The sequence below is a fragment of the Sutterella sp. KLE1602 genome, assembly GCF_001578585.1.
GTDB classification, from domain to species: Bacteria; Pseudomonadota; Gammaproteobacteria; order Burkholderiales; family Burkholderiaceae_F; genus Sutterella; species Sutterella wadsworthensis_A.
Map to the genome: position 1 here is coordinate 1 of NZ_KQ968491.1, position 41,531 is coordinate 41,531.

At 63.8% G+C, this 41,531-nt stretch carries 34 protein-coding genes; 27 read left to right on the forward strand and 7 right to left on the reverse strand.

Translation table 11 applies throughout. The features are described 5' to 3' along the window. The first annotated feature begins 182 nt into the window (after window positions 1-182). A complete protein-coding gene (locus HMPREF3036_RS01490; protein WP_062330982.1) occupies window positions 183-1,007 on the forward strand; it encodes a ferredoxin reductase domain-containing protein in 825 nt (274 codons plus the stop codon). A 99-nt stretch (window positions 1,008-1,106) separates the two neighbouring features. On the opposite strand, the gene HMPREF3036_RS01495 is transcribed toward HMPREF3036_RS01490, so the two are convergent. Continuing rightward, the gene (locus HMPREF3036_RS01495) at window positions 1,107-2,219 is read right to left on the reverse strand and encodes an aminotransferase class V-fold PLP-dependent enzyme (RefSeq protein ID WP_156469710.1); all 1,113 of its coding nucleotides are present in this window, start codon (window positions 2,217-2,219) and stop codon (window positions 1,107-1,109) included. A gap of 391 nt (window positions 2,220-2,610) precedes the next feature. Between HMPREF3036_RS01495 and HMPREF3036_RS12040 the strand changes: the two genes are divergently transcribed. Next, window positions 2,611-2,760 (forward strand): hypothetical protein, encoded by a 150-nt coding sequence (locus HMPREF3036_RS12040; protein ID WP_005434763.1) that lies wholly within the window; start codon window positions 2,611-2,613, stop codon window positions 2,758-2,760. Window positions 2,761-2,939: 179 nt separating this feature from the next. Here the strand turns inward: HMPREF3036_RS12040 and bioB are convergent, their stop codons facing one another. The 3 genes from bioB to HMPREF3036_RS01510 all read right to left on the reverse strand — a co-directional run bounded on the left by bioB (window position 2,940) and on the right by HMPREF3036_RS01510 (window position 5,788). Then, window positions 2,940-3,893, reverse strand: a complete 954-nt coding sequence (gene bioB, locus HMPREF3036_RS01500; RefSeq protein ID WP_005434762.1) for a biotin synthase BioB — start codon at window positions 3,891-3,893, stop codon at window positions 2,940-2,942. Window positions 3,894-4,045: 152 nt separating this feature from the next. Further along, window positions 4,046-5,152, reverse strand: a complete 1,107-nt coding sequence (locus HMPREF3036_RS01505) for an iron-containing alcohol dehydrogenase family protein (RefSeq protein WP_062331031.1) — start codon at window positions 5,150-5,152, stop codon at window positions 4,046-4,048. A 303-nt stretch (window positions 5,153-5,455) separates the two neighbouring features. Continuing rightward, window positions 5,456-5,788 carry an FMN-binding protein gene (locus tag HMPREF3036_RS01510; protein WP_005434759.1) on the reverse strand — a complete coding sequence of 111 codons (333 nt, stop codon included), beginning with the start codon at window positions 5,786-5,788 and terminating at the stop codon, window positions 5,456-5,458. Between the two features lie 284 nt (window positions 5,789-6,072). On the opposite strand from HMPREF3036_RS01510, the gene HMPREF3036_RS01515 reads away from it, so the two are divergent. The 24 genes from HMPREF3036_RS01515 (at window position 6,073) to HMPREF3036_RS01630 (ending at window position 38,727) form a co-directional block, all read left to right on the forward strand. Then, complete coding sequence (locus tag HMPREF3036_RS01515; RefSeq protein WP_062330987.1) at window positions 6,073-6,636, forward strand: DNA-deoxyinosine glycosylase; 564 nt, start codon at window positions 6,073-6,075, stop codon at window positions 6,634-6,636. A 140-nt stretch (window positions 6,637-6,776) separates the two neighbouring features. Beyond that, window positions 6,777-8,027, forward strand: coding sequence for a M20/M25/M40 family metallo-hydrolase (locus HMPREF3036_RS01520; RefSeq protein ID WP_005434755.1), 1,251 nt, complete (start codon window positions 6,777-6,779; stop codon window positions 8,025-8,027). 1,095 nt (window positions 8,028-9,122) lie between these two features. Next, window positions 9,123-11,153: a cytochrome c3 family protein gene (locus HMPREF3036_RS01525; RefSeq protein ID WP_062330990.1), complete on the forward strand. Its 2,031-nt coding sequence runs from the start codon at window positions 9,123-9,125 to the stop codon at window positions 11,151-11,153. Window positions 11,154-11,258: 105 nt separating this feature from the next. Beyond that, window positions 11,259-11,657 (forward strand): rhodanese-like domain-containing protein, encoded by a 399-nt coding sequence (locus HMPREF3036_RS01530; RefSeq protein WP_005434751.1) that lies wholly within the window; start codon window positions 11,259-11,261, stop codon window positions 11,655-11,657. Between the two features lie 60 nt (window positions 11,658-11,717). Continuing rightward, window positions 11,718-12,512, forward strand: coding sequence for an FKBP-type peptidyl-prolyl cis-trans isomerase (locus HMPREF3036_RS01535; protein ID WP_005434750.1), 795 nt, complete (start codon window positions 11,718-11,720; stop codon window positions 12,510-12,512). Window positions 12,513-12,546: 34 nt separating this feature from the next. Beyond that, complete coding sequence (locus HMPREF3036_RS01540; protein ID WP_062330993.1) at window positions 12,547-13,197, forward strand: tetratricopeptide repeat protein; 651 nt, start codon at window positions 12,547-12,549, stop codon at window positions 13,195-13,197. A 55-nt stretch (window positions 13,198-13,252) separates the two neighbouring features. After that, the gene (locus HMPREF3036_RS01545; RefSeq protein ID WP_038006761.1) at window positions 13,253-13,936 is read left to right on the forward strand and encodes a 4Fe-4S dicluster domain-containing protein; all 684 of its coding nucleotides are present in this window, start codon (window positions 13,253-13,255) and stop codon (window positions 13,934-13,936) included. Between the two features lie 2 nt (window positions 13,937-13,938). Then, a complete protein-coding gene (gene nrfD, locus HMPREF3036_RS01550) occupies window positions 13,939-14,871 on the forward strand; it encodes an NrfD/PsrC family molybdoenzyme membrane anchor subunit (protein WP_005434747.1) in 933 nt (310 codons plus the stop codon). Between the two features lie 235 nt (window positions 14,872-15,106). Next, window positions 15,107-15,619, forward strand: a complete 513-nt coding sequence (locus HMPREF3036_RS01555; RefSeq protein ID WP_062330996.1) for a nitrous oxide reductase accessory protein NosL — start codon at window positions 15,107-15,109, stop codon at window positions 15,617-15,619. 11 nt (window positions 15,620-15,630) lie between these two features. Continuing rightward, the gene (gene nosD / locus HMPREF3036_RS01560) at window positions 15,631-16,962 is read left to right on the forward strand and encodes a nitrous oxide reductase family maturation protein NosD (RefSeq protein WP_062330998.1); all 1,332 of its coding nucleotides are present in this window, start codon (window positions 15,631-15,633) and stop codon (window positions 16,960-16,962) included. Then, window positions 16,959-17,837 (forward strand): ABC transporter ATP-binding protein, encoded by an 879-nt coding sequence (locus HMPREF3036_RS01565; RefSeq protein WP_005434744.1) that lies wholly within the window; start codon window positions 16,959-16,961, stop codon window positions 17,835-17,837. Before nosD ends, HMPREF3036_RS01565 begins: the two co-directional genes overlap by 4 nt. Further along, window positions 17,837-18,688 carry an ABC transporter permease subunit gene (locus HMPREF3036_RS01570; RefSeq protein WP_005434743.1) on the forward strand — a complete coding sequence of 284 codons (852 nt, stop codon included), beginning with the start codon at window positions 17,837-17,839 and terminating at the stop codon, window positions 18,686-18,688. Before HMPREF3036_RS01565 ends, HMPREF3036_RS01570 begins: the two co-directional genes overlap by 1 nt. A 186-nt stretch (window positions 18,689-18,874) precedes the next feature. Continuing rightward, on the forward strand, window positions 18,875-20,785 hold the full coding sequence (locus tag HMPREF3036_RS01575; protein WP_062331001.1) for a heme lyase CcmF/NrfE family subunit: 1,911 nt from the start codon (window positions 18,875-18,877) through the stop codon (window positions 20,783-20,785). Then, window positions 20,782-21,207, forward strand: a complete 426-nt coding sequence (locus HMPREF3036_RS01580) for a cytochrome c-type biogenesis protein (RefSeq protein ID WP_005434741.1) — start codon at window positions 20,782-20,784, stop codon at window positions 21,205-21,207. Before HMPREF3036_RS01575 ends, HMPREF3036_RS01580 begins: the two co-directional genes overlap by 4 nt. 71 nt (window positions 21,208-21,278) lie before the next feature. Further along, complete coding sequence (locus HMPREF3036_RS01585) at window positions 21,279-21,878, forward strand: TlpA family protein disulfide reductase (protein WP_005434740.1); 600 nt, start codon at window positions 21,279-21,281, stop codon at window positions 21,876-21,878. A 213-nt stretch (window positions 21,879-22,091) separates the two neighbouring features. Continuing rightward, window positions 22,092-25,694 (forward strand): exodeoxyribonuclease V subunit gamma, encoded by a 3,603-nt coding sequence (locus HMPREF3036_RS01590; protein WP_005434739.1) that lies wholly within the window; start codon window positions 22,092-22,094, stop codon window positions 25,692-25,694. Beyond that, complete coding sequence (locus HMPREF3036_RS01595; RefSeq protein ID WP_062331004.1) at window positions 25,687-29,274, forward strand: UvrD-helicase domain-containing protein; 3,588 nt, start codon at window positions 25,687-25,689, stop codon at window positions 29,272-29,274. The genes HMPREF3036_RS01590 and HMPREF3036_RS01595 overlap by 8 nt, the downstream gene beginning before the upstream one ends. Further along, complete coding sequence (recD, locus tag HMPREF3036_RS01600; protein WP_197457917.1) at window positions 29,271-31,238, forward strand: exodeoxyribonuclease V subunit alpha; 1,968 nt, start codon at window positions 29,271-29,273, stop codon at window positions 31,236-31,238. The genes HMPREF3036_RS01595 and recD overlap by 4 nt, the downstream gene beginning before the upstream one ends. 212 nt (window positions 31,239-31,450) lie before the next feature. Then, entirely contained in the window at window positions 31,451-32,437 is a 987-nt protein-coding gene (locus HMPREF3036_RS01605) for an HlyD family secretion protein (RefSeq protein WP_062331010.1), read from the forward strand. A gap of 25 nt (window positions 32,438-32,462) precedes the next feature. Beyond that, complete coding sequence (locus HMPREF3036_RS01610) at window positions 32,463-34,319, forward strand: ATP-binding cassette domain-containing protein (protein WP_062331012.1); 1,857 nt, start codon at window positions 32,463-32,465, stop codon at window positions 34,317-34,319. Continuing rightward, window positions 34,316-35,530, forward strand: a complete 1,215-nt coding sequence (locus HMPREF3036_RS01615; RefSeq protein ID WP_062331015.1) for an ABC transporter permease — start codon at window positions 34,316-34,318, stop codon at window positions 35,528-35,530. Before HMPREF3036_RS01610 ends, HMPREF3036_RS01615 begins: the two co-directional genes overlap by 4 nt. Further along, complete coding sequence (locus HMPREF3036_RS01620; RefSeq protein ID WP_062331019.1) at window positions 35,524-36,633, forward strand: ABC transporter permease; 1,110 nt, start codon at window positions 35,524-35,526, stop codon at window positions 36,631-36,633. The genes HMPREF3036_RS01615 and HMPREF3036_RS01620 overlap by 7 nt, the downstream gene beginning before the upstream one ends. A 45-nt stretch (window positions 36,634-36,678) precedes the next feature. Next, window positions 36,679-37,320 carry a TetR/AcrR family transcriptional regulator gene (locus tag HMPREF3036_RS01625; protein WP_062331022.1) on the forward strand — a complete coding sequence of 214 codons (642 nt, stop codon included), beginning with the start codon at window positions 36,679-36,681 and terminating at the stop codon, window positions 37,318-37,320. A gap of 216 nt (window positions 37,321-37,536) precedes the next feature. Next, window positions 37,537-38,727, forward strand: coding sequence for a sugar transporter (locus HMPREF3036_RS01630; RefSeq protein WP_082897312.1), 1,191 nt, complete (start codon window positions 37,537-37,539; stop codon window positions 38,725-38,727). Here the strand turns inward: HMPREF3036_RS01630 and HMPREF3036_RS01635 are convergent. Next, entirely contained in the window at window positions 38,699-39,163 is a 465-nt protein-coding gene (locus HMPREF3036_RS01635) for a TOTE conflict system archaeo-eukaryotic primase domain-containing protein (protein ID WP_156469712.1), read from the reverse strand. The two genes, HMPREF3036_RS01630 and HMPREF3036_RS01635, sit on opposite strands and share 29 nt — an antisense overlap. Before the next feature lie 54 nt (window positions 39,164-39,217). Beyond that, the gene (locus HMPREF3036_RS01640) at window positions 39,218-39,676 is read right to left on the reverse strand and encodes a TOTE conflict system archaeo-eukaryotic primase domain-containing protein (protein WP_062331028.1); all 459 of its coding nucleotides are present in this window, start codon (window positions 39,674-39,676) and stop codon (window positions 39,218-39,220) included. Between the two features lie 263 nt (window positions 39,677-39,939). On the opposite strand from HMPREF3036_RS01640, the gene HMPREF3036_RS01645 reads away from it, so the two are divergent. After that, window positions 39,940-40,401: an Hsp20/alpha crystallin family protein gene (locus HMPREF3036_RS01645; protein WP_231289348.1), complete on the forward strand. Its 462-nt coding sequence runs from the start codon at window positions 39,940-39,942 to the stop codon at window positions 40,399-40,401. A 98-nt stretch (window positions 40,402-40,499) separates the two neighbouring features. On the opposite strand, the gene HMPREF3036_RS01650 is transcribed toward HMPREF3036_RS01645, so the two are convergent. After that, on the reverse strand, window positions 40,500-41,393 hold the full coding sequence (locus HMPREF3036_RS01650) for a universal stress protein (protein WP_005434728.1): 894 nt from the start codon (window positions 41,391-41,393) through the stop codon (window positions 40,500-40,502). Between the last annotated feature and the right edge of the window lie 138 nt (window positions 41,394-41,531).

The following is a 41,531-nucleotide window of genomic DNA, read 5'->3' on the forward strand; positions in this document are numbered from 1 at the left end:
GAAACCCTCCCACTTCAGTGGTGAGGTTGTTTAGGAAGACGATCTTTTCGCCCGTGCTGGCGCTCTTCAACCTGCCCAAGCCCGGCAAGGTCGTGCATGCGGCTGATCCCGGCTTCTGGGAAGGACTCTGGAATTCGCTCAGGCCCATCGCCAACACCTCGGTCGAGTGGCTTACCTAGGCGATGCTCGTCCTCTGCCTTCTGGCTGTCGTGCGGACGCTTCGCTACACGCACTGGCTCAAGTTCCACCAGGTGCTCTCGATCGTCTTTCTCGGTCTCACGCTGCACTGCGTGCGCCTGATGGACACGACCGACTTCATGATGTCTTTCGACTGGCTCAACCTCATCATCACGGTTGCGGGCAGCGTCGCCGCCCTGATCCTGCTCTTCAGAGGTCCCGGCGCGAAGCTTCGCGAAGAAGGCACGATCGTCGAGACGGCGTGCGAGGGCGCCACCACCAAGTGGGTGGTCGAGACGCCGCTTTCCAGACGTGTTCTTCCCGGTCAGTTCGTCTTTGCCGCGACCGAGGGAGAGCCGCTTCATCCGTTCTCGGTGGCGGGTATCGACAAGGGAAGGATCATGCTTCTGACCCTCAGGCTTGGCGACTATACGGGCGAGGTCGTTCCGAACGTTCCGAAGGGGATGACCGTCAGGCTCGAGGGCCCGTGGGGCGCCTTCCGTCTCGTCCTTGACGACAGGCCGCAGACCTGGGTGGCGGGCGGCATCGCGCCCTTCATGGCCTGGCTCGAGGCTGCGGCGAAGACGCCGCACGGTCCCGTCACGCTCTGCTGGTGCATCAGGGATCTGGCGAAGGAAGGCTTTGCAGACGAGGTGAAGGCGGCGTGCGAACGTGCGGGCGTCACGCTTAGGATTTTCGAGAGCCGCATTCGTCGCGCAACGCCCGCCGAGCTTCTGGCTGATTCGCCCGCCTGTGGATTGAGAAAGGCCTGGCGCGGAGCGCTCGAAGCCTTCATGATGGAGGAATTCCGCTGGCGCCATTCCAAGTAGGCGGCGCTGGATGAATCGATTGAGATGCGAAAGGGGCGGTTCCCGGCGGCCCCGCCCCTTGTCACGTCTTTTTCAAGAGATGAAGGCCTGACGCACCTATTATTTCGTGCTGCAGTCGCAGAGCGACTCAAGGTATTCGTGGAAAACGGCGAGCAGGCGGTCGGCTTCCGTGTCGTCGATGCCCGAGAGCGTCGAGAGGCTGACGACGGACCGGTTTTCAATGGCGGCGGACGCAATGAGCCAGCCTGCGGCCCTGAGCACGCACTGCAGATGCTCGAACGAGAACGTGTCGGAAGGATGAAGGAAGGAGAGTACGTGCGGGCTGCGCGCATCCTCCTCGAGACAGGGCTCGAAGCCGAGTCTGATCATGCCGGCGGCGAGCTTTTCGGCAGCCGCGCGACAGGACGTCTCGCGCACGGCGGAGCCGCCCTCCTTGTCGAGAGCGTCCAGCGCGGCATGCAGGGCGGAGACGGCCTGAGGCGGCAGGGAGTTTTCGATGCCGGCTTCCTGCCTGCGCAGGCCTTCGAAGAGGTCGAGCGAGACGCTGCGCGCCCGTCCTTCGGACGACTCGAGAATGTTGCGGCGGGCCAGCACGAAGGAGAGGCCGGATACGCCTTTGAGGCCACAGTCCGCGACCGAGAGGAGCACGTCGATGCCGAGCGCTTCCGCGTCGATGCTTGTGGCGCCGAAGGAGACGCCTGCGTCGACGATGAACGTCCTGCCCTCCGCCCGGACGGCACGGCCGATTTCCCCGAGGTCGTTCCTGAGTCCCGAGACGGCGTCGACGTGGACGACGGCGACGTGCGTGATGTCGGGACGTTCGTCGAGAAGCATGGCGATCTCGGCCGCGCCCGCAGCCTGTTCGAATCCCGTCTCGAGCTTCTCGAACGCAATGTCCGCACGCGCGAGCATGCGGCAGGCGGCTTCAGCGTGGGCGCCGTTGCAGACGACGAGCACACGGCTCTCCTCAGGGATGAGCGTCGTGAGCGCAGCTTCGAGCGCGAAGGCGCAGGGACCCGCCATCAGGACAGCGGCGTATTCGGCGGGACGCATGCCCGCGACACGCAGGAGACGACTGCGCACGTCCTCCATCATCGAGATGAATGCGGCATCAGCGGGAGACGGACAGCAGGTCATGGCCTCGAGGACGGATGCTTCAATGGAGACGGGGCCGGGCGTGAGCAGCCGGCAGGCATTGACTTGTCTTTTCATGATCTTCAACGGTCGTTTGTTCAGTCAAGGATGAGAGGCATTATCGAGAGGCTTCATGACGAAACGACGGCGGACGAATGACGAATGCATGACGGTCGGCGCGCCTATGACTGTTCTCCGGATTTCGTGCTGCGGGGCGTCTGATACGGATTCGCAGGGAGATTTTGTGAACGCTTGTTCAGTGGAACGGGCGGAAGGTCCGCAGTGTGGGGACGAGGCGGAAATGCTGAACGCTTGTTGATTTGTTTTCTATTGCGCAATGATAATAATTATCGGGTTTTCTTGCGGACGCCTGTGCCGCAATGGGTAGGATTCCCAATATTCGAATGCTTGACAGAGCGATAACATGAAAACGAACCCAAGGGAAAGACTGTGAAAACGGAGGTTCTCAATGCGTGCGAACAATGACAGGAAGAAGAACGGCTGGGCCCAGATATTCCTCTTCATCATCTTCCTCATTCTGCTTGCCCTCGTGCTCAACGGAATGGGCTGGTGCATCGGCGGCGTGTGCGAAGTCGGCACCGACATGCTTCTTAAATAAAGAAGAGCAGATGGGGCGGAAGCCCCGTGGCCCGCATGAATGTGGCGGGCGGCAACCGAAAGGCGTCAGGAGAGAGAGGCGCCTTTTGTGTTTTTTGTGGGATGGATTCGGGAAAGGGCGCGGCGAAGGCCGCGCCCTTTCCTTATGGAGAGCTTCTTTTGGGAACCGGGTTTCGGAAGCTAGAGGCTGTAGCCTGCCTCGAGGACGAGGCGGCGCTCCTCCTCGACGGAGCTGCCCGGTGTTGTGAGCAGGTCGCCAGTGATGGCGCCGTTGATGCCTGCGCGCAGTGCGGCGCGGGCGGTTTCGGGCGCGAGGTTCTGCCTGCCGCCCGCGAACCTGAGGCATGCGGACGGATTGACGAGACGGAAGACGGCGACGGTTCGGACGACTTCATCGTGCGTCATGGGAGGACGGTCCGCAAGCGGCGTGCCGGGAATCGGGATGAGGAAGTTGAGCGGAATCGAGGGGATCTCGAGGCGGCGCAGCCCGCAGGCGAGGTCGATGCGGTCCGCCATGGTCTCGCCCATGCCGAAGAGTCCGCCCGAGCAGAGTTCGAGTCCGGCGCGGCGGGCGGCCTCAAGCGTGCGGATCTTGTCGGTCTGGGTGTGCGTGGTGCAGACCTTGGGGAAAAAGTCGGGGCCCGTCTCGAGGTTGCAGTGGTAGCGCACGAGTCCCGCCTCCCGCAGGCCTGTGAGTTCGGGTTCGGTGAGAAGGCCCATTGAGGCGCAGACTTCAAGTCCCGTGGAGGCGGCGGCTTCGACGACGGGGCGGATTTCACGCAGCTCCCGTGCGGAGAGTTTTCTGCCGGAGGTCACGAAGGAGAGCCTGCGGATGCCGTGTTCGAGGGCCCGCGCGGCGGCGGATTCGCCTCGTGTTGCGGGCACGATGGGAAAGACGGGGGCATTCGTGGTCCATTTTGAGGATTGCGAACACCAGCGGCAGTCTTCGGCGCATCTGCCCGACTTGGCGTTGACGATCGTGCAGAAGTTGAAGACGCGGGAGGCGCACTTCGTCGTCACGAGGTGCGCGGCCTCGACGAGTTCGTCGAGGGCGGGGCTGTCTTCAAGAAAGTCGAGGTCGGCGCGCGGAGAGGCTTCTCCTCGAAGGGCGCGCTCGACGATGAGGCTGAGCATGGCGGCATTCCGGTCGGGTTGGACGAGCGACAACTGTAGCGCAGGACGTCCTTCGGGAGAGCGGCGGCTTTGCAAGCGTTTGTTGACGGCGCGAAAAAAGGGACGGCGTCCGGGCAGGACGCCGTCCCTTTCAGGTCTGAATTTCAGGGCAATTAGGCCGCGGCGGCAAGGCGTGCGGCGCCGAGGGTGTCGACCTTGCGGATGGCGGCGACGAACTGTTCGCGCACGGCGGGTTCGGGACCCGTGGACCATTCCTTGATGTGTTCGGCGGCGCTGACAAGCTTCATGAGCTGCTCGTCGGTGGTGATGCCGACCTGGGCGAGCGTGACGGGCAGGCCGATGCTGGTGTTGAAGTCGAGGAAGCGTTCGAGGAGTTCGTCCTGGCCGTCATAGGCGAGGAGCACCAGGTTGCCGAAGGAGACGACTTCGCCGTGCAGATGCGCGTGGGCGGACGGAAGGACCATCGAGGCGTTGTAGAAGCAGTGGGCGAGGGACGAGTTGTAGTAGTACTCGGTGTGCGTCACGAGGTTGGAGACGACGCCCGTCGAGACGATGATGTCGAGCACGCATTCGGTGAAGGCGTCGGACATGGTCTTGGCGCGGAAGTCGTCGAGGGCCTGACGGCCGAACTGCAGGAGCGGCTCTTGGCAGGCGCATGCGAGCTGGGCGCCGAGGAGCGGTGTGTGGAAGAGGTGCTTGCCGCGCGTGCAGTAGAGCACTTCGATCTGCTTGGAGAGCGCGTCGCCGAGGCCCGCCCAGAAGAGGGGCTCGGGGCTGTCCATGATGACGGACGTGTTGATGAAGCAGTGGGCGGGGCAGGCCTTGCCGAAGTGGTAGCCGTGCAGAGAGCCGTCCTCCTTGTAGAGCACGGCGATGGCGGAGACCGGCGCGCAGTTGGAGGCGACGGTCGGGCAGGTCATGACGGGCTTGCCCATCATGTCGGCCGCAGTCTTGACGGCGTCGCAGCAGCGGCCGCCGCCCACGGCGAGGATCACGTCGGCATTCCTGACGCCGGAGCGGGCCTTGATCGCCTCGACGTTGGCGACCGTGGAGTCATGACCGTAGACGTGGACGTCCGTGACGGTGAGGCCGGCCGCCTCGAGCGCGGGCAGAAGGGAGGGATTGGCCTTCGTCATGGCCGTTTCGCCGCCGACGACCGCAACGCGGGTGCCGTAGGGTCGAATGATGTCGCCAACAAGGCTGTAGGCTTCGGGACCGACGGAATAGTGCGGGAGGCTGACGGAGTAGTTCGGCTGCATGATGAAATCCTTTTCTTTTTTCTGCAGGGGTTGTGCGGGTTCGATGCCGTCTTTTTCAAGCGGCGTAAGGTCCATTGTCACGCGGAATCGGGCCGGAGAGATCCGACAAACGCCTTAGTGGTCCTGCGGATAGTCAGGGAGGCGTCAAAAAAGATGCGCGAAGGGCACGGACGTGCGATTCGCGTGTGGAGAAGGCGTTTGCAAAATAAAAAAAGAGGGAGGTCCGCAGTGCGAACCTCCCTCTCGTAAGGCTTCATTGAAGGAAGAGCCTTCCTTCAGAACCCTTGCTTCGGGCGAAGAAGATTACTTGGCCTTGGCGAGGGCGTCCTGAACGGCGGCCTTGATGCCGTCGGAGGACATCGTGGCGCCGCCGACGCTTTCAACGCCTTCAACACCGTTCTTGGCGACGATTTCCGGAATCATCGTTTCGATCGGAGCAGCGATGATCATGTCGGTCTCGCCGTGCTTGAGAACCTTGACAGCGGCGATCTTGCCGCCGGCGACGTCGACCTGGACCTGGATCTGGGATTCGCGGCCCTTGCCTTCGCCCGTGTAGGAACCGTCCTTGTAGGAGGCGGCCTGGGCGCCGGCGGCGACGAGAGCGGCAGCGGCGACGACGATAAGCTTCTTCATCATGATGTAAAAACCTCGGTTTGTAGTGGTTTTGAAATGCGTGTGTGCGTCTTCCCGAGGCCGGCCGATCGGTTTGTGGAGCGGGCGTCGGAGAAGCAGGCGCGGCGATAATAGCACATCGAAAGGCAAGAAAAGCGAGCATGCCGCAGAAAAAATTGCAAGCACTCCTTTCGGACTAGAGAGGTTGTCCTAGGGAAGCTGTCCAAAGTCAAATCCGGCACGGGGCGACATTTATATATAAGGATCGATGCCTGTGTCGGAGAACATTTTTGTCGGGGGGAAGGTCCATGAGAGAAAGGAAAAACGAAAAGACGACGGGAGCGGACGAGGAGGGCGCCGTCGTGCTCACGGGACTCGCGCCCGTCGTGGGCGAGGCGCCCCTCATCCTGATTCTCGGTAGCATGCCGGGAGCGGCGTCGCTCGCCGCAGCACAGTACTACGCGCATCCCGCCAACCGCTTCTGGCCGCTGATGGCGCTGCTGTTTCCGGAGGAGACGGCTCGTCTCTCGTCTCCCGACTATGAGGAGAGGCTCGAAGGACTCAGGCGGTCGGGCGTTGCGCTCTGGGACACGATCGGCTCGTGCGAGCGGGCGGGAAGCCTCGACAGCAGCATCCGGAACATGACGCCCAACGACGTGGCGGGTCTTCTGAAGTCGCATCCGACGATCGGGACGGTGGTTCTCAACGGCTCAAAGAGTGCGGTGGTCTGGAGGCGGCATGCGCAGCGGGAGGCGCTCTTGGAGCGGCCCGACCTTCGCGTTCTCGCGCTTCCCTCGACGAGTCCCGCGAACGCGCGCCTGCGGCTCGCTGATCTTGAGATGACCTGGCGGGAGGCGCTGGCTGTCGGGTAAAACCCGCTTGGCCATAGGGTTTGGGAGGATGGCGAAATTTCGGTACGGATGGGTAAAATTTCCGGATTGCCGCCCTGCGGATATCCACCAACGATTGTCCCGCAGGGCGCAACCCGACTTGAAACCATAAGGAGACAGACATGAAACCGACGCTTTCCGAAGCAATGAAGGCCCGCCTTGCCGACCTGTGCGGCGACGACCGCGTGAAGACCGCCCTGCAGGTCTGTGTGGATGAAGCGGACCGCGCGATGGAGGAGCAGATTCACATTTCCGAGATTGAATCCCCCACGTTTGCCGAAGGCGTCCGCGGCGAGGAAATCGCCCGTCTTCTGAAGGAATACGGTCTGACCGACGTCGTGATCGATCCTAGCGGCAACGTCGTCGGCCGTCGTCCGGGCACGGGCTCGGGCCCCGTGCTCGCCATCGCCGCCCACCTTGACACGGTCTTCCCGGCCGGTACGAACCTCAAGGTCCGCAAGGAAGGTCATCTCTACTACGGTCCCGGCATCGGCGACAACGCCTCCGGCCTCCGTTCCATGCTTCAGGTGCTCCGCGCCCTTGAAAAGGCCGGCATCGAGACGGACGGTGACATCCTCTTCGTCGGCACGGTCGGCGAGGAAGGCAACGGCGACATCCGCGGCGCCAAGGCCCTCTTCGACGGCTCCCGTAAGATCGACGGCTTCATGGCCCTCGACATGGCCGACGTCTTCACGGTTCAGAACGGCGCCACGGGCGCTCATCGCTGGCGTCTTGCCATCGAGGGCGAAGGCGGCCACTCCTACCTCGACTACGGCCACGTGCCCTCCGCCATCCACGCGATGTGCCGCGCCGGCGCGATGATTGCCGACCTTGACCTGCCTGAGGATCCTAAGACCACCTACACGATCGGCACGATCAAGGGCGGCACGACCGTCAATACGATCGCCGCGCGCTGCGAAGTCGACGTCGACATGCGCAGCGTCGACCTGCCGACCCTCGAAGCGCTCGAAGCCAAGGTGCTCGCCGCCTTCGAAGAGGCTGTCCGCATTGAAAACGCCCACTGGCCCAAGGCCGACGAAGCCCACCAGCTCAAGCTCGTGAAGACCCAGATCGGCAATCGTCCCGCCGGCATGCGTCCCGCCGACTGCCCGGCGGTCCAGGCCGCCCTCGGCGCCCTTGACGCCCTCGGCATCGAAGCCCGCCACGTCAAGTGCAGCTCCACCGACGCCAACCAGCCGATGTCCCTCAACATCCCGGCCATCTGCGTTGGCACGGGCGGCGAGACCTTCCTCGAACACAGCCTCAAGGAATACTTCGACTCGACCGACATGCACCTCGGCCCGCAGCTCGCTCTGCTCGCTGCGCTCGCCATGGTCGGCCGCAAGGGCGAAAAGGGCTCCCTCGCCGCCTGAGGCAGGCCCCTGCAGCATGAAGAGGGTCTGAGCCTCAGGCCTGTCTTCTGAATGAAAAGGACGGACACCTCCGCGGTCTCCGTCCTTTTTTTGTGCCCGTGAAAAACCATTTCCGCATGTGTCCGGCGGTTCTGCAAAACTGAACGAAACCGGGATGCCCGCCTTCGTCGGACCGGATCGAGGGCCATGCTGATGAATGCAGGCCGCCTTCATGCATCACCATGAACAACTGTTCAGGAGGGCTTCAGGGAGCGTTTTACAACCTTAAGATTCGCGCCCCGGCAAAGCGGCTCGAGCCTTCGCCCGAGTGCGGGAAAATTCGTGCCGAATCGAAAAAAACGGCACTCTTTCAGGCGAAGAGAAGGTGCGCGGGCGCTGTTTCAATGAATCCGAACACGACGTTCGGACCTTAAGATAAGCCGTTTTGTGCGATTGGAAAAATAAATCGAGAGATCTTAGTCATAGAGGATCGCAATCGAAACGGCGGTTTTTGCAGGTCGACATATCCCCCTTTCGCTATGTTCGGAAAGATCGAACGATGGGTTTAAGCAAATGTAAATGGCTAAGTGAAAACTAGGGGCTAGCGAGTAGAGACGCCGTTTTGCGAAACCATGCGTTCCGATAAGTGAAACGGAACCTCGCCAAACCTTAGGGATTTGGCGTCGAATACTCCTAAAGAGGTAGTTCCTCAGAGAGGGGTGAAAAGGGACGGGAAAAGGATTTCCCAGTACCATTGATTTTTCAAAATGCCTGTGGGACAGTTGTTTTTGTGGTGTTATGGTGGCCGTGTCAGGGTTTGCTTGCCCCTGATTGATCTAGGTCAACTGAGATGCGAAACAGGGCATTTTCAGAATTACCTAAGCAAATCGACTGATGCATCATACCGTTGCGGTTCTTCGGGACCGCATTGACCCCATTGCCTCTCCTCGTTTCCCGGGGAAGGGATAACAATCCCCGCCCGATTCTCAGATCGGAAAGGGAAGACAACCAAAAATCGATGTTGCTCGTCGCGCTGAAGACGACGGCCTCTTCTTCACGCGATGATGCCTTTTCCGATCTGGGGAACGGAGAAGACAGACATTAGGAGATAAAACTATGCAATCCACTACCAGAAAAGCAGCGGCTTCCGTCCTGTTTTGCTCGGTCGCCATGGCTCTGGCCGCTCAGGCTGTTGCTGCGGACGCCCCGGGTGTCGGTAACAAGAATGTGAACGCGCTCACGCAGCCGATTTACGCGAACCCGGACGGCGACGAAGCCACGAAGGGCGTCAAGACGCTGCAGGACTACATCGTCCAGGAAAAGGAACTCTTCGACTTCCTCTTCGAAAACCACCCCGTTTTCAAGTACGCAGCCGAAGGCCGCATCAAGGGCGTCTACAAGGTGTCCACGCGCGGTTCCGAATTCCTCGGTGAAGGCAATGCCCAGAAGTACACGAAGGCCGCCGGCGCCAAGCCGTCCGCTTCCCAGTACCGTCTCGCTGCCAAGTCCATTCTCGACTACCCGAACAAGTTCGTGGGTCCGGAACGTTGCGGCGAATGCCACGCGGTCCAGTACCAGAAGTGGAAGCGCTCCCGTCATGCTCAGACGGTCCGCTTCCCGGGCGAACATCCGGAAGTCGACAACGACCTGAAGAAGAAGCTGTACGGCTCCGACGCTTCGATCCTTCCCGACGGCATCACGCCGGATGTCATCTACGCCACGATCGGTACGCCGCGCACGAAGTACGGCTACGTCGACGGCTGGCTCGTCCGCGGTTCCTACCACATCCGTGACGGTCTCCTCCGCGACGGTACGGGTACGCTCGTCGCCGGCGGCAACCAGTTCTCCCGCGGCTGGGCTTCCTGGCTCTCCCCGGAACGCTGCGCTGAAATCGCCAAGGTGATCCCCGACTTCCCGACCAAGATGGAAGACTTCGGTGCGTCCGGCTCCCACCAGTGGGGCATGACCTCCTACGGTTCCAAGTACGAAAAGGAATTCCTCTTCCAGCCGGCTTCCTCCTACTGCGAAGTCTGCCACGCCTTCAAGTTCGACTTTAAGGACAAGAAGGAATTCTTCGCCGCTCTCGGCAACCCGAAGGAACTCCAGAAGCACACCATCTCCAAGGGTATTGCTTGTGAAGAATGCCACGGCGCCGGCGGCCACCTTGTTGGTGCCGAGTCCAACGGCTTCCAGACGAACTGCGAACGCTGCCACCAGCGCTCCAACTTCATCCCGGAAGACGTGAACACGGAAGCCGGTCAGGGCAAGATCGAAAACGGCTTCAACGTCAAGACGAAGTCCTCCTGCCCGTCCTGCGGTACGGAAGGCTCCCAGCTCATGATGTCCAAGCATTATGAAAAGGGCATGCGCTGCGTTACCTGCCACGACCCGCATGAAGTCACCAGCAACGACTGGAAGGACTACTACACCAAGCCGGCCATCAAGCAGACCTGCCAGGACTGCCATAAGGAACAGGCTGATGTCGTCGCCCAGACCGACACCCACAAGAAGATGGACTGCATCGACTGCCATATGCCGTTCACGATGTCCTGTGAAAACTTCACGGCCATCCAGCGTCCGGACATGGCCGGCTTCGACGCCGTCCGCCGTTCGCACGTGTTCAACATCAAGGTCGACCCGACCGCCAAGATGATGAACCCGGCCGAAGGTCAGTCCCGCGCCTCCAACTCCAAGGGCTGGCGCATTGCCAAGGACGAGGAAGGCCACGGCTACCTCGACCTTATGTGGTCCTGCGCCCGTACGGCCAACGCTGAAGTTGCCGTTACGGAAAACAAGGGCTGCCACTCCGTCTTCATGTCTGAACTTGAAAAGGGTCTCCAGTACTCCGATCAGAAGCAGGCCTATGACGACGTCATGGAATGGCAGACCCCGGTCAAGGACGGCTACAAGGCTGCCGTCGGCGCTCAGGAACGCATCGTGAAGCTTCTTGAAGTCACGAAGCTCGACGCCACCGCCAAGACCGAAGTCCTGATGCTCCTCGACAAGTCGAAGGACATCACGAAGGAAATCGAGAAGGACGGCTCCTGGGGTGTCCACGCTCCGAAGTACCTGAAGCAGCGTGCTGAAACCGCTCAGGCTTACCTTGACAAGGCCCAGTCGATCATCGACCAGGCTGCCGCCAAGTAAGTTTGGAAGTCACGTTTGCTTCCAGCCTTAAATCCCCGGGCCTCTCATGAGGTCCGGGGGAAAGACCAAGAAGGAATTATGAAAGCGCATCTGAAACGGTCGGTCATGGGTTTGATCATGGCCATCAGCGCATCGGCCGCCATGGCCGGTGCCGACGGTCCGATCGAGCCGGCCCCCGTCTATGACGAAGTTCTCAATCAGATTTCGCTTCGGGAAGCTGAAATGCTTTTCGAGGAAGGCGTGCAGTTCTACGATGCCAACGAGTTGGAGATCTGGGCCCAGGGTTACATCCCCGGCGCGATCTTCTTCAACGTGAAGGATTGGAAGAAGCTGCTCCCCGAGGACAAGAGCACCACGCTCGTGTTCTATTGCGTCAACCCGCTCTGCACGAGCAGCGAGATGGCAGCGCGCGAAGTCATGAAGCTTGGTTATACGGATGTTCGTCAGATGCCCGAGGGCATCGTCGGCTGGCGTCGTTCAAACCGGCCGATCGAGCTTCCGTAAGATGCGTGCCTCGCCTCAGGGCGGGACGGTAATTCACACAGACATTCAATTGAGAAAATTATGTTTACCCTGAAAAAAGTCATTCTCTCTGCCTCGCTTGCGCTGACCGTGAGCTCCGTGGCATTTGCACAGGCTCCGCAGACGCAGATCCAGAAGGAGTCTTACAGTATGGGTGCTACGCTCGGCAACGTCATTGCCGGGCAGGTCTATCGCCAGACCGAACTGGGCGCCGAAGTCGACATGGCTGCGGTCGTCCAGGGCTTCAACGATGCTCTCAAGGGCAAGACCGAGCTTTCCGACGACGACATGCTGAAGATCCTCAACGTGCGCGCCGAACAGCTCAACAAGCTCGAAGAGGCTCACCTGGAAAAGGTCGCCAAGGCCAATTCCGAGAAGTCCAAGGCTTACCTCGCTGAAAACGCCAAGAAGAAGGGCGTTGTCACGACCAAGTCCGGCCTGCAGTACGAAGTCCTGACCGAAGGCAAGGGCGACAAGCCCCGCGTGGAGGATGTGGTTACCGTCAATTACGTCGGATCCTTCATCGACGGCAAGGAGTTTGAAAACACCTGGCAGACGAAGGAACCGGCCCGCTTTGTGATGATGTCCGTGATTCCGGGCCTCGCCGAAGGCGTCGCCCTCATGACCCCGGGCTCCCGCTACCGCTTCACGGTTCCGGCCGAGCTTGCCTACGGTCATGACGGCGCAGGTCAGATTCCTCCCGAATCCGCCCTCGTCTTCGACCTCCAGCTCGTCAAGGTCGAAAAGGTTGGTGCTCATCAGCAGAGCTTCGGCATGCCCGGCATGTCCGGCGGCATGTCCAAGGAAATGATGGAGAAGATGAATCCCCACAAGTGAGGATGATTCTTCGCAATCGCATGGAGAACGCGTGATGAACATGCTCGCAGCCCTCTTCGCAGGCGCCGCCCTCCTCGCAGGTGCGGTTCTTGCAGGCTACCGGATGCGGACCCGTGGTCCGGCCGCCGCAGGCAAGAGCGTGTTCCTCGCCGGTTTCGCAGGCGTGCTGCTCGTCTCAAGCCTCGGCGTCTATGCAACGCTTGGACGCTGGAGCGACTGGGACAAGGCAGAGGTCGACCACGACGTCGACTATCTGCTCGCCGCGAAGCTGACGGATGCGCGCCGTCTGGTCCAAATGACCCCCGACAGCGCATACGCTCAGCAGCAGCTCGCACTGGTCTCGCTCGAAGTGGGCCGGTACGAGGATGCAGTCTCGGCGATTGACCGCAGCATCAGCATCGCGGGAGAAACTCCCGAGCTGCTGGGCATCAAGGTCTTCGCCCAGTACTATCGCGACGGCAGGCAGTTCGCCCCCGAGACGCAGGCCGCCGTCGGGCGGGTGTTCGACATGAACCCCCTTGAGGTCCGCACCAGGATGCTCCTCGGTCAGGACGCCTTCCTCAACGGCAGATACGCCGAAGCGGTTGGCCATTGGCGGATGCTTCTGGATGCGGGAGCGGCTCCCGACAAGGAGCGCGCCCTCAAGACTGCGATTGCCAAAGCCGAAGCCAGGATGACTCGGTAAGCAATTTAACCGACAGATTCTCCTAACCCCGGGAGGTCTGTCATTGGAGAACATCGTGAGCGAAAAGATCGACAGGAGAAAATTTCTCGCTGGCGCCGGTGCTGGCTCCCTGGTCCTCGTGTCCCTCGGCGGATGCGGCTCCAGCCAGGTCCGTCAGCCCGGTACGCCTCACTATGGTATGGTCTTCGACCAGAACAAGTGCGTTGGCTGCCGCGACTGCAGAATCGCCTGCAACGAAACGAACAAGCTTCCCAAGGGAGTGACTCGTCTGTTGCTCGAGTTGCAGGACGACAAAATCGAAGGCAAGCGCGGCTATGCCGCCGACCGCCGCTACGTGCGCGTGTCCTGCCAGCAGTGCTCTGACGCCCCGTGCGTCACGGTCTGCCCGACGGGCGCCGCCCATCGCGACCCGAAGACCGGCATCGTGACGATGTACGCCGACAAGTGCGTCGGCTGCAAGTACTGCATCGTCGCCTGCCCGTACAACGCGCGTTTCATCAATGAGGAGACGAAGGTCGCCGACAACTGCGACTTCTGCCTGCACACGCGACTCGAAAAGGGTCAGCAGCCTGCATGCGTGGAAGCCTGCAAGTACGACGCCCTCGTGTTCGGTGACCTCAACGATCCGAACTCGTACATCAACAAGCTGCTCGCCGTCAAGGATTCCGTGCGCATCCGCCCGGAACTCGGCACGGAGCCCAGCCTGCGTTACATCCCCATTGTTAAGCAAGGAGTGTAAAGATGGACATCGCCATGAACTTTACACTTGGTCTGAGCCAAGGGATCGCCTGGCCGTGGCCGATCGCCGTGTACCTGTTCCTCGCAGGCATCTCGGGCGGCGCCGTGGCTGTGGCGCTCATGCTTAACCGCTACCGCAACCAGGTTGCGGAGAACACGCCGGTTCTCAAGGCCGCGACGCTCGTCGGCTTTGTCACCATCGTGCTCGGCATGATCTGCCTCGTGGCCGACTTGACGAATCCGCTGGTATTCTGGCGCATTCTCATCTACTACAACCTGACCTCCGTGATGAGCCTCGGTGTTATAGCGCTTCTGTTCTATATCCCGCTCGTCTTCGTGCTCATGCTCGTCGCCTTCCGCAAGGAAGTGAAGGGCTGCGGCGCGCTGGCCTGGCTCGACGGCATCATCGGCGCCTTTGACGGCATCCGCGGTGCGCTTCAGTGGATCGTCCTGATTCTCGCAATCACGATCTGCGCGTACACCGGCTTCCTGATCTCCGCCCTGATCCGCTTCCCGCTCATCAACACGGCTGTGCTCCCGGCGCTATTCATCGCCTCGGGTCTGTCCGCCGGTGCCGCTGCTGCCAAGCTCGTCGCCGTCGGCTGCTTCGGCGAAGAAGAACACAGTGCCGACATGAAGCTCCTGCACGGCGCCGAATGGCCGATCATGGCCGCCGAAGCGCTCTGCATCTTCATGATCGCGGTCTCCCTGATCTCCGGCAACGCCGCTGCTCAGGCTGCCGTCGAGGCCTTTGTCTCGGGTACCTGGTCCACCGTGTTCTGGGTCGGTGTCGTCGGCGTCGGCTTCGTGCTGCCCGTGCTGCTGAACTTCGTCAAGAGCACCGCGAGCTTCTACCTCGCCGGTCTCTGCAGCGTCGTCGGCATGCTCTGCCTGCGTCACTTCATCCTGTACGCCGGTCAGATCTTCGGTCTCTAATGTCCCTCGCGGTCATCTGAACCGAAGCGTGTGAAAGCACGCGACCAATCAACCATCCGCCCCGCCGGCAACGGCGGGGCAGATGGCTGAGAAAAAAACGAGAATTCCCCCGAGCCCGTCAACGGGCCGTTTTTTTATCAGGAGACCCGTCCGCATTTTCGAACGCATCGTTCGAGAACGTCGTACGATTGGATTTTTCCCCGAAGCTTTCCGCCAACCATATGAGGAGCGTGCAATGACGATGCAGAAGAAGATGTTGAAGACCGCCGCGGCCGCCTGCGCTGCGGCTCTCGCGGCCGTCCTGCTTGCAGGATGCGGCGATGAGGCCTCGAAGAAGACCTACTCGCCCGTCCCCTTCACCAAGCACGACCGCTGCCATCTCTGCGGCATGGTCCTTGCACACTACGAGGGCCCCAAGGCCCAGATCATCATCAAGGGCGCAGAAGACACACCGCTCATGTTCTGCAGCGGTCGCGACGCCTTCACCTACGCGCTCCAGCCCGAGAACCAGCGCAGGCTTCTCGCCTTCTTCATCCACGACCTCGGCAAGACCTCCTGGGAGACGCCCGCCGACGACGCGCTCGTGCCCGCGGCTTCCGCCATGTACGTCTACGGCCACGGCCGCGAGGGCGTGATGGGGGACGAACCCGTCGCCTTCACCGAAAAGTCCAGGGCCGACGCCTTCATCGCAAAGTGGGGCGGCCAGGTCTACAAGTACGAGGAAATCACCCTCAAGCGCCTTGACTGAGGAAGCCCGGCATGAACGCATTTGCGCGGCTTCTCCTTTGCACGGCCCTCTCGGGCCTCGCCCTCGGGGCGCAGGCGCGCACCTTCGAGGTCTCCGACTTCGCCGAGCTTGACGACGCCGTCATCGAGGCCGAGGACGGCGACGAGATCGTGATCAAGAAGGGCGTCTACGAACTCGAGGCTCCGCTCGAAATCTTCTCGCGCGTCACCGTGCGGGGCGAGCAGGGCGCCGTCATCGACGCGGGCGGTCGGGGCTCGGGCTTCATCGTCCGCGTCCCGAAGGTCAGGATCGAGAACCTCACCGTGCGCAACTACGGGGGCGACCTCTATGCGCGCGACGCGGGCGTGATGGTGGGCGACGGCGCCGACGGCACCGAGCTCGTCAACCTCACGCTTCAGGGCCCGGGCTTCGGCGTCAGGGCCGACCGCATGAACGCCCTCGTGGTCGAGGGCTGCACGATTGAGGGCGACGCGGCCCGCCACGTACTCGACCGCGGCGACGGCATCTTCCTCTCCTACGTGAAGAACGCGCGCCTCAACCACAATTCGCTTCGCAACGTGCGCGACGGCTACTACCTCGAAAACGTCGACGCCGCGAAGTCCGACTTCAACTACTTCACGGGCGCCCAGTACGGCATCCACTACATGTACACGCGCGACTGCACCGCCACGGGCAACCGCGCCGTGGGCGTGCGAGGCGGCTACGCCCTCATGAGCAGCGACCGCGTGACGCTCACGAAGAGCTACAGCTCGCGCAACATCGAGTTCGGCATCCTCCTCAACGTGGCCGACGGCTGCCTCGTCGAGGAGAACACCGTCGAGGGCGTGCACAATTCCAAGGGACGCGCGGCGCTCGACAATGAAGGGAAGGGCATCTTCATCTACGGTCCCGGCAAGAGCCGCGTAACCCGCAACTGGATCGCCGAAAGCGACATCGGCATCGGCGTCGCCCTGGGCGGCGAGGGCAACGTCCTCTGGGACAACGCCTTCGTCGACAATCAGATCCAGGTCCGCTACGTGGGCGAGACGCCGCTCGAGTGGAGCTTCGAGGGTCGCGGCAACTACTGGAGCACGAACCTCGGTTGGGACGTCGACCATGACGGCATCTCCGACCGCGCCTATCAGCCCAACGACAGCCTCGACCGCATCTTCTGGATCTATCCCGAGGCCCGCTTCCTGATGGACAGCCCCGTGACGGCGCTCCTCAGGTGGCTCGCCAGCCAGTTTGAAATCGACCGCGGCAAGGGCGTTACCGACTCCCACCCGCTCGTGCGCCCGCCCGTCGGCCCCGACGTGCACGAAATCAAGACAGACAACGCGAAGAACAAGGAGCCTGCCAAATGAACGCCATCACATGCGACGACCTCGTCTTCCGCCGCGGCGACAGGACCGTCCTCAACAGGATCGGCTTCGAGCTCGCTCCGGGAAGGCTTCTCGGCCTCATCGGTCACAACGGCGCAGGCAAGTCGACCCTCATCAAGCTGATCCTCGGCCTTCTCAAGCCCGCTTCGGGCAGGCTCGAGGTGCTCGGCGGTGCGCCGGGCGCCTCGCCCCTTGACGTGGGCTACCTGCCCGAGAACGTGAGCTTCTACGACGCCATGACCGTCGAGGAGCATCTCCGCTACTTCGCGGGCCTCAAGGGCGTCGCGCGCCCGCGCATCGACGAGCTCGTCGAGGAGCTCGGGCTCGGTGTCGTGCTGCGCCAGCGCCTCGGCCAGTGCTCGAAGGGCCAGCGCCAGCGCCTCGGCCTTGCACAGGCGCTTCTCACCCGCCCGCGCCTTCTGATGCTCGACGAGCCGACCGTGGGCCTCGACCCCGCCGCCTCGTCCCTCATGTACCGCGAGCTCTCCGCGCTTCGCGACGCGGGCTGCGCCGTCGTCGTCTGCACGCACGAGCTTGCGCTCGTCGAACCCTATCTCGACCAGGTGCTGCTTCTGGCCACAGGCGAGTGCCGCGGCAGCGGCACGCTTGAGGACCTGCGCGCCAAGGCCGCGCTGCCCGCGCTCATCACGAACGTCGGCAGCGGCGACGCGCTTGCCGACCCCGAGCTCGCGCCCTACGTGCGCGGCACGCGTCTCGCCGTTCCCGAGGGCGACGTCGCCCGCGTCGTCAGGCGCCTCACCGAGGCGCACGGCGTCTACGACTTCCAGCTTCGCAAGGCGGATCTGGGCATGATCTTCGCGCACTTCGTTCTGGACGTGCCCGTGGAGGAACTGTAATGACTTCTAGCACTTCATCCGCCATCGGCACCGGCTCCCGCATCGGCGCCCTCGCCACCGTCTCCATCGTGGCGGGCAAGGAGTTCCGCGACTGCTTGAGAAGCCGCTGGCTCGTCTTCGGAAGCGCGCTCTTCGCGATTCTGGGTCTGGCCGTCTTCTTCGGCACGGCCGCCATCGGCGGCACGCTTCAGTACCAGCCGCTGCCTTCCGTGATGAACTCGCTCCTGAGCCTCACGGTCTTCCTGCTGCCGCTTCTCGCGCTGCTCCTCTCCTACGACGCCTTCGTGGGCGAGGCGGAGTCGGGCACGCTTCTTCTGATGCTCACTTATCCGCTCTCGCGCCTTCAGTGGCTCGCAGGCAAGGCGCTCGGGCAGGGTGCGGCGCTCCTTCTCGTTCTCGTGCTGGGCTTTGCGGTCCTGCCGCTCATCCAGGCCTTCCTGCCGGTGCCCTACGGCATGGGTGAGTTGCTTTCGTCTCTCTGCGTGCTCGTTCTGAGCGGGTGGGCGCTCGGACTCCTCTTCATGCTCGCCGCCTACTGGGTGAGCCTTTCGGTTCGTCACAAGGCGCAGGCCCTCGCGCTTCTGCTCGTCGTCTGGTTCGTCGCCGTGCTTCTCTACGACCTCGGTCTTCTCGTCGTGACGGTTGCGGGTGCGGACGTGCTCGGCCGCGGAACATTGACGGCCCTCATGCTCGCCAATCCCGCGAGCGTCTTCAGGCTTCTCAACCAGTCCGTGATCGGTGTCCTCTCCTTCGAGGTGCCGTCCGCTGCGGTCCTCTCGGGCATTCTCGCCGCATGGATTGCGGTGCTCTTCGCGATCTGCGCAAGGACGCTCGCCGTCCGCAGGCTATAAGCTCCGCAGAAGGTCGTCCGGGTCACGAACAGGAATCGCCGGTCGTGCCGCTGCAGTTTGTACGGCAGGCACGACGGGCGTTTCGCAGGCCCTCGGCCCGGAAGCCGTCTTAAGCCTCAGTGCAGGTTTGCGCGTTAAATTCCAGTCTGCATACATCCGACCAGACCAACCATCAGGACATCCAAAGTGATCCCCGAACTCGGCCACTTCCTGCTCATCATCGCCGCCATGACGGCGCTCCTTGCACCCGCCGTGGTCTTCTACGGCATTCGAAGGGGCGACGACTTCTATGCGGGCTTCAGCCGCCCTGCGTCTCTTCTGACGGCGCTCATGCTCACGCTTTCGACGGCCGCGCTCGTCTGGACCTTCCTGACCGACGATTTCTCCGTCGCCTACGTCGCAAATCACTCCAACACCAAGCTCGCGCCCGCCTACAAGGCCGCGGCCCTCTGGGGCTCGCACGAAGGCTCGATGCTCCTCTGGATCTGGCTCATGGCGGTCGGCACGGCCGGGGCGGGCTTCGTCCGGTGCGCCGACAGGCTCTTCACGGCGCGGCTTCAGGGGCTGATGCTTGCGGTGCTCGCGGGCTTCTGCGCGTTCCTGCTCTTCACGTCGAATCCGTTCCTGCGCAACCTGCCGATGGTGCCGCCCGACGGTCGTGACCTCAATCCCATCCTGCAGGACATCGGCATGATCCTGCATCCGCCCGTGCTCTTCATGGGCTATGCGGGCCTGGCGCTGATGTTCGCGGCCATGTGCGCGCTGCTGCTTTCGGGCCGCTGGTCGAAGACGGCCATCGACTTCACGACGCGTCTTTCGATCGTCACCTGGGGCTTCCTGACGGCGGGCAACATGCTCGGATCCTGGTGGGCCTACAACGAGCTCGGCTGGGGCGGCTGGTGGTTCTGGGATCCCGTTGAGAACGCGTCCTTCATTCCGTGGCTGACGACCACCGCGCTCATGCACGCGCTCATCCAGACGAGAAGGCGAGGGCAACTCAGGCGCCTCACCGTCTTCCTCACGCTCGTGGGCTTCGCGCTCTGCCTGCTCGGCACCTTCCTCGTGCGCTCGGGCGCCATGCAGTCCGTGCATGCGTTCGCGACGGATCCGGGCCGCGGGATCGCGCTTCAGGTGCTCGCCATTGTGCTGCTCGTGCCCGCCGCCTTCCTCTACTGCGCGCGCATCGAGCCTGTCTGCAGGACCGAGGAGGCGCCGATGAACGGCTCGGACGCCCTGATGACGGGCGCCGTGTTCCTGTTGATGGCCGCCGCCTTCGCGGTGCTCTTCGGCACGCTCTATCCGCTTGGATACGAGGTCTTCGCGGGCCGCACGCTGACGGTCGGCGCGCCGTACTTCAACAACTTCTTCGCGCCGATGACTCTCATCGCCGCGGCGCTCGCGGGCGCCGCCCAGCTCGGCCTCAGGAATCCGGTCCGCTGGGCCGTCTGCGCAGCGGCCTCCGTCGCCGCAGGCGCAGCCGTCGCGCTCCTCACCGACCCGCGCTCGCCCGTCATGACGGGCTTTGCGGTCGCGGCCGCCGTCTGGCTCGTCGTCACGGCCGTCTCGCACTGCCTGCCTTTCCCGGCCCGCCGCATGAGCCTTGCCGCGCTGCTCGCGCACGTGGGCATCGCCGTCTCCATTGCGGGTGCGGTCGGCGTCGAGCAGTACGAGAGCGAGGCGCTCGTGCGCATGGGGCCCGGCCTCGGCAAGCCCGTCGACGACGTGGTCTTCGTCTATACGGAGACGCGCTTCGTCAACAACCACTCCTACTTCGGACAGCAGGGCGTGATCGAGGTGCTCAGGCTTGACGACGAGTCCCTCATCACGACGCTCAGGCCCGAGCGCCAGACCTTCGTCGCCAACGGCATGCAGATGTCCGCAGCCGGCATCGACCACGGCTTCCTGCGCGACTACTATGTCTCGATGGGCAACAAGCTCACCGACACCGAGTGGCTCGTCAGGCTCTCCATCAAGCCGCTCGCCGGCTGGATTTGGGGCGGCGGCGCCGTCATGATTCTGGCCGCGCTCATCATTCTCTTCACGCGCCGTCGCGAAACCGAGACGGCGGCGCAGGAGTTGGAGGCTCCTTCCAAATGATCTTCATGACACGCAGGACCCTCGTGAGAACGGCAGCGCTCGAGACGGGCATGATGCTCGCCGCGCCGCTCCTCGCCGCCGAGACGAAGCCGCTTACGGGGGCCGAGCTTCAGAAGGAGGCCGTGAGCATCTCCAAGGTGCTCCGCTGCCCAGTCTCGCCCAACCTCACGCTCTACGACAGCGAGAGCGCCATCGCCAACGAGCTCAAGGGCGTCATCTACGAAAAGCTGCGCGCGGGCGAAACCCGCGAGCAGATCTTCGACTTCATGGTCGCCCGCTACGGCGAGCAGATCCGCTACGAGCCCGACATGAACGCGGGCACCGCCGCCCTCTGGGCCGCGCCCTGGGTAGCGCTCGGCGCCTGCGGGCTCTTCCTCGCCGCGCGCATGCGCAGGAAGGGTGCCAAGGCCGACAGGGCCTGAGACGCCTCGTCCAGCCTCGGAATTCAAAAGACAGAATCGACAGACAGCATTCAGAGAGGAGATTCACCGACATGTTCAAGAAAGCCCTGATCGCGCTCGCCTTCGTGATCGGCGCCCAGTGCGCCTCGGCCGCGCTTCCCGCCTTCAACCAGAAGTTCGAGAAGAACGGCCAGCCCATCGCCGAAAAGCCCCTTGTCGCCCGCGACTTTATCGAGTTCCGCACCGCCCGCGGCTTCCCGCTCGACGGCTACAAGGACCTCGCAGGCAATCCGCAGTCGCTTTCGCAGTTCAAGGACAAGCTCGTGATCGTCGACGTCTGGGGTTCCTGGAGCGCCACCTGCCAGCGCAGCGCGCCGCTCATGGCCGAATTCCAGGCGAAGTACAACAAGCCCGAGAGCCGCATCCGCTTCGTTTCCATCTCGCTCGACAAGAACCCGAAGCGCGTGACGAAGTTCGTGAAGAAGACGAAGCTCCCCGAGACCTTCACCTCCTGGCATGATCCCGACCTCGTCATTCCCGCGACGCTTCCCGCCGACGTGCTGCCCGGCTTCTTCGTCCTCGACGGCCACGGCCACCTCGTGGGCTTCGTGCGCGGCTTCGTTGACTGGGCCGATCCCGCCGTGCCCGCCTACTTCGAAAAGCTCGCCGACAAGTACGCCGTTCGCAAGTAACTGAAAACGGAAGGAACGGAAGGCGCGGCCTTTCGTTTGCATTTTCCCCGGGCCGCCTGCCGCTTTCATGCGCCGGCGGCCTCTTCACATCCGCGAAGCACGTCCGTGTGCGTCACATAATGACGCACGGGCGCGTATCGTGGCATGAGGGGCGGGTCTTTTGTCAACACCCGCTAGAATGAACTCATTCCAGTTTCAAGCGATCCTCCAGACATGATCCACACCGTCTACAGCAACAGCTACGAGGTCTTGCGCGTCTGCCTCATGAACAACATCGAGGCGCTCGGCGTCTCCACAGGCGGGTCGGGCGGCGCCAGTCTTTTCGAGCGCGCCTTCGAGAAAGTGCCCGTCATCACGCCCAACAACGCGGTCGAGGAGGACCTCCGCCGCGCCGTTGCCGACCGCGACGGCATCTGCGCGGGCATCGACTTCATGAAGCTCTCCTCCTGGATGGGCTTCTTCTCCAAGGAGCCCATGGCCAACATCGTCGGCAACGAGGCCGACTGGATGATCTGGGACCTGTTGCGCCGCACGGGGTCTGGGAGCTTCCGCGAGGGCCCGGGTCGCGAGCGCCTGCGCCACTATCTCGAGGGCAGGAGCGACGAGGACGTCTGGCATCTGGCGAGGCGCATCGCCGAGGTGTTCGTCGTCTATTCGACCTATCGTCTCGACTGGGTCCTCGACTGGCTGGGCATGCATCCCGAGATGCTCAACGACACGGACGCACGCACGACAGAGCAGAAGGTGCTTGAGCGCCATCCCGACTTTGCATGGCAGCGCGACCTCTGGCGCGAGCTCGCGAGCCGCCCGTCCTGGCGCGGACGCCGCTTCCTCGAGGGCTTCCCCGACATGCTCCGCCGCCTCGCCGCGAGCGGCGGCTCTAAGCGCGTGAAGCTCGAGAACGACTTCACCGTGACGCTTCCCGATGCGCTGCACGTGTTCGTGCCTTTCGTCGTGCCGCCCGTCATGCTGCCGATCATCAAGGCCTACGCGGCCTCGGGGCGCGACGTCTGGTTCTATCTTCTCAATCCCACGAGCGAATACTGGTACGACCTTCTGCCGCGCAGGCTCTTCGACTGGAAGAACGCCCCCGAGGGCGCCGAGCTCGACGGACATCCGCTTCTTGCCGACAACGGCGGGTCGACCCGCGCCAACATCGACCGAATCTGGCGATTCACGGCCGCGCCCGACACGGCTGCGGGCCTTTCGGAACTCGGCGTGTCCGAGGAGCTCGATGAGGACACCGTCAGTCGTCTGCCGCAGGGAACCCGTAGGTTCCTGTCGTCGGACTTCCTCAAGGGATATGCGGGACGGCATCAGGAGATCCGTGCCGACATGGCCGTTGCCAACGACAGCTACTACATCGAGCGGAACAGCACCGATCTTCTCTCCCGCGTGCAGGACTCGATCCTTAACCTTGATGCGGATCTCAAGAAGACGGGAGGAGGCGCGCCGCTCTTTCGCGAGGACGACCGCTCGATCCGCTTCATGCGCTCGCCCACGCCCACGCGCGAGCTCGAGGCGCTTGCCGACTGGCTGCACGCGCAGTTTGCGGCCGATCCCGGACTCGGTCCCGACGACGTGCTCGTCGTGACGCCCGACATCTCGACCGCCGCGCCGCTCATCGCCAACGTCTTCGACAGCCTGCCGCCCGAGCGCCGCATCGAATGGCGCATCTCGGGCCTTTCGGGCTTCGAGGCCGACAAGGCGGCTCAGGCCGTGCTCGGACTCGTCGAGCTCGTCACGGGCCGCGCCACGCTCGAGTCGTTCGAGGCTTGGATTGCGCTCCCGCATGTTGCGAAGCGCTTCGGCTTCACGTCCGAGACGGTGCCGATGCTCGGCACCTGGCTTCGCGCCGCGGGCTACCGCTACGGTCTTTCCGACGCGCACCTGCGCAATCTCGATCCCGTCACCCATGCGAACGTCAGGGACATGACGCTCTCGCGCGCCGTCGAGCGCCTCGTGATGGGCTTTGCGCTGCCCGCCTCCGAAGGCGATCCGCTCTTTGACACGCTGCCCGTCAGGGGCACCGAGGAGGACGGCTGGAAGGACGTGAGCGAGGAGCCCGGACTGCTCGACGCCGTGAGCAGGCTCGCCGCCTCGCTCGAGGGCTTCAGGCTGCGCACCGAGAAGGCTGCGGCCCCCGAGGCCTGGACGACGTGGCTCGCTGACGCAACCGCCGTTTTCTTCAGGGATGACGAGGGCGGGGCCTTCAACCGCATCCGCAACGCGGCCGCCACGTTGCGCGAGGAGATCGAGCGCGCGGGCGTGACCGAAATTCCGTTCGGCATCTTCATGAAGAGCCTCGAACTTGCCCAGGAGACCTCGCCCGGCGGCGGCATGCCGACGCCCCGCGTCACCTTCACGGGCATGTCGCAGCTGCGTCCGCTTCCCTACAAGATCATCGCCGTCGTGGGTCTCAACGAGGACTGCGCCTTCCCCGGCAATCCGCACCGCCAGGAGTTCGACCTCATGGCGCATGCAGCCCGCCGCGGGGACCGCGACAGCCGCCGCGACAACCGCAACGTCTTCCTCGACATCCTGCTCGCCGCGAGAAGGACGCTCCTCATCTCGTACGTCTGCGGAACGGGTGCGGGTTCGGCCGAGCGCCAGCCATCCGTGGTCGCGCAGGAGCTTCGAGAATGGCTGCTCACCTTTGCGCCGGGCCGCGCCGAACGCCGCCGCGCAGAGGCGCTCCTCACCGTCAACGTGCCGCTCAACGCCTATTCGACCGAGAGCTTCCGCGATGCGGGCAGGGGCTGGCGAAGCCATGATCCCGCTCTTTTCGAGGCGCTCAGGAAGGCCGTGTCGGCGGGCTACGCCGCGACCGAGCAGAAGTTCGCCGATACTGGCCTCGAGGTCTTCAGGCGCACCGAAGTCTCGGTGCGCGAGATCTGCGACTTCTGGAAGGCGCCTGCCAGGAAGACGCTGGCTGCGGCCGGCGTCAGGCTTCCGGACGAGGCAGGCGACGACGAGCGCGGCATGATGCCGCCCGATGACGGACTCTCGAGCTGGATGCGCAGGAACGAGGCCCTCGAGGCCGCTGCGTCAGGCGATTGCGCGAACTGGCTCAGGCGCACCGCCTGCGATCCGAGGTTCGGAGCCGAGGGCATTCGCGACTGGCTCAGCGAGGACGCGGCCGCCTATGCGGCCAGGGTCGAGGAGCTCAGGATCGAGGCCGCCGTCGGCAGGGAGCTGCCCGAGGAGGATCTCGAGATCGACCTCGGCGAGGGCTTCCCCCGCGTGACGATGCGCCTCAGGGGCGTGTACGAGTCCGGCGACGTGCGCCGCTTCGTGCGCGCGACGGTTTCGAAGGGCACGGGCAACCCCGTGACGCTGGCCTTCACCGAATTCATCGCGGCTTGCGCGCTTGAGCGCGTCGACGAGGGCGCAATCATCGCGGGCTGGACCAAAGAGCTCGGCAACGGCGTGAAGGAGCCCAAGGACGACACCAATCCCGAGAAGCTCGTGACGATCGCCTTCAAGGCCTATTCGGCCGATGAGGCGCGCAGGATCCTCCGCGCCCTGCTCAGGCCCTGTCTCGCTGCGGCGGCTTCGGCCGCCCAGGGCGTCGACACGTTCGGTGATTATGGGGAGGAGGACGAGTCCGCCGACCTCATTCTCTGGCGCGGAGGCGACTTAGACAGGATGCGCAGGGTTGCGGACGAAAGGCGCAAGATGCGCTTCGAGCTTTTCAAGAAGAAGCTGCTCAAGAAGACACAGGACGAAAAACTGGTGGCCGCTTTTGAAGAAAAGGTGGACGAGGCCCTCAAGGCCATGGCTGAACCGACGCAGGATGACCAGCAAGATGACTAAAGACACGAATTCCCGTTTCGAAGCGGTGCCGCCGCTTTCGGAACTCAATGACGGCGACGCTGCGGCCGCCTGCGACGCCGTGCCCGAGTACTGCGACGATGTGCCGTCGTGTGCGGACGTCGAGGACTGCGCGGCTGCGCAGGAATCCTGCGTCCCCGACGATTTCTTCGACGACACTCCCGCGTCCGAACCTGAGCATGAGGAGTCCCTCGCCGTGAAGTCCGCCGACAGCGACGGCTTCGTGGTGGAGAAGGCCGACCTCACCGTTCCGACGCTTCTTGAGGCGTCTGCGGGCACGGGCAAGACCTTCTCGATCAAGCATCTGGTGCTCAGGCTGATCGTCGAGCAGGAGATCCCGATCAACAGTCTTCTCGTCGTGACCTTCACGAAGGCGGCCACGGCGGAGCTCAAGAGCCGCATCCGCGAGCATCTTGCCGAGACGCACGGCTATCTGACGGGCATCTACGCCGCCGAGGACGTCGATCCCCTCGTCGTGAGGCAGGTGGAGATCTGGCGTGGCATGTCCATCAGCGACGAGGATGCCGTCAAGCGCCTGCGCGAATCGCTTGCGCGCTTTGACGACTCGGCCATCAACACGATTCACGGCTTCTGCCAGAAGATGCTCTCCGAACACGTCTTCACGTCGGCGGGGAACTTCGATACGGAGCTCTCGGACGACGACGCAGCCCTGCGCGACGAGGTGACGGAGTCCTTCCTGCGACGCGAACTCGACGCCTGCACGTCGGCCGACGAGCGTCGCCTGCTTATGCAGGGCGACGACTGGGCGGAAAAGCTCAGAACGCTGGCCGGCCTGCCCGAAGATCTGGCAAAGCGCGTCATTCCCGACGATGTCGAGCCGCTGCCCCGCGAATGGCTCGAGCGCTTCATCGGCACCGCGCCTGCGGCGCTTCGCGCCCTCAAGCGCGCCAGGAGGCTCGCGACCTACGACGACCTGCTCGCCGAGATGTGGCTCACGCTGCGCGACGATGCCACGGGCGCCTTTGTAGCCGGCATCAGGAACACTTACAGGGGCGTGCTGATCGACGAGTTCCAGGACACGGACCCCGTGCAGTTTGCCATCTTCAGGAAGCTCTTCCTCGAGATCCCGAAGAGCGAGCGCTCGGCGGACAAGCCCCGCGCGCTCTTCTTCGTGGGCGACCCGAAGCAGGCCATCTACAGCTTCCGCTCGGCCGACCTCGACACCTACATGCGTGCGCGCAAGCTCATCAGTCGCCACAGCCGCCTCGGACGCAACTTCCGCTCCTGCCCGAAGCTCGTCGAGGCGGTCAACCGGTTCTTCTCGATCGCGGGCCCCGACGCCTTCCTGCGCCACGACCTCGCCTACAAGCCCGTCGATGCGAAGGTCGACCGCACGGGCCTCTTCCTGCTCGACGAGGATGGGATCTGGCGCGAGGCGGACGTATTTGAAATCTGGTACACCGAGGAAGGGCTTGAGGGCAAGGACGCGATGAACGTTGCGACGGCCCGCTCTGTTGCCGACGACATCGCCCGACTCATCACGCTCGGGCGCGACGGCAGGGCTGCGATCGCCGCAGGTCCCGACGACCATGTGATCGGCTCGGTCGTGATCGAAGTCGAGGACGGCGAGACGAAGAAGCCCGTGGCGAAGACCATTGCCCTTCGCGCCGTCGAGGCCCGCGACATTGCGATCCTCGTGCAGAAGCGCGGTCACGTCGACAATGTGAAGCGGGCGCTCGCCCGCCGAGGCGTGCGCGTCGTCATGAAGAGCAACGACGACGTCTTCAGGACCGAGGAGGCGCACGACATGCTCTGCCTGCTGCACGCCTTCGCCGAGCCCGGCGTCGAGCGCGTGCTCACGGCGCTCAGGGCGACCCGTCTCATGGCCGCCACGCTCTCCGAGCTCTGCGACCAGGACGAGCAGGCGCGCTCGGACCTTCGCGAGCGCCTTGAGGCGGGCGTCGCCCGCTGGCGTCGTGCGGGTGCGGCGGCTGCGCTCTCGGCCTTCATCGACGAGGAGCACCTCGCCGAGCGCCTGTTGCCCGTCGAGGGCGGCGAGCAGCGCCTCACGAACTACGCGCACATCATCGAGCTTCTCAACGAGGCGGGCAGGAAGTATGCGACGCCTGCAGGCCTGCTGAGCTGGTTCGAGTCCGCCAGGGCGCAAAAGGGCGGCGAGACGCGCAACCTGCGCCTTGCCTCCGACGCGAACCTCGTGACGGTCGAGACCATTCACTCGAGCAAGGGCCTGCAGTATCCGATCGTCTATCTGCCGAGTGCCGAGTCCATGGCCGTCATGAAGGGGGAGAAGCGCTCCGTCTTCAAGCAGAGCGACGCTTCGGGCATGGAGCTCTCGATCACCCACGGGGAGGTGCAGGAGTCCGATGCGCTCAAGGTCAAGCGCAAGGAGGAGCTCGTGCGCCTTGCCTACGTCGCCATGACCCGTGCGGCGTGCCGGCTCGTGCTCGTGGTGCCACAAAACAGAACGTCTACGGGCTGGCACGGGAATTACAGGAAGAACGCCTACTTCATGGCGCTTACGGGCTCGCTCGAGCCGGATCGCGACATCGTGCTCGACAGTTTCCGGGAGCTCGGCAGCCTGCCCGGCGTGCGCTGCGTCGAGATCGAGACGCTCCTTACGGAGACGGCCGACGACATTACGGTCGCGCCGCCCGCGCTCGATACCGATCTCGGCGTCGATCACGCGAAGCCCATCCTGCCGAAGTGGCGCGTGAGCTCGTTCTCAAGCATCAACCGCTCCGTCACCGACGACGAAGTCGCCTGGTTCGGTCCAAAGCAGTCGGCCGGTCCGCTCGAGGGCATTCTGGCCTTCCCGCGCGGCACGAAGGCGGGTGACGCGATGCACGGCATGCTTGAGATCGCCGACTTTCCCGCAGTTGCGCCCGATACGCCCGAGGCCGATGCGCTGCGCCGCAGCATCGCCCGCAGCCGGATCGAACAGTTCCTCTCCTTCCCCGATGAGGCCTCGCTCGACAAGGCCGTCGGAGAGGCCGCGCGCATGATCTACGACGTCGTCAACGCCGAGATCCTGCCCGGCATCCGCCTGCGCGACGTGAAGATGACGGAGCGAGCCTCCGAAATGCCGTTCCTCCTGCGCATGCGGGACGGACTCAGCGCGTCGGACCTCAAGGATACGCTTGAGAGGTTCGGGGATATGTACGCGATTCCGAACCTCTCGGACGACGACCTCTCGGGCTTTCTCACGGGCTTCATCGACCTTGCGTTCGGCGCGAAGGGCAGGTTCTGGATTCTCGACTGGAAGAGCAATGCGATCACCCGCTTCGTGAGGACGCAGGCCGACTTCACGCAGCATGTCATGTCCGACGAGATGCGCGTGCACCGCTACCGTCTCCAGTACCTCATCTACCTTGTGGCGCTCAGGCGCTTCCTCAAGGCGAGGCTCGGGCGCGACTACGACGACTCACTCCTCGGTGGCGCCTGCTACGTGTTCCTGCGCGGCGTCAGCGCCGATGCCCGGCGAGGCCCCGAAGGCATCCAGGGCGTCGTATACGACCCCGTGGGCGCCGAAAGGATCGCCCGCCTTGACGAACTCTTCCTGCCTGAATGGGAGCAGAAATGACGAACATCACCACCAACGATCCCGGCCGCACACTCCCGCCCAAGCTTGCGGAGTTCGGCGAGTCGCTTCTTCGCATCGCCGACCGTGCGCGCGAGGCGCAGGGGCTCGAGCCCTTCGGCGAGGACATGCACGTCTTCATGCGTGCCGTCACGTCCGCCTTCGCGGGCGCCGACGACCGCGGCAGCGTCTGCGTAAGGCTTTTCGACGTTGCGCGCCGCATGGGCCTTGAGGTCGGGGAGGACGAGGAGGCGTACGACGCGGACATCCGCGCGCATCTCGAAGAGCTCGCCCGCTGGGGGCTTGCCGCTGCGGGCGCACCCGCAGAGGGCGCGCGCCCCTTGGCGCCCCTCATGCTCGACGAAGGCGCAGGCGGGCTTGCCTCCCGACTTTATTTTGCGAGGTTCTTCGCCGAGGAGCAGCGCCTTGCGGCTGCGCTCGTGCGGATCGCCTCGAAGCCTCCGCGCACGCTTCCCGAGGTGACGGCCTCGCTCGTCGAGAAGCTCACGGGCGCCCTGCACGCCGACGAACTCCAGACCAAGGCCGTGAGGCTTGCGCTCGAGAACCGCCTTGCGGTGATTTCGGGCGGTCCCGGCACTGGCAAGACGACCACCGTGGTTCTCATCCTCGAGTGTCTGCTCGAGGAGAACAAGGACCTTTCCATCTATCTTGCCGCTCCGACGGGCAAGGCCACGAGTCGCATGCGCCAGTCGATCGTCGCGATGACCCAGGGCCCGATCGCGGGCAATTTCCCGCGCATGAAGGAGGTCGTTTCCGAGGAGACGGCTCAGGGCGCCCCGCGACGCGTCGAGGAGCACACGATCCACAAGTGGCTCGTCAAGAAGACGCCTTCGGGCGAGAAGCCCTCGGCGGACAATCCGCTTCCCGCCGACGTGCTCATCATCGACGAGGCCTCGATGGTCGACATCCATTTGGCGGCCCGCCTCTTCGAGGTGGTCTCGGAGAGTACGCGCGTGATCATCCTTGGCGACAAGCACCAGCTCGCCGCCGTGGGACCGGGCGCCGTCTTTGCGGACATCTCCGCCACCGACGGCGCGCTTGCCGCAAGCACGGTCGACCTCAAGACGAGCCGCCGCTTCGCCGAAGGCTCCGTCATCGCCAAGCTTGCCGCCGCGATCAATCACGACGGCGGGATTTCGAGCTCCACCGCCTGCACGACGGTCAAGCGCCTGCTGGCCGACGCGCAGACCGACGGCGACCCTGACTGGCGCATCGCCTGGGACGACGCCATGCCGCAGGGCGAAGGCGGTTACGGCCTGGCGCCCGCTGCCACCGCGTGGCTCGAGGAACGCTTCTCGCGCTACACGGCCGCGCTCATCGACTACATGCGCGTCGTCACGCGCCCCGAGCCGAAGGCCGACGACCTGAAGGCCGCGGGCCGCGCCCTCTGGGAGATCTTCCAGACCTTCAGGCCGCTGTGCGCCCAGCGCCGCGGCCCGCAGAGCGTCGAGGGCATCAACGCCTGGGCCGAGGCTAAGGTCAGGACGGCGCTCGCCGGCGCAGACTTCAAAACCTTCGCCGAGGACCGCTGGAACTATCCCGGCCGCGCCGTCATCATCCGAAGCAACGACGACATCCTCGGCGTCTTTAACGGCGACGTCGGCATCGTGCTCCCCGACGAGCACGGCGACCTGCGCGCCGTCTTCTTCGACGCCGACCGCAGCATGCCGCCCGCGCTCATGCCCGCGCACGACACGGCCTTCGCCATGACGATCCACCAGTCCCAGGGGTCCGAATTCCCCGAGGTCGCCGTCTTCCTGCCGACCGACCCCGCCTCGGGCCTCGCCACCCGCGAGCTCCTCTACACGGGCGTCACCCGCACCAAGCGCTCCGTCGACATCTTTGGCACGGAGCGGGTCCTCAACGCCTCCGTCGAGAACCGCACCGTGCGCGTCTCGGGCCTCGCCGACCGCCTCGCCGAGCGCGCGAAGGCCGCCCGCGGCTGACCTTCCCGCACCGTCACCAGAACCTCGAAAAGGCCACTCCCCGCGTCCGAATAGGGGCGGGGAGTGGCCTTTTGCACCCTTATTGTGAAATGGCCGGTCAGTACAAAACAAAGGTGACCGACGGGTTCAAAATGGGCTGGAACGGTGTTATAGTCTCCTTAAGAAAATGAACCGGGCGATTCAAAATGAATCCGCCCTCAAGGAGGCTTGAAATGGCGGTTGGAAAGAAGGCCGTGGTGCTGGTCGTTGCGGCGGCGGTCGCGGCGGGAGCAGGCTGGGGCTTCGCAGAGTGGCAGAAGAGCCGCGAGGCGAAGCCGAGCGTGGCCTGGGGCAGCGTGGATGCGCGCGAGGTGTCCCTGGCCTTCGAGGGGAGCGGGCGCATCGCCGAGCTTCTCAGGGAGGAAGGCGAGGCCGTGAAGGCGGGCGACGTGATCGGGCGCCTCGACACGCGTGCGCTCGAGATCGAGCGCCGTCGCGCAGAAGCGCAGGCCGAAGGGCTTGACGCCCAGTGGCGTCTGGCCGAAGAGGGCTTCCGCAAGGAGGAGATCAGTTCCGCGAAGGCCGAGCTCGATGCGGTGGAGAGCAATCTTGCGCTTGCAAGAAAGACCGAGGACCGCCAGCTCAAGCTCTGGAAGGCCAACGCCACGACGGCTCAGAACGTGGACAACGCGCGCTGGAGCCGCATTGTGCTTGAAAAGCAGGCTGCGAGCGCGCGTGCGGTCTACGAACTCAAGGTCGCGGGTCTGCGTCCCGACGAGGTCCGCCAAACGAAGGCCGCCCTTGATGCGGGCCGCGCCGCCGTCGACTCGCTCACCTATCAGATCGAGACGGCCGCCGTTCTCGTCTCGCCCGTCAACGGCGTCGTGCGCACGCGCATGGCCGAGCCGGGCGACATGGCCTCCGCCGCGAGGACCGTCTATCAGATCAGCATCATGGATCCGAAGTGGGTCCGCGCCTACGTTTCCGAGACCCAGCTCAAGTACGTGCAGGAAGGCGCCGAGGCGCTCGTGACGACCGACACGACCGAGCCGCTCAAGGCCCGCGTGGGCCACATCTCGAGCGAGGCCGAGTTCACGCCAAAGACCGTTGCGACGCAGGACCTGCGCACGGTGCTCGTCTACGAGGTGAGGCTCAACGTCGAGGATCCGGGCAACTGCCTGCGTCTCGGCCAGCCCGTGACCGTGGACTTCGCGCCCTGAATCCGCCGCTGGAGGAAAGCACGTCATGACGACATCCGTCATTGAAGCGTCGGCGCTCTGCAGGGTCTTTGCGTCCGAGGACGGACGCGAGCCCGTGCGTGCGGTCGACGGCGTCACCTTCGCCGTACCGCCCGAGGCGCGCTTGGTCGCGCTCATCGGTCCCGACGGCGCGGGCAAGTCGACGCTCATGCAGATGATCTGCGGGCTCGTGGGCCAGGACTCAGGCTCGCTCAGCGTGCTCGGGCGCACTCCGGACCCCGACGACGAGGACTTCGTCAACGCCGTGGGCTACATGCCGCAGACGCTCGGCCTCTACAAGGACCTCTCCGTCATGGAGAACATGAAGCTCTTCGGTGCGCTCAGGGGCGCGAAGCCTCCCGAAGACATGACGATCGAGGCGTACTACGCGAGCCTCATTGCGCTCACGGGCCTTGAGGGCTTCGAGGGCCGCCCTGCGGGCAAGCTCTCGGGCGGCATGAAGCAGAAGCTCGCGCTGGCCGTCGCGCTCGTGCGCGCGCCCGCGCTCCTTCTCCTCGACGAGCCCACCGTGGGCGTCGACCCGCTCTCGCGCCGCGAGCTCTGGGCCGTGATCCGGCGCATGGTCGGGCAGGGCGGCACGACGTGCTTCTTCTCCACCGCCTATCTCGAGGAGGCTGAGTCGGCCGACTGGGTGCTCTGCATGTCGGAGGGTCGCATCATCGGCTCAGGCACGCCCGCGGAGCTTCTCGGGCGCACGAAGGGCCGCACCTATGCGCTCGATCTTTCGGGTTTTTCAGACGCCGAGAGGAAGTCGCTCTCGCGCCGCATGATGCTCAAGGTTTCGCCCGCCCCCGAAAAGTCGGTCTTTCTCGACGCCGTCCCCCGCGACGGCGGCATCGACCTGCTGCTCAACGCCCCCAACACCCGCGAATTCGCCGAGCGCGAGGTCGAACTCGCGCTTCGCAGGGACGAGACGGGGACCGTTCCCGACTTCGACGTTCTCGAACGTGCGCCGCGCATGGAGGACGCCTATGCGCTCCTCACCTTCACGATGGAGACCGTGCGCGCCGACGACGCCGCCTCGTCCGCAGCGCCCGACCCCGACGATCCGGGGCGGCTTGATACGGGCGACGTGCCGATCCGCGCGCGCGATCTTTCGCGCACGTTCGGCAGCTTCGTGGCGGTCGCTGACACGACCTTTGACGTGAAGCGCGGAGAGATCTTCGGCCTGCTCGGCCCCAACGGCGCGGGCAAGACCACGACCTTCCGCATGCTCTGCGGCCTTCTTGCGCCTTCGGGCGGCGAGATCGAGGTCGTGGGCTGGGATCTTCGCGAGGCCAAGGCCGAGGTGCGCGCCGAGATCGGCTACGTCGCCCAGAAGTTCTCCCTCTACGACAAGCTCACGGTCGAGCAGAACCTGCGCTACTTCGGGCGAAGCTACGGCTTCTGGGGTCCGAGGCTCACCCGCCGCGTCGCCGAGGCGATGCGCGGCTACGGGCTTTCGGCCTACAGGCGCATGCCTGCCAAGTCGCTGCCCGTGGGTGCGAAGCGCGATTTGTCGATTGCCTGCGCGCTTCTTCACCATCCGAAGATCCTCTTTCTTGACGAGGCGACCTCGGGCGCCGACCTCGCGTCCCGCCGCGCCTTCTGGCGCAGTCTCACGAAGCTTGCGGCCGCAGGTACGACGATCGTCGTGACGACTCACTTCATGGAGGAGGCAGAGTACTGCGACCGTTTCCTCATCCAGGACGCGGGTCGCATTCTGGCGCTGGGTTCGCCCGGTGAGGTGCGCGCCTTCGCCGCCAAGGACGCGCCGGGCCGCACGATCCGCTCGATCGAGGACGCCTTCATCGCCATCGTCGAAGCCGCCCGAGCTGCGAGGAAAAAGGAGGCCGCATCATGACCGCCGCGAGAAAAACAGGACTGCTGCGCTTTTCGGCTTCCAGATGTCTGGCGCTCATCGTCAAGGAGTGGCACCAGATCGGGCGCGATCCGTCTGCGCTCGTCATCGGCGTCTTCCTGCCGCTCTTCATGCTGCTCGTCTGCGGCTTCGGCATCTCGATGGACATGAAGGGCGTGCCCGTCGCGATCGTCCTCGAGGAGCGCACGCCCGTCGCGCAGCGCATTGCCGTCGACTTCACCGCGAATCCGTACTTCGACGCGAAGGTCTTCTACGCGAAGGCGCCCGCCGAAAAGGCGCTTGAGGCCCGCGAGGTCGAGTGCATCCTCACGATTCCGGCGGGCTTTGCGGCCAACGCTCAGCAGGGCGAGGCGGCCGAGCTCGGCCTCACGGTCTACGGCGTCGACAGCAATTCCGCGACGCTCTTCAAGAGCTACGTGCTCGGACAGCTCAACAGCTCCGTCACGAAGATGGTATCGAACGGCATGATCGAGTCCGCCGTCGCCTCGCGCGTCTCGGCTGGGCCCGTCAAGTCGCTCGCGTCCCGCAGTTGGTTCAACGAGGCGAGCATCTCGACCTGGTACCTCGTACCGGGCATCCTCGTCATCGTCGTGGGCGCAGCGTCCACCATGATGAGCGCCATCGTGATCGCGCGCGAATGGGAGCGCGGCACCATGGCCGCGATCTTCGCGACGCCGGCCTCGCCCCTTGAGATCTTCCTCGCGAAGTGGCTCAGCTACTGGACGATCGCCTTCGGCGGCTCGCTCCTCTCGCTCTGCACGAGCTTCCTCGTCTTCGGACAGCCGCTCAGGGGAAGCATCGCGGGCGTGCTCGCCATCCTGCTCACCCTGACCGCCATGGGCACGGCGCTCGGCCTCTTCATCTCCGCCAAGGTGAAGAACCAGTTCCTCGCGATCGAGCTCGCCGTCGTGCTCGCCTACATGCCGAGCCTGATGCTTTCGGGCTTCCTCTTTGACCTGAGGAGCGTCCCTGTCTGGATCGAGTTCGTCGGCAGGCTCCTGCCGCCCACCTACGCCGTCGAGGCCTTCAAGCAGTGCTTCCTGGCGGGCGACGGTCCGATCCTGTGGCGCAACGTCGGGATCCTCTGCTGCTGGGCCGCGCTCTTCTTCTGCATGGCCGTGCGGGTCCTGCGCAAGCGCCCGCCCGTGACGGTCCCTGACAAGTCCGAACCGAAGGGAGGCGCATCATGCTGAAGTCCCTCTGGCGGGACGTGCGCGCGTCTCTCAACCGCATCTTCGCCATCGTCGTAAAGGAGTTCGCCGTCACGTTCGGCGACAAGGGCTCGCGCATGGTGCTCATCGCGCCTGTGTTCCTGCAGGCCATTCTCTTTGGCTACGGCGCGACCTTCAACCTTGAGCGCGTGCCCTGGGTGCTTCTTGACGAGTCGCACTCGTCGGCCTCGGCCGAAATCGTGCGCGGCATCACGGGCAACGGCATCTTCGACCTCAAGCGAAACGCCGTCTCGCTCGCCGACTTCGAGAAGAGCATCGACTCGAGTGAGGCGCTCGTCGGGGTCTACTTCCCGAACGACTTCGACCGCAAGGGCGAGATGAGGGTCGTCTCCGACGCCCGCAACTCCACGACCGCGGGCATCGCCTACGGCTACATCAGCTCGATCGCGACGCAGGTCAACGCGAAGCACGGCGGCGGGCTCGCCGTCGAGGTGCGCGACCGCGCGCGTTGGAATGAGAACGGGATCACCCGCTACACGATTGTGCCTGGCCTCATTCCCGTGCTCGCGCTCATTCAGGTACTGCTGCTTGCCGGTCTCTCGGTCTCGCGCGAGCGCGAGGACGGCTCGTTCGACATGATGCTCATGACGCCCGCCGACAGCATCGAGATCCTGATCGGCAAGGCCGTCATGCCGACCCTCATCGCCTGCGGACAGGCCTTCCTGATCTTCGCGATCGGCTTCCTCTGGTTCGAGCTTCCTTTCAAGGGCTCATTCCTGCTGCTCGGCCTCGTGATCTTTGGATTCAGCCTCTGCATGGTGGGCCTGGGTCTGGGCGTCTCGGCCGTTGCGGACAACATCCAGCAGTCGATCGTCATGATCATCGTGATGATGCTCCCGATGGTGATCCTCTCGGGCCTCATGACGAGCGTGCGCGCCATGCCCCACTGGATGCAGACCGCTACGATCCTCAATCCGCTTCGCTACAGCATCCAGGCCATCCGCGCCGTCTACTTCGAGGGCGCGGGCCTCATGGACATCCTGCCGCTCGTCTGGCCCGTCGCTCTCGTGGGGCTCGGCTCGATGAGCCTCGCAACCTATCTCTTCAGGCACAAGATCTCGTGATCTGCGCCGAAGACAAGAAACTTTTGAAAAGGGAGTCAACCGGACATGGCCGTCAAGACTGAAGACAAGCGCCGCCGCATCCTTTCGGCGGCCCTCGACTGCTTCGAGGAAAGGGGCTTTGCCGCCACCCGAATGGAAGACATCGCCCGCAGCGCGGGCGTCGCCAAGGGGACGATCTACAACTACTTCAAGGGCAAGGAGGAACTCCTGCACGCGCTTGCCGAAGGCATCGCGGGCGTCATGCACCGCAACCTCGAAAACGTGACGAGCTCCGAAAACGAGGGCCTTCCCCTCAAGGATAGGCTCATGAAGGTCGTCGCGCCGCTCACCGACGGCACGCCGCGCTCGAAGCGCAACCTGCGCGTTTTCCGACTCGTCTGGGCCGAGGGCCTGCGCTCGCCCGAGATCATGCACGACCTTTACGCGAGGCTCTTCGTGCCTGTCTTCAGAAATGACGGCCTTCTTGCCCGCATGCTCGAGAAGGAGGACGTCCCCGACTTCGTGCGCAACCGTCCCGTCGTCCTCGTCGCGCCGCTCATCCAGTCGATCTTCATCCACGTGCTCGTGGGCAACGAGCTCATCGGCTCGCCCCGCGAGTACATCAGCGACTACTTCGACTTCATCCTCTCGAAGAACGCACGCGAGGAGCACGTCCCCGACGTTCGCCTGCCCGGCGAAGACGCCTGACGAGCGGCCCTCAAGCTTCATTCGGGGTGGGGCGCAAGGCCGCCCGCCTCACACAAAGCAAGTCTCCCGCAGCGGCTTGATGTGCGTCATTGACGCCGCTTCAGGCCGCTGCCTTCGCCGGACGGCTGCGCTAAGATTCTCATCCGCCAAAAAAAACGCAGGTCCCGCCTGCGGATGAAAACGACAGTCCCGGACAAAATCAAAGCGCACATCATCATGACCGACACCGGCGAAAAGACCTTCTTCATGCGTTGGCTTCCCGTATTGACGCTCACGCTCTGCACCTTCGTCTTCAACACCTCCGAATTCATTCCGATCGGGCTTCTCACCGACATCGGCCGTGACTTCGGCCGCACCGAGGCCGAGATGGGTTGGCTCGTGACGACCTACGCCTGGGTCGTCGCGCTCATGTCGCTGCCGCTGATGCTGCTCGCCTCGAAGATGGAGTGTCGTCGCCTCATGATGTCGGTGCTTGCGCTCTTCGTCGCGAGCCACGTGCTCTCGGCCGTCGCATCCAACTACTGGATTCTCCTCGCGTCGCGCCTTGGCGTCGCCTGCTCGCACGCGATTTTCTGGTCCGTCGTGAGCCCGCTTGCCGTCGAGGTTGCACCGAAGCACAAGACCTCCGCCGCGCTCGGCCTTGTGGTCGCGGGTTCGTCCATCGCCATGATCGCGGGCCTGCCGCTCGGACGCGTGCTCGGCCTCTATCTGGGCTGGCGCATGACCTTCCTCGCCATCGGGCTTGTCGCGGCGATTGCGCTCGTCTGCCTCTGGCGCTTTTTCCCGAGCGTGCACAGCCGCAATGCCGTGGCGCTCGACAAGGTGCCAGCACTTCTGAGCCGGCCCGCTCTCATGGGCATCTATATCCTGACGCCGCTCATCATGACGGGGAACTTCACGGTCTACTCGTACATCGAGCCCTTCCTCGCGCAGGTGACCGGCATGCTTCCCGACCGCATTACCTGGGTGCTCGTCGCCTACGGCGCTGTGGGCATTCTCGGCAGCTGGATCTTCTCGCACTTCTTTGACCGCCGTCCGATCGGCTTCCTGCAGTTCTCAGTGTTCGGCATCGTCGCGAGCCTCTTTCTCATGGCACCTCTGGGCGGCGGCGAACTCACGATCGTGCTGCTCTGCATCTTCTGGGGGCTTGCGGTGACGCTCTACAACCTGGTCTTCCAGTCGGCCATCATCCGTGCCGTTCCGTCGGGCACGGCCGTTGCCATGAGCGTCTATTCGGGCATCTATAACGTGGGCATCGGTTCGGGCGCCCTCGTGGGCGGCCTCGTCTGCACCCACGCCTCGATCGCCGACATCGGTTGGGCGGGCGGTGCCATTGCGGCCGCAGGCGCGCTCTTCTGTCTCCTGCGCGTCGGTCCCGTCATGCGCGGTGTCTTCGCGAAGTCCTGAGATGCATGCGGGCTTGACGCATGAATGAAAGGCGGGCGTCCCTTCGAATGAAGGATGAACCACCGCGCGCCTTGGCTTCAGGCTGCATGGGAAGCGCCACCAGATTGCCGATGCTGCTGTTGCCGCGCGGCAGTTCGTCCTGACAGGGAATGATGCGGTCGAAGGAGTCGAGCTTGAGTAGCCCCTCATCGGCGATCGTGAGCGCAATCAGTCTTTCAAGAACCCGTCTGACCACTGCGGCCTGCATGGGTACGGACAGGAAGAGCCACAGGTGCACGCCGCAGGCGGATCGGGAGATTTCAGGAACGAGTGGAATGCCGTGCTTTCTGGCGGTCTTGATGACGGCTTTGCCGTCACGCTCCCAGTCACTGTTATCAAAGTCAAGAACGGCAAATCGGCAGGTGTTGTCCGTCAGGAGCGGATAGACGCCCATCACGATGTCGCCTTTGAGATGGAAGTAGTAGGTCCCGGCAGTCCCCTTTTCGTAGGCTTAGTGCGGGCACAGGTGGCACTTCAGGTTGCAGCCTTCGGTGTAACGCATGGTGCATTTCGGCGAGTAGCCGGACTTTTGCGCGTCGGTCCTGGAGGCCCAGCGGGTTGCGTAGACATCGGATCTGCCTGCAAATAGACCTGCGAACAGCTCGACCTTCTCTCGTGAAGTGAGATCCGTTTCCGCAACAATCTTCGGCGTCTTGACCAATTGTTTTCCGGTGCTGCCGCATGGGGCTTGTGTTTTGGCTTCAGCGTCCGTCCACGGCTCATCAGGAATCTCGAGGCCTGACGTGGCGGTTGCGGGCGGGGTTTCGACTGCTTTGAGCGGTTCGACGGCTTTGGGCAAACTGCTTTGGCTGCGCAGCGCCGAGATTTCCGCCTTGAGTTCGAGCACGACTTTCTGAAGGTCAGTGACGACCCGTGTCAAAAGGGCAAGTTGAGCCTTCACGTCTTCCATGACGCATCTCCGGGAGCTTCAGGATTTTTCGAGTATGTCCGAAGGCTCTCGACAATCCTTGAGCCGTCTAAAGAGGAGGGGAGCCTTTCTGATGCACGAACTCCGCTTTTCTTTTGCCTTTAGGCAAAGGTTTCGCTTTTTCCGAGCTTGAAATCAGACTTGAAGCCTCCATATAGTCCTCAGAGAGAGGTGCGGGGCGCCCGAAAGGGTGCCGCACAGGCACTTCTCCGAATGCACACCGCCATGGTCGACGGCAGAAGACAATGAAGGAAAACAAAATGCTGCTTCCGTCTGTTTTTGGTGAAGACCTTTTCGATGAAACGTTCCCGTTCGCCGGCATGACCGATCGTCACGGTCATGACAAGCTCTTCGGCAACCGCGCCGGCCGTCTGATGAAGACCGACGTGCGCGAAGGCGAAAAGAGCTGGGAGCTTGATGTTGAGCTTCCGGGCTTCCGCAAGGAGAACATCAGCGCCACGCTCAAGGACGGCTATCTGACGATCAGCGCTGAAAAGGCCGTTGAGGAGACGCAGGAGGCCGAAAAGAAGGGCCAGTGCGTTCGCCGCGAACGCTGGTCCGGCGCTCTGAGCCGCGCGTTCTACGTGGGCGAGGGCGTGACTGAAGAAGACGTCAAGGCGAAGTACGAAAACGGCGTCCTGAGCATCTCGATCCCGAAGAAGGAGGCGATCGAAGCCAAGGCCAAGAAGATGATCGCCATCGAATGAGGTCATTCCTCTGGTTTTCGTCGATGCATTGACGCATGAATGAGACGCGGGCGTCTTCCTGATCGGAAGGCGCCCGCTTTCAGTCATGCGGATTGTGCTTATCGGATGATGAGCAGCGGCACGGAGCTGTTGGCCGCGATCTTCTGGGCGGTGGAGCCCATGAGCGCGGAGCGCAGGTTGCCGTAGCCGTGCGAGCCCATGAGGAGCAGGTCGAGCGGCGTGTTTTCGGCGTAGTCGGCGATCACTTCGCCGGGGTTGCCGTCAAGGCGCACGGGGCGCGGCTTGATGCCTTCGGCCTCGAACTTGGGCATGAGGGCGGCCATCACTGCGTCGAAGTGCTGGCCGCGAAGCTTGACCATGTCGGCGGCGGCCGTCGGACTCGACATCATGCTTGCCATCGAGGAGAGGCCGATCGTATGGGTGGAGCGGCCCGCGTTGAGAAGCTCGTAGCGGGTTTCGGAGCCGAAGAGCGCGCGGTTCTTGAGCACGAAGTCCACGGCGCGCTCGCCGTATTCGGAGCCGTCGCAGGCGATGCCGATGCGAAGAAGCGAGGTCCCTTCGGGGAGCTTGTCGCGCAGCATCAGGATCGGACGGTGGGTGTGGGCGAGAACGGCGTTCGAGACGGAGCCGAAGAGGAAGCTGCTCACGGCGGAATGCCCGCGGATGCCCATGATGATGAGGTCGGCGTCGACGAGGTCGGCTTCCTTCACGATCTCCTCGGCGGGAGAGCCGACGGCGTAGTGCATCTCGATGTTGAGCTTCGTGTCGCCGAGCAGGGCGCGCACGGACGCGAAGAGGCTTTCGGCCTCCTCGGCGTAGTAGTCCTTGATCGTGAGCGGTTCGAGGCTCGTGATCATGCGCTGCGGCACGGGATGCTGAGAGAAGAAGATCGTGATCTTCGGAGCGGCGCCGAGCAGGTCGGTGCGGGTGGTCAGGAATTCAACGGCGCGCAGGCTGTGTTCGGTGCCGTCGACGGGAACGAGAATGTTCATAAGTTTACCTCCAGTGCCCTCTTCGCCTCTTCTGCGGACCGCCGACAGGCAGGCCCTGAGCGAGGGACCTCATGTGAATATCATGCCTGCTTTTTTTGCTTTTGTCTAAACAACCTCGCCACTGAAGTGGGAGGGTTT

Coding starts and splice junctions, on each gene's coding strand:
- HMPREF3036_RS01490 (WP_062330982.1), top strand. CDS start 183: ATGCTCGTCCTCTGCCTTCTGGCTGTCGTGCGGACGCTTCGCTACACG.
- HMPREF3036_RS01495 (WP_156469710.1), bottom strand. CDS start 2,219: ATGAAAAGACAAGTCAATGCCTGCCGGCTGCTCACGCCCGGCCCCGTC.
- HMPREF3036_RS12040 (WP_005434763.1), top strand. CDS start 2,611: ATGCGTGCGAACAATGACAGGAAGAAGAACGGCTGGGCCCAGATATTC.
- bioB (WP_005434762.1), bottom strand. CDS start 3,893: ATGCTCAGCCTCATCGTCGAGCGCGCCCTTCGAGGAGAAGCCTCTCCG.
- HMPREF3036_RS01505 (WP_062331031.1), bottom strand. CDS start 5,152: ATGCAGCCGAACTACTCCGTCAGCCTCCCGCACTATTCCGTCGGTCCC.
- HMPREF3036_RS01510 (WP_005434759.1), bottom strand. CDS start 5,788: ATGATGAAGAAGCTTATCGTCGTCGCCGCTGCCGCTCTCGTCGCCGCC.
- HMPREF3036_RS01515 (WP_062330987.1), top strand. CDS start 6,073: ATGAGAGAAAGGAAAAACGAAAAGACGACGGGAGCGGACGAGGAGGGC.
- HMPREF3036_RS01520 (WP_005434755.1), top strand. CDS start 6,777: ATGAAACCGACGCTTTCCGAAGCAATGAAGGCCCGCCTTGCCGACCTG.
- HMPREF3036_RS01525 (WP_062330990.1), top strand. CDS start 9,123: ATGCAATCCACTACCAGAAAAGCAGCGGCTTCCGTCCTGTTTTGCTCG.
- HMPREF3036_RS01530 (WP_005434751.1), top strand. CDS start 11,259: ATGGGTTTGATCATGGCCATCAGCGCATCGGCCGCCATGGCCGGTGCC.
- HMPREF3036_RS01535 (WP_005434750.1), top strand. CDS start 11,718: ATGTTTACCCTGAAAAAAGTCATTCTCTCTGCCTCGCTTGCGCTGACC.
- HMPREF3036_RS01540 (WP_062330993.1), top strand. CDS start 12,547: ATGAACATGCTCGCAGCCCTCTTCGCAGGCGCCGCCCTCCTCGCAGGT.
- nrfD (WP_005434747.1), top strand. CDS start 13,939: ATGGACATCGCCATGAACTTTACACTTGGTCTGAGCCAAGGGATCGCC.
- HMPREF3036_RS01555 (WP_062330996.1), top strand. CDS start 15,107: ATGACGATGCAGAAGAAGATGTTGAAGACCGCCGCGGCCGCCTGCGCT.
- nosD (WP_062330998.1), top strand. CDS start 15,631: ATGAACGCATTTGCGCGGCTTCTCCTTTGCACGGCCCTCTCGGGCCTC.
- HMPREF3036_RS01565 (WP_005434744.1), top strand. CDS start 16,959: ATGAACGCCATCACATGCGACGACCTCGTCTTCCGCCGCGGCGACAGG.
- HMPREF3036_RS01570 (WP_005434743.1), top strand. CDS start 17,837: ATGACTTCTAGCACTTCATCCGCCATCGGCACCGGCTCCCGCATCGGC.
- HMPREF3036_RS01580 (WP_005434741.1), top strand. CDS start 20,782: ATGATCTTCATGACACGCAGGACCCTCGTGAGAACGGCAGCGCTCGAG.
- HMPREF3036_RS01585 (WP_005434740.1), top strand. CDS start 21,279: ATGTTCAAGAAAGCCCTGATCGCGCTCGCCTTCGTGATCGGCGCCCAG.
- HMPREF3036_RS01590 (WP_005434739.1), top strand. CDS start 22,092: ATGATCCACACCGTCTACAGCAACAGCTACGAGGTCTTGCGCGTCTGC.
- HMPREF3036_RS01595 (WP_062331004.1), top strand. CDS start 25,687: ATGACTAAAGACACGAATTCCCGTTTCGAAGCGGTGCCGCCGCTTTCG.
- recD (WP_197457917.1), top strand. CDS start 29,271: ATGACGAACATCACCACCAACGATCCCGGCCGCACACTCCCGCCCAAG.
- HMPREF3036_RS01605 (WP_062331010.1), top strand. CDS start 31,451: ATGGCGGTTGGAAAGAAGGCCGTGGTGCTGGTCGTTGCGGCGGCGGTC.
- HMPREF3036_RS01610 (WP_062331012.1), top strand. CDS start 32,463: ATGACGACATCCGTCATTGAAGCGTCGGCGCTCTGCAGGGTCTTTGCG.
- HMPREF3036_RS01615 (WP_062331015.1), top strand. CDS start 34,316: ATGACCGCCGCGAGAAAAACAGGACTGCTGCGCTTTTCGGCTTCCAGA.
- HMPREF3036_RS01620 (WP_062331019.1), top strand. CDS start 35,524: ATGCTGAAGTCCCTCTGGCGGGACGTGCGCGCGTCTCTCAACCGCATC.
- HMPREF3036_RS01625 (WP_062331022.1), top strand. CDS start 36,679: ATGGCCGTCAAGACTGAAGACAAGCGCCGCCGCATCCTTTCGGCGGCC.
- HMPREF3036_RS01630 (WP_082897312.1), top strand. CDS start 37,537: ATGACCGACACCGGCGAAAAGACCTTCTTCATGCGTTGGCTTCCCGTA.
- HMPREF3036_RS01640 (WP_062331028.1), bottom strand. CDS start 39,676: ATGGAAGACGTGAAGGCTCAACTTGCCCTTTTGACACGGGTCGTCACT.
- HMPREF3036_RS01645 (WP_231289348.1), top strand. CDS start 39,940: ATGAAGGAAAACAAAATGCTGCTTCCGTCTGTTTTTGGTGAAGACCTT.
- HMPREF3036_RS01650 (WP_005434728.1), bottom strand. CDS start 41,393: ATGAACATTCTCGTTCCCGTCGACGGCACCGAACACAGCCTGCGCGCC.